Genomic DNA, 55,221 nt, shown 5'->3' on the forward strand with positions numbered 1-55,221 from the left:
TCGGCCACCGGTCGGCCGGCGGTGATCGCCCGCCGTTCGAACTTCGTCACCGGACGGTGCGCCGGACGGGGCGCGAAGCCGCCGTACGCGTCCACCAGCTCCGGGTCCGCGTCCAGCGTCTCCCGCATCGCCTCGGCGTACTCCGCCCAGTCGGTCGCGCAGTGCAGCGTGCCGCCGGGGGCCAGCCGGGAGCGCAACAACGCCACGTGCGACGGCTGGATGATCCGCCGCTTGTGGTGGCGGGCCTTCGGCCACGGGTCGGGAAAATAGACGTGTACGGCGTCCAGCACGCCCTCGGGCAGGCCGCTGACCAGCTCCAACGCGTCACCCTGGGCCACTCGGACGTTGCCCAGCCCGCCCCGGTCCACCAGGTCGAGGAGGTTCGCGATTCCCGGCGTGTGCACCTCCACCGCCAGATAATCTCGATCCGGGTCAGCGGCGGCCATCACGGCGGTGCTGTCGCCCATCCCCGAGCCGATCTCCAGCACCACGGGCGCTCGGCGACCGAACAGGTCGGCCAGGTCGACGGGCTCGTCCGACACGTCCAGGCCGTAGCGGGGCCACAGCCGGTCCAGCGCGTCGGTCTGCCGGCCGCTCATCCGGCCCCTTCGGGGGTGGAACGTGCGGATCGTCCGGCTCGCGGGCGGGACGGCGGGGTCATGGTCGGTGGCGGTCACAGCGACCCGAGCGTACGCGACGCCGTCGGCGGATCGGATGTGATGTGCGACCGGAAATGAGAGGATCCAACTGGTACGGCAGGCCGGGCGGTCCGCTGCCCGGCACGCCCACACGGCGTCGAGAGGGGGCATCGTGACAGTGACCCGCGGCGGCGTGACCCTGTCGGTGCTGACCGTCCTCGCCGGCCCCCTGCTGGCCGCCACACCCGCGTCCGCTGTGCTGCCCGCGCCCGCGCCCGCGCCCGCGCTCGCCGTGCCGGTGGCGGCCGCGCCGCAGCCCGGCTCGCCGAGTGGCGCGCCGCAGCCCAACCCTCCGGTGGACATCTTCGTCGAGGTGAGCCCCAGCACGGTCCAGCCCGGCTACCTGGTCGGGATCCGGGCCAGCTGCCGCGACAACTCGGTCGGCGCCACCGTCGTGTCCGACGCCTTCGGCGCGGTCGGCGTCCAGCCTCAGCACGGCCTGCTCACCGCCGCGCCGATGGTGCGGGATCGCACCCGTCCCGGCAACTACCGGGTCAAGCTGGAGTGCCGCGACGGCGAGACCGCCTCGACGATGCTCCAGGTGGTCAAGAAGGTCCCGGTGCAGCCGAGTCGCGGCCCGGCCACCGGCTTCGGCGGCGGCGCCGGCGGCACGACCGGCAAGCTGCTGCTCCCCGGTGGCGCGGCGTTGACGATCACCGGGCTGATCCTCGCCGTGGTGGCGCTACGCCGGCCACGAACCCGCCGAGCCGCCGCCCGCCGCTGAGCCCGCCATGGAGATCTTTCACCCCACCCCGCCGCCGGCCGGTTCCCGCCCGCTGGCTGCGGGTCGTCCCGGGTCGCCGCCCGATGGGGTACGCCCGCCGGCTGAGGGTCGTCCCGCGCCACCGCCCGATGGGGTACGCCTGCCCGTGGACGACGGCTGGCCGGATTCCGACGGCCCGCCGGATCCGGGTCGCCGGTCGGTGGCCGACCGTCCGGCGGGGGTCGCTCGCCCGTCGGTGGCCGCGCGACCGCCGACCGCCGTCGCCCCCCGGCGCAGCCGTCCGTCCGGGCGTCCCTCCGGCCGTAGCCCCTGGTCGGTGCCGTTGGCCGTGGTGCTGGTGCTGGCGGGGGTCTTCGCCACCGGGGCGGGGCTGGGCCGCTCGGCCGGCCCGTTCGACCTGACCCCGGCCGGCGGTGACCGGCCGGCCCGCAGTGAGACGGTCGGGTTGTCGGCCAGTCGACCGGTACGCCTCACGGTCCCGACGATCAAGGTGGCCGCACCGGTGGCACCCGTCGGGCAGGCGCGGGACGGCTCGATCGCCGTACCGCCGTTGGAGCGGCACAACGAGACCGGCTGGTACGACCGGGGGCCCACCCCCGGCGAGCCGGGTCCGGCGGTGATCGTCGGGCACGTGGACACCAAGACCGGTCCGTCGGTCTTCTACGACCTGGGCAAGCTGAAGCCCGGCGACCTGATCGAGGTGGCCCGGGCGGACAAGTCGGTGGTGGTGTTCCGGGTCGACACCGTCGAGCACTTCCCGAAGGACCAGCTGCCCGCCGAACGCATCTACGGCCACGACGGGCCGCCCGGGCTGCGGTTGATCACCTGCGGCGGCCAGTTCATCGGGGGCCGCACCGGCTACGCCGACAACGTGATCGCCTTCGCCAGCCTCCAGTCGTCCCGTACGCCCTGAGCCGGCCCGGCCACCGTCCTGCTTTGATCGACTCGGGATCACTGAACTCGGGGTGTCGGGTCGACCCGGACACCCCGGTTTCGCCGATCCCGAGTGGATCAAGCCGTCGGTGCCTGCGCGTCGGTCGGCGCAGTGTCAGGTCAGGAAGCCCAGGAGTTGCCGGGTGGTCTCGTCGGGGGCCTCTTCCGGGATGAAATGCCCGACCGGGACGGGTGCGCCGCGTACGTCGTCGGCCCACTCCCGCCAGATCGCGAGCGGGTCGTCGTAGAGCTTCGCGACCTGACCGCGTTGGCTCCAGAGAAACAGCACCGGGCAGGCGATCCTCCGGTTACCCCGGTCCGCCTCGTCCTGCTGGTGGTCGAGCGTCGCGGCCGCGCGAAACTCCTCGCAGATCGCGTGCACCGTGGCGGGGTCGCTGAACTGCCGGACGTACGCGGCCCGCACCTCGGGCGGGAAGGCGTCCGTCACCTCGGGCCAGGTGTCGAGCATGAAGTCGACGAGCGCCGCGGGCGCCGCGTCGATGAACCGTTCCGGCACCGGTGCCGGCGCCGCCAGGAAGGACCAGACCCAGTAGGAGAGGCTGAACGCCTTGTCGGCGCGGTTGTAGACGTCACCGATGGGGACGACGTCCAGGACGGCCAGCCGGGTCACGACGTCGGGTTCGTCCAACGCCAGACGGTAGGCGCAGCGGGCGCCGCGATCGTGGCCGACGAGGTGGAACCGGTCATGGCCCAGGCGCCGCATCACCTCGACCTGGTCGCGGGCGATGGCCCGCATGCCGTACGGCTCATGGTCCGCGGTGCTCGGCGGTGTGCCGCTGTCGCCCCAGCCCCGCAGGTCGGTGGCGACGACGGTGAAGTGCTCGGCGAGCCGCGGTGCCACCCGATGCCACATGAGGTGGGTCTCGGGGATGCCGTGCAGGAGCAGGACGGGTGGCCCGTCGCCGCCGCGCCGTCCGTGGATCCGGGCGCCGGACGTGTCGATGTCGAATTCCTGGAATCCGTCGAACATCCCCGCAATACCCCCGCACCCTGGGATGCGCCCTGAGCGAGCGGCCCGGAGTGGCCGGTCGGGCGACTGGTGGCCGGCTACCGCCCGGGCCGCTTCGACGCTATCAACGCACACGTCCGGCCCGGTGCGGTTCGGCCGTGGTGCGGCGTCCTCGGGCGTCCGAGGTCCTGGTCGTGCTCGAACATGGATGTAGTGGCCTCGCGCTGCGCGGAGGGGACCAGATCCAGGTTCGAGCACGAGGCCCGCGCACTCTCGGGTCGAGGCAGGGCCTCGTCCCTGTCTCAGCGGCCGGCGGGGGAGGTGGTTAGGGCTGGGGGACGGTCAGAGCCACCTCGAACTCCAGCAGGCTGGCGCCGCTGGAGACCGGCGGGCGGGGCGTGTCGCCGGGTGCGGCGGCGTGCGCGGCGCGCGACGGGCCGGCGGCCCACGCCTGGTACGCCTCCTCGCTCTCCCACTTCGTGTAGACGAAGTAGCGGGTCTCGCCGGCCACCGGCCGGAGCAGCTCGAAGCCGAGGAAGCCGGGGGAGTTCTCCACCGTGCCGGCCCGCGCGGCGAACCGCTTCTCCAGCTCGGCGCCGGCGCCCGGCGGAACGTCGATTGCGTTGATCTTCACGACTGCCATCTGCCCACCCTAGCCAGCGCGGGCCGGGTCAGAACGCCTCGACCGCCGGGACGAGGTCCGCGTCCACCACGATCGGGGCGTGGTCGGAGGGGCCCTTGCCCTTGCGGGCCTCCCGGTCCACGTACGCGGAGCGCACCGCCCGGGCGAACGGCGCGGAGGCGTACACGAGGTCGATCCGCATGCCCTTGTTCTGGTGGAACATGCCGGCCCGGTAGTCCCAGTAGGTGAACGGGTGCGGCCCCTTCATCGGGGTCGGCACCACGTCGTCGAGGCCGAGGTCGCGCAGTGCCGCGAGGGCCGCCCGCTCGGCCGGGGTGACGTGGGTGGAGTGGGTGAAGACGGCCGGATCCCAGACGTCGGCGTCGGTCGGGGCGACGTTGAAGTCGCCGCTGACGACCAGCGGCAGCCCACCGGCCAGTTCCGCGTCCAACGCGTCGCGCAGGGCCGCGAACCAGGCCAGCTTGTACGCGTAGTGCGGGTCGTCGGGTGTCCGCCCGTTGGGCACGTACACCGACCAGACCCGCACCCCGTCGCAGGTGGCGGAGATGGCCCGGGCCTCCGGCTCGGGGAAGCCGGGCTCGCCGGCGAACCCGACCCGGACGTCGTCGAGACCGACCCGGGACAGGATGGCGACGCCGTTCCACCGGCCGTCGCTGTGGCTGGCCACCGTGTAGCCCAGCTCGCCCACCTCGGCGACCGGGAAGGCGCCGTCCGGGCACTTGGTCTCCTGGAGGCAGACGACGTCCGGGCCGGTGCCGGCCAGCCACTCCAGCAGCCGGGGCAGCCGGGCCTTCACCGAGTTCACGTTCCAGGTCGCCAGGCGCATGCCTCCACCCTGCCGTATCCGCCGTCCCGTCGCCGGGTCAGCTGCCCGGGGTGTCGCCGGGACGGGTCTGTTCGGCCAGGAACCGTTCCAGCTCCGCGCCGAGTTCGTCGGCGGTGGGCAGGGGGCCGGCGTCGGGGGCGAGCAGGTTCTTCTCGCCGCGACCCCGAGCGAACGCGTCGTACTGCTCCTCCAGGGCCTGGACCAGCGCGGCGGCGTCCTCGGTCTGGGCGACCTGCCGGTCGATCTCCACCCGGACGACCTCGGCGGCGGAGCGCAGCCCGTCGCCGGGCAGCAGCAGGCCGGTGCTGCGCGACACGGAGGTGAGCAGCACCTCGGCGGCGGCCGGGTATTCGGTCTGCGCCACGTAGTGCGGCACGTGGGCGGCGAAGCCGAGCGCGTCGCGGCCCTGCTCGCCGAGGCGGAACTCCAGCAGGTGACCGACGCTGCCGGGCACCTGGACGCGTTGCAGCCAGGGCTCGTACCCGGCGATCAGCTCGGGCCGGGTCGCGTGGGCGGTCACGCCGGTGGGCCGGGTGTGCGGCACCGCCATCGGGATCGAGTTGAGCCCGACGGTGAGCCGGACGTCCAGCCGGGCGGCGAGGCCGGCGACGGCGGCGGTGAACCGTTCCCACTGCAAATCCGGCTCGGGGCCGGTGAGCAGCAGGAAGGGGGTCTCGTCGTCGTCGTGCAGCAGGTGCAGCTCCAGCTTGGGGGCGTCGAAGCTCTCCCAGTGGTCCTCGACGAAGGTCATCACCGGTCGGCGGGAGCGGTAGTCGAAGAGTTGGTCCACGTCGAAGGTGGCGATCGGCCGGCCCTCCAACGAGGTGAGCAGCTGCTCGCGGGCCAGCCGGCTCGCGTTGCCGGCGTCCACGAACCCGGTGAGGGCCTGGATCAGGACCGGTTGCCCGAGGTCGGGCAGATCGTCGGTGAGCTGGTAGAGCTCGTGTGGGTCGAGCACCGGTGCGGACCTCCCTGGAATGTGCCTACTCGGACGCCGACGCGACGGACGGCACCCGGTTCGGGCAACGTACCCGCCATCCTGGTGCATTCCTGCGTCGGGCGATCCGTCGCCCGCCGGTTGGGCACGACCGGACTAATCACCCGATTCCGCTGCCAGGTGGGTCCGTGCCCCCGAACGGTGGAGGGGTGGTTCGGCCCAAAGGCCGAGTTTGTCGATCATGTCGGTGCGCGGGGTTCGATGTCCCGGCCTGTCGCCCGCCGTGCCGGCCTGCGTGCGCCGCCTGCTTCATCCGGTACGCGAGGTACGTTCCCCGGGCGGGTCGAGCCGTCCGGGTCGTCCACCAGGACGCCCCCGATCTGTGGCCAGCGCCACGTGATCACCGTGCGTGATCGGCGTATCCACCTGCCTAGCCTCGGTTGATGCGTGACGACGGCACCCTCGATGACCCGTACGCCCCGAGCAGCCCCACTACCGATACGGAGGATGGCACCTCAACCGAACGGACAACCGCCGCGAGTCGGCTCCGGGCGTACGCCCGGGACCTGACCGGTCGACGCCGGGCGCAGCTGGCCCTCGCCGCCGGCGTGGTGTGCTGCCTCGGCCTGGCCGCGGTCGCGCAGGTCCGTGACGACACCTCCGACGCGGCGACCCGGGGTGCCCCACTCGCCAGCAGCGCCGAGCTGGCGGAGCGCGCCGAGCAGCAGCGCGCGTCGCGTGATCTCGATCGGGCCGCCGTCCCGACCACCACCCCGTCCGCCGTCGCGACCACCGCCGACCCGGACACCACCCCGCGGGCCCGCAAGGTCGCCCCGGCCCGGCCGACCGACCCGGCCCCTGTCGCCGGACTGGACGAGGACCAGATGGAGAACGCCGAGGCGATCGTCCGCACCGGCCGGGCCATGGGCGTCCCCCGCCGTGGCCTGGTGATCGCGGTGGCCACCGCGATGCAGGAGAGCAACCTGTACAACGTGGCCAGTGGCGTGCTGCCCGAGTCGCAGGACTTCCCGCACCAGGGCGTCGGCTGGGACCACGACTCGGTCGGGCTGTTCCAGCAGCGTTCCAGCAGCGGCTGGGGCCCGGTGGGTCGCCTGATGGACCCGGAGTTCGCCACCCGGCAGTTCCTCACCGCGCTCGAGCAGGTGCCCGGCTGGCAGCAGATGCGCCTCACCGACGCGGCCCAGGCGGTGCAGGTCTCCGCGTACCCCGAGCACTACCAGCAGCACGAGGGGCGGGCCACCCGGGTCGTCGACGCCATCCTGCCCAGCGGGCGGTAACCTACCGGCCACTATGGACGGTCAGGGTTGAGCCTGTCGCGTCCCGGGTACATGTGTTGCGGGTTCGGGGTACACATGACCAAGGGAACACCGACAGGAGGACGTTATGTCACTGATGCAGCGGATCAGCGCTTTTCTCAGATCACCCAAGGGGCAGCAGTTGGTCGACCGCGGTCGACGCGAGATGGCCAAGCCCGCCAACCAGCAGAAGCTGAAGGGGTTGGCGTCGCGGCTGTCCAACCGCCGCCGCTGAGCACTCCATCGGCCGTCCTGCCCGCCGTACCCACCCCTGGGGAGCCCCGGTGACCGACACCCCGCCCGTCGGCGGCCAACCCGCCGCGTCCACCCCCCAGCCGTCCGCCAGCCTGCCGGTCGGGCCGGCGGACGCCGTCGAAGGTCCGCCGGCCCGCCTGTGGGACCGGATGCGCGACGACCCGCAGTACGCGCCGGAGCACCTCGCCCTGGAGGCGGTGCGCCGGCTCGGCCCCGAGGCCGCGCAGTGGGTCGGGCGCGCCCGGGCCGAGCAGCCCGGCGTCTCCGCCGACGTCCTGGCCGACCAGGCGACCCGCAAGTTCGTCAACCTGGCCCGGCTGTCCGGCGCGGTCTCCGGCGCGGCCGGCCTGCCCGGCGCCGTCCTCGACGTGGGCGTGCTGGCCTGGACCCAGGCGCGGATGGTGCTGCACATCGCCGCCGCGTACGACGTCGACCCCCTGCACACCGACCGGGCCACCGACCTGCTGGTGCTCCAGCGGGTGCACAAGGTCGCCGAGAGCGCCCGGCTGGCCCTCGGCGTCGCCGCCGGCCGGGAACGCGCCGACGCGCTCTTCGGCCTGGGTGGGCACCGCCCGCTCGGCCGGGTCATGTTGCAGCTCAGCGTCCGGCTGGCCCGGATGGCCGGCGTACGGGCGGCGAAGCGGATGGTCGCCAAGATCGTGCCCGGTGCCGCGATCGTGCTGGGCACCTGGGCCAACTCGTCGGCCACCAAGGATCTCGCCGAACGGTCCCGGGCGCTGTACCGCTCGCGGGGCACCGCCCTCCCCGCCCCGCGCCGCCCCTGAGGCGGGCGTCAGTCGGCCAGGCCGGAGGAGCGCCAGGTCACCTCGGCGAGCCGGCCCTGCCCGTTGACGTTGGGGTGGAACCAGTCCAGTGGGTTCAGCATGTCGAGGGTGAACCGCACCCGGTGCACCGCGCCGCCGTCGTGCCGGCACCGTGATCCGTACGCCCGGCACGCCGCCACCAACTCGGCGTTGTAGGCGTCGATCCGGTCCCGGACGGCGACCCGACGGCTCCGGTCGGCGGGCGCGGTCGACGTCGCGTTGGCCAGCAGGGCCGGGCAGACGCCGCGCCGCCAGGCGCGTGCCGCCCGCGCGTCGCCGTGCCCGACCTCCCAGAGCCGGTACAGGTCGGGAATGCTCACCACCAGCACCCGGGCCTTCGGCCGGCCGGTGCGCAGTGCCCGCAGGCCGCGGTCGACGTCGGCCCGGAACTCGGCCACCGGCGTCATCGCGTCCACCCCGCCCCGGCAGACGTCGTTGGCGCCGATCAGCACGGTGACGTAGTCGGCGTGGTCGCGTACCGCTGCCTTCGCCTGTCCCTCCAGGGCGTCCGCGCGGGCGCCGGGACGGGCATGGTTGTACGCCCGGTCGCGGATCGCCGGGTCCTGGTCGAGCAGCCGGCGGTAGTGGCTGCGCACCCGCAGGCCGTCGCCGGTCGACCAGGAGTTGCGCTCGCAGGACGTGAGCACCAGGCAGGAGGCGAAGCCGGTGCTGATCGAGTCTCCCAGCGCCGCGATGCCGCCCGGCCCGCCGGACTGCGGCGCGCTCCTGGTCGGACGCGGTGCCGCCGAGCCGCCGCCCTCGCAGGCGAGGGCGACCAGAGCCGCGAGACAGGCCAGTGCGGCGACCCACCGTCGAGGCATGACGTCCCCCGTTCCGCAGCACAGAGCGACAGCGCGGTAACTCTATGCGTAGGACGTGGTTTGGCGGGAAGTTGCTGTCGGGTATGCGGCAGAGCGTGCCGCCGCTGCCACCCGCAGTGCTATACGCGCCGCCAGGGGGCCGTCTGGCCGTGCAGCCACCAGTGCAGCGCCCGCGTGATCCTGGGCAGCACCAGGTAGGTCATCAACGGGGTCAGGCAGAGCGTCATCAGCAGCACCCGGGCGGTCAGCGGCACGGCGTCGAGAAATTGGCTGGTCAGCAGGGTGGCGGTCAGGCTCAGCGGGAAGAACGCCAGCCAGATGGTCACCGCCTGCTTCCAGCGCGGCGGCGACGTCGGCGGGATCGGCTCGACCGGATCCACCCAGTGCTCCAGCGGCGGGTCGAACCACCCCTCGATTCCGGTACGCCGCTCGACGCGGGTGTGCTCGACGATGCCCTGCGCCGAACTGAGCCACCAGTGCCGCTGGGGCGACTCCTCCCACCGGTGCAGCGTCTCGGCGTCGGCGAAACGGTAGAGCATGTGCCACTCCGGTGAGTCCGGGGCGCTCTGCACCCATCCCGCGCCGAGGAACCCGGGAAACGCCTCGGCCAGCGCGGTGCCGGCCCGCATCCAGGCCACCATCTCGCTGGCCCGGGCCGGATCGGCACGCCGGGCGATGGCGACGGTCACCGGCACGGTCTGGGTCATGGACATGCGTCCATCCTGCGGTCTGCGGCCCCGCGGGGCGAACCAATGTAACCGAGCACACCGACCGGCCGAGGCGGGCGCGAGCGCGCCGCACCGGTTAACACCCCCGATCGGGGGTAGATCGGGAGGCATGACGAGATCGCAGCCCCGGCGTGCCCGCGGCACGGTCGGCCACGCGAACAGCGCGCTGAACCTCCGGCTCACCCTCGCCACCTTCGGCCTGGTGATCATGGTGATCTTCGCGGTGCTGGCGTTCTGGGCCGGCATCGCCTGGCTCGGCGTGGTCTGCGCGATCCTGGCGGTGGTCGCCGTGGTCGACCTGGTCGTGATCCAACGCCGCCGCGCCGCCCGCCGCCGCGAGGAGCCGGGCGTACGACACTCGCTGTTCGAGTGACAGGAGGACGAGATGCCCCACATCGCCACCACCAACCCCGCCACCGGTCAGGTGCTCAAGACCTACGAGGCGATGTCCAGCGAGCAACTCGACGCCGCCATCGGACGCACCGACCTGGCGTACCAGCAGCTCCGCGCGACCACCGTCGACCAGCGCGCCCGGTGGATGAACGCCGCCGCCGACCTGCTCGACGCCGAGCGCGACGAGATCGCCCGGATCATGACCACGGAGATGGGCAAGACGTACGTCGCCGCGCAGGCCGAGGTGACCAAGTGCGCCACCGGCGCCCGCTTCTACGCCGACAAGGCCCCGGAGTTCCTCGCCGACGAGCCGGCCGACGCCGCCGCCGTCAAGGCGACCCGCGCGTTCATCCGCTACCAGCCGATCGGCGTGGTGCTCGCGGTGATGCCGTGGAACTTCCCGCTCTGGCAGGTGATGCGCTTCGCCGCGCCGGCGCTCATGGCCGGCAACACCGGCCTGCTCAAGCACGCCTCGAACGTGCCGCAGACCGCGCTGCTGCTGGAGGACGTGTTCCGCCGCGCCGGCTTCCCCGAGGGGGCCTTCACCACCGTGCTGGTCGGCTCGGAGGCCGTCGAGGAGATCCTCGGCGACCCCCGGGTACGCGCCGCCACGCTCACCGGCAGCGAACCCGCCGGCCGGTCGATCGCCCAGATCGCCGGGCGGGAGCTGAAGAAGACCGTCCTCGAACTCGGCGGCAGCGACCCGTTCGTGGTGATGCCGTCGGCCGACCTGGACCGGGCCGCCGAGGTGGCCACCACGGCCCGCTGCCAGAACAACGGCCAGTCCTGCATCGCCGCCAAGCGCTTCATCGTGCACACCGACGTCTTCGACGCGTTCGCCGAGAAGTTCGCCGCGAACATGGCGGCGCTGCGCGTCGGCGACCCGATGGACCCGGACACCGACGTGGGGCCGCTGGCCAGTGAGCGGGGCCGCGACGAGGTGCACGCCCAGGTCCGCGACGCGGTGGACAACGGCGCGAGGGTGCTCTGCGGCGGCGAGCCGCCCAGCGGTGACGGCTGGTTCTACCCGCCGACCGTGGTCACCGACCTCACCCCGCAGATGCGGATGTGGGCCGAGGAGGTCTTCGGGCCGGTCGCCGGCCTGTTCCGGGTGTCCTCGTACGAGGAGGCGATCGAGGTCGCCAACGGCACCAGCTTCGGGCTCGGCTCGAACGCCTGGACGCGGGACCCGGCCGAGCAGGAGCGCTTCGCCACCGACCTGGTCGCCGGCAACGTCTTCATCAACGGGATGACCACGTCCTTTCCGGAGCTGCCGTTCGGCGGTGTGAAGAACTCCGGCTACGGGCGGGAGTTGTCCGCGCTGGGCATGCGGGAGTTCTGCAACACCAAGACGGTCTGGGTGGGTGAGGGCGCGGCCTCCGCCGGTGCCGGCGCGCACGCCGAGTAGGTCGCGGCAGGCATCAGCCCGTGCCATCGCGGGTAGGAAGTGCGCCCATGACGCAGTTCGGGTTCCACGCCTCACATGAGCAGATCGGTCCGCGCGCCCTCCTGGAGGCGGTGCGGCACGCCGAGCGGGCCGGCTTCGACGCCGCCATGTGCTCCGACCACTTCTCACCGTGGAGCGCCCGGCAGGGCGAATCCGGCTTCGCCTGGTCCTGGCTGGGTGCCGCCCTGCAGGCCACCGGCATGCCCTTCGGTGTGGTCAACGCGCCCGGCCAGCGCTACCACCCGGCGATCATCGCCCAGGCGATCGGCACCCTCGGGGCCATGTACCCGGGCCGGTTCTGGGCCGCGCTGGGCACCGGCGAGGCCAGCAACGAGCACATCACCGGCGACCCCTGGCCGCGCAAGGACGTCCGCGCCGCCCGTCTGCGCGAGTGCGTGGACGTGATCCGGGCGCTGCTCGCCGGCGAGGAGGTCAGCCACGACGGCCTCGTCCGGGTGGACCGGGCCCGGCTGTGGACCCGCCCCGAGCAGCCGCCCGCGCTCGTCGGCGCCGCCGTCAGCGTGGCCACCGCCCGCTGGTGCGCCGAGTGGGCGGACGGCCTGATCACCGTCAACGCCCCGGTGGCGCACCTGCGCGAGATGATCGACGCGTACCGGGACGCCGGTGGGCGCGGCCCCCTGCACCTGCAGGTGCACGTCTCGTGGGCACCGGAGCAGGCGCAGGCCGAGGCGATCGCATCCGACCAGTGGCGCAGCAACGTCTTCGCCCCGCCGGTCTGCTGGGACCTGGAGACCGTCGAGCACTTCGACGTGGTGTCCGCCGACGTGCCGGCCCAGCGGGTCGCCGAGGTGGTGAACGTGTCGGCCGACCTGGGGCGGCACGTCGGTTGGCTGGAGGAGTACGTGCAGCTCGGCTTCGACCAGATCGCCCTGCACCACGTCGGGCAGGAGCAGCGCGGGTTCCTCGACGCGTTCGGCGCCGAGGTGCTGCCGAAGTTGCGCCCGGGCGGCTGATCGAGGCCGGATCGGCGTACCCCTAGGCTCGTACCCCATGGAAAGCCTGTTTCCGGTCGTCGTGTTCCTGGCGATCGCCACCCTGGGCGCCGCGTTGGCCCGCCGGCTCGGCCTGCTCGCGCCGATCGTGCTGGTCGTCCTCGGCCTGGCGCTGTCCTACGTACCGGGCTTCCCGCAGGTGGAACTCGACCCCGAGTTGGTGCTCGTCGGCATCTTGCCGCCGCTGCTCTACGTCGCCGCGCTGGAAACCTCGGTGCCGGCGTTCAAGAACAACATCCGGCCGATCCTGCTGCTCGCCGTCGGTCTGGTGCTGTTCACCGCGTTCGTGGTCGGGTTCGTGCTGCACCTGCTGCTGCCGCAGCTGCCGTTCGCGATCTGCCTCGCCCTCGGCGCGGTGGTCGCCCCGCCGGACGCGGTGGCCGCCACGGCGGTCGCCCGGCGGGTCGGACTGCCCCGCCGGGTCGTCACGATCCTGGAGGGCGAGAGCCTGATCAACGACGCGACCGCGCTGGTGCTGCTGCGGGTCGCGACGCTGGCCACCATCGGCTCGGCGGTCGGCACCGCCGAGGTCGCCGTCGAGGTGCTGCGGGCCACCGGCGGCGGCATCCTGATCGGTGCGCTCGGCGCGTTGGTCTTCGGCTTCGTGCACCGGCGGATCAGCGACCCTCTGCTGGACAACGCCCTGTCGCTGATCATCCCGTTCGCGGTGGTGTTCACCGCCGAGCACGTGCACGCCTCCGGTGTGGTGGCGGTGGTCGTCACCGGTCTGGTGCTCGGCCACAAGCTGCCCCAGTTGCTGTCGGCGGCGTCCCGGTTGCAGGTCGGCGCGTTCTGGCGGCTGGTCCGGTTCGTGCTGGAGGGCCTGGTCTTCCTGCTGGTCGGGCTCCAGTTGCGGGAGGTGCTGCGCGACCTCGACGAACCGTTCGGCTCGCTCGTCCTGATCACCTTCGCGGTGCTCGCCACCGTCTTCCTGACCCGGTTCATCTGGCTCTTCCCGGCCACCTACCTGGCCCGGTTGGTGCCCCGGGTCCGTCGCCGTGACGCCCGGCCCTCACCGAAGTTCCCGATCATCATCGGCTGGGCCGGAATGCGCGGCGTGGTGACCCTGGCCGCCGCGCTCGCCCTGCCACTGACCCTGGCCGACGACAAGCCGTACCCCCGGGCGCTGTTCATCTGGCTGGCCTTCGCGGTGATCGTTTTCACGTTGGTCGGTCAGGGCGCCACGCTGCCGCTCGTCGCGCGCCGGTTGACGCTGCCGCAGGACGACCCGGTGCAGGACGCCCTGTCCGCGGCCGGCGTGCAGCAGCAGGCCAGCCGGGCAGCTCAGGAGCGTCTCGACGAGCTGGCGGACAGCGCCCCGGAGGCGGTGGTGGACCGGCTGCGCCGCGCACTGGAGGACCGCACCAACATGGCGTGGGAACGGCTCGGAGGCACCGAGCGGGAAACCCCGTCGCAGGCGTACGGTCGGCTGCGACAAGAAATGATCGACGCCGAGCGGGATGTGTTCCGGGCTGCCCGGGACTCCGGTCGGATCCCTGAGGAGGTGCTGGTGCAGGCCTATCGTGACCTGGACCTGGAGGAGTCGTTGCTGCGGCAGGAGGTCGAGAAGTGAGCTGTCAGCATCTGATCGAGGCCGGTGTCGCCGAGCCGCGCACCCCCGACGAGTGCGCGGACTGCGTCGCCATCGGCGACACCTACTGGGTGCACCTGCGTACCTGCCTGAGCTGCGGGCAGGTCGGCTGCTGCGACTCGTCGCCGAACCAGCACGCGAGCAAGCACTTCGCGTCCACCGGGCACCCGGTGATCCGCTCGGCGCAGCCGGGCGAGGACTGGCGGTGGTGCTACGTCGACGAGGAGATCGGCTGACCGCTGGCCGGGCTGCGTTCGGCGCGGTTCGCCAGGGCTCGTCGGGTGAGCGCCGGCACGGCCAGGCCGGTGCCGGCGAGCAGCCCGGCCAGGGCCAGCCAACCGATCGGGCCGCCGTCGAGGACCAGCCAGGTCAGTAACGCCGGCCCCGCCGCGCGGGCCAGCCCGGTCAGCAGCGCGTCGACACCCTGGTAGGCGCCGAGGGCATCCGGGGCGGCAAGGTCGTAGGCCAGTGCCGCCCCGGCCGTGCCGTGCCACAGGTCGCCGACGGTGTAGATCACGGTTGCGCCGAGCAGCAGGATGGTCGCCAGGGCGGTGGGTGCGGCACCGGTCACGGCCCAGAGCAGCATCCCGGCCGCGAGCACCAGCCCGGCCCGACGCATCGTCCCGGCCGCCGGCAGCGCGTGCCGCGCGCTCCCACTCAGCCGTACCGCGAGCAGCACGGTGAGCACCGTGTTGACCAGCAGCACGGCGGCGACCGTCACCGGCGGCGCGTCGGTACGGGTCACCACCCACAGCGGCAGCACCAGCGTCAACGCCACCCAGTGCAGGGAGAGCACCGCCGAGGCCCCGGCGACCGCGAGGAACGGCCCGTCGCGCAGCGCACGGCCGGGTCGCGGGCGGACCGGCCGCCGGGCCGGCGGATACGCCGGCAGTCGCATGATGAGCGCCGCCGACACCAGATAGGTGACGACGTTGCCGACCACCAGCATCCGGTACGCCCACCCGGTGTCCGCCACCAGCGCGAACCCGGCCAGCCCCGCCCCGAACGCCACGCCCACGTTGGCCACCGCGCGCAGGGTGGCGAAGGCGTGCACCCGGCCCTCGGGACGCTCCGTGCCCGCCAGTTCGCCGCCCTCCACGGCCTCACCACGGCTCGCGCGGCGGCCGGAGTCCACGGGGTCGGGGCGGTGATTCGTTCACGTCATCAGCTCGAAAGCGCCCGCAGCGGTGCGCGCGGGAGGTGCGGTGCGCGGTGCCGACGCCGATCATGACGGGCTGGTGGCCGCCCGCGTGAGGGGCGGCCACCAGCCGCTGCGGTCAGCTCAGCGAGCAGGCCGCGCCGTTGACGGTGACCAGGCCCGGGTCGGGGTTGGCGCCGCCGGTGGTCGTCGCGTTGAAGCCGAACGTCACGGTGCCGCCGGGTGCGATCCGGGCGTTGTACGACTCGTTGCGCGCGGTCACCGTCGCGCCGGACTGGGTGACCTTCGCGAGCCACGCCTCGCGTACCCGCTGGTCGCCGATGAACGCGAACCGCACGCTCCAGCCGTTGACGGCCGTGGCGCCGGTGTTGCGGATGGTCAACTGGGCGGTGAACCCGGTGCCACCCTGCCAGGCGCCGTAGTTGGTGTAGTCCACCGAGCAGGTGCTGGCCGGCACCGCGCCGGCGTCACCCTGGTCGGCCAGGAACGACGAGATCCAGGCCAGCGCCGAGTTCCAGTTGATCGCCACCTCGTTCGTCGCGTACGAGTTGATGTCGTCGACGTAGCAGAACATCGGCGTGCAGCCGGCCAGCAACTGTGCCGCGAACGGGTCCTGGAGGGCGGCGTTCGCGCCACCGGCGAGCGAGCCGGCCGGCGGGCGGGGCAGGCTCGGGTCGAGCTGGTGGCCGAAGATGCGGCTGTGCTGGTTCTGCGCCGCGTGCTCGCCCCACCCGGTGACGTAGGAGATGTTCAGGGCGTTGCGACCGAGCACGTAGTCCATCGCCTGCACGGCGCCGTCGCGGTAGACGGGGTCGCGGGTCAGGTCGAACGCGGTGGCCAGCACCACGGCGTTGTTGATGATGTTGCTGTTGCCGCCCCAGAAGTAGCTGTTGGCGTCCCCGGGCATCGGCAGCCCGTACGCCTGTCGTCGCAGCTCGGCGAGGTACGCGTCGGCGGCGGAGGTGACCGAGGCGCGGACGCGGGCCAGGTCGGCGGCGGGCAGCCCGTTCGGCACGGTGGCCAGGTCGAGGCGGCCCAGTGCGGCGGTGCTCTGCCAGCCGAAGCCCCGCGGGTCGAACACGTCGCCGGTGTGGTGCGGTGAGGCCGTCAGGTCGGTCAGGTAGGTCTGCGCCCCGGTGCTGAGGTACAGCTCGGCTGCCGCCCAGTAGAACTCGTCGGTGACGGTGGTGTCGTCGTACGCGCCGCCGCCGGTGCTGTCGGCCGGGCTGGCGTACACCGCGGGGTGGGCCTTCGCCGCGGCGTAGGCGGTGCTCGCGGCGGTGCCGCAGCGGGCCGCGAACGCCGCGTCGTACGGTGCGAAGAGCCGCGCGCACTGGGCGGCGGTGGCGGCCAGGTTGAGGGTGGCCGCGGTCGACGGGGGGTGCAGCTCGCGCGGCTGCGGGTCCTCGTGGGGGGCGAGCGGCAGCCCGGTCCAGTTCCGGTCGTGGATCTTGTGGTGGACCATGCCGGCGAGCGGCTTGCCGGCCGGCACCTGCATACGCAGCAGGAACTCCAGCTCCCAGCGGGCCTCGTCGAGGATGTCCGGCACGCCGTTGTCGCGTTCGGGCACCCGCAGCGTGCCGTCGGCGAGCCCGGCGCCTCCGTCGGCGGTGGCCGCCGTCCTGGTCCGCTCGAAGGTGTTCAGTAGTTGGTAGGTGGCGATGCCGCCGTTGACCACGTACTTGCCGTGGTCGCCGGCGTCGTACCAGCCGCCGCGCACGTCCAACGAGTAGTCGCAGACGCCCGGCTGGCAGGGCACGCTGGTGTCGCCCTGGTTGGGTGCCACGCCGAGGTGCCCGGCGGGGCGCGCGTACTCGTCGCCGATCAGGTCCCCGTCGATGGCGATGCCGCTGCGCTGCGCGTAGAAGAACTGCAACGAGTCGGAGCGTAGCTGGTCGTAGAGGGTGCCGGAGATGTCGAACGGGTGGCTGGTCTCGCCGTCGACGGTGAGCGTCAACCCGGTGCCCGGGGTGCGGTACCCGGAGAAGTCGACCGAGTGCACGTTCTGCCCGGAGGCGGCGTCGACACCGCGCGTGGTGGTGGTGCCGCTGGCCACGACGGCGCCGGCGCCCGTACGCAGCTGCCAGGGCAGCGGCTCGGTGGCGCCGGTGACCACGGTGGCGTTCTTCGGCCCGCCGGGCAGGTACCCGACCTGGTTGACGCGCACCCGTGGCCCGGTGTCCGGCTCGTACGGCTCGGGCGGCTCGCCGCCGCGCAGCGAGACGTCGTCGAGGCAGATCGTCTGCGTGTCGGGGGAGCCGCCGACCTGGAAGATCAACTGGGCGCCGGGGTTGTCGTCCGGGACGGTGAAGGTCTGCTCGACGCGCTGGGCGGTGCCGGTGGCGGCGGCGTCCACGGCGGCGTACGTGGTGTACGGGGCGCTGCCCAGCTGGAGCACGGCCTTGACGGCGGTGCCGGGTGTGGCGGAGACGCTGAACCCGAGGGTGTACTCGGCGCCGGCGACCAGCGGCACCGCGTCCTGGCCGATGCCGGCGTCCCACGGGTTGGCGAGCCCGCCGGCAACGGTGGTGCAGAGCCGCCCGTCGGTGACCGCGAGTGCGCCGGTGCCGTAGGAGAACCAGGGGCTCACGCCCGCGCTGAAGTCGCCGTTGTCGATCTGTTCGGGGGCGTCCGGTGGTGGGTCGGCGTGGGCCGCGCCGGCGCCCGCGCCGGTGAGGGCCAGGGCGGTCGCCGCGGCCAGGAGGAGGCGGCGTCGGGATGTCGTCACGGGGAGTCCTTCCGGGACGGGAAGTGGGACGGTGGTGGTGACCGAATGCTGGGAGCGCTCCCAGAGATGGACCCGATATTTCCAGTGACGGTACGTCCTGTCAATTGATCTGGTTGGATGGGATGTGCCGTGCGACGAGGCCGGGAGGCCCGCGACACGGCCGAGTGCGAGACGTGAGATTCGCCGCGCCACGCACCGTCGTCCTGATCTCCTAGAGACAACTGCGCCCTCCGCCTGGCAGGCTGCCTCCCATGACCCTGAAGCTGCGTTCCGTGGGAACGAGCGACCGTGGGCTGATCCGCAGCGGAAACCAGGACGCCCTGCACGCCGGGACCTGGCTCGTCGCCGTCGCCGACGGCATGGGCGGGATGGCCGCCGGCGACCTGGCCAGCGCGCTCACCATCGACGCGGTCGCACCGTTGGACGTGGAGACACCCGAGGACGCCCTGGTGGCCGCGCTCCAGGGCGGCATCGCCCTGGCCACCACCCGGATCCGGCAGGCGGTCAACGAGGATCCCGAGCGCCAGGGCATGGGCACCACACTGACCGCCCTGCTCTTCGCCCGTACCGGCAGCTGCCTGGCCCTCGCCCACGTCGGCGACTCCCGGGCCTACCTGTTCCGAGAGGGTGTGCTCAAGCAGGTCACCCGCGACGACACCTTCGTCCAGCTGCTGGTCGACCAGGGCGTGATCACCGCGGACCAGGCCAGCAGCCATCCCCGCCGGGCGGTCGTCACCCAGGCGTTGCAGGGCGAGGACGTCTCCCCGTCGTACGCGACGATGGTGCCCCGCGCCGGCGACCGGTGGCTGCTGTGCAGCGACGGCCTCTCCAACGTGGTCCGTCCGGACACCCTCACCGAGGTGCTCACCGATTACCCGGACCGGGCCGCCTGCGCGGGCAAGCTCATCGACCTGGCGTTGCACGCGGGCGCACCGGACAACGTGACCGTGGTGGTGGCCGACGTGGTGGAGGAGTGACCGGCGCTCAACGCCGGCGCGGCGTGACCCTCCGGGTGGGTGTCGCGGTGCCCGGGTCCTCCGGCCACGGGTGCCGCGGATAGCGTCCGCGTAGCTCCGAGCGCACCTGCGGGTAGCCGGTGCGCCAGAACGACGCCAGGTCGGCGGTGACCCCGACCGGCCGCCCGGCGGGGGAGAGCAGGTGCAGCAGCACCGGCACCCGACCGTCGGCGATGCGCGGAGCCGCCGGCCAGCCGAACGTCTCCTGGAGTTTCACCGCCAGCACCGGCGCCGCCGGATCGGTGTAGTCGACCCGGATCCGTGAGCCGCTGGGCACCTCGATCCGCTCCGGGGCCAGCTCGTCGAGGCGGGCGGCCTGCCGCCACGGCAGCAGCCGGCGCAGCGCCGAGGCCACGTCCACCCGGGCCAGGTCGGCGCGGCGTCGGGCGCTGGCCAGCTCCGGGCCGAGCCAGGTCGGTGCGGCGTCGAGCAGCGCCTCGTCGCCGACGTCCGGCCACTCGGCGCCGAGGTGCTGCCGGCTGAACGCCAGTCGCTCCCGCAGGGACCGGGCGGCCGGCGTCCAGGGCAGCAGCGTCAGCCCTTCCTGGCGCAGGCCGGTCAGCAGCGCCTCGGCCACCTCCGCGCGGTCCGGGCGGTCCAGCCGGCGCTGGAGCAGCTCGATCGCACCCAGCCGGGTCACCTCCCGGGCCACCACGTCCCCATCGGCCCAGCCGACCTCCCGGCGGGTCGACAGCAGGGGGCCGGCCGCCTCCCGGGCCGTCGCCTCGTCCACCGGGGTGGCCCGGCGGATCCGCGCCGACGGCGCGCCGGGCCTGCGGTCCGCGACGGCGACCGCCAGCCAGTCGGAACCGGCCAGCCCCGACCCGGCCGCCAGCTCCCCGGCGGTCCCGCCGGTCATCAGGTACGCCGACCCGCCCGGTCGTCGCACCCGCGCCAGCCGTTCCGGGTACGCCAGGCCGACCAGCAGCCCGGCGGCGAGATCGTCGGTGAGTTCGGCGGATCCCGCCCGTCCCGCGGTTCCCGGGCCGGCCGCCGCATCGGCTCCGCCGCGCCCCTCGGACGGGGCGTCGACGGGCAGGACGGCGCGCAGCCGGCGTACCTCGGTGCGCCAGCGGGCGGTCGCTCCCGCGTCGACGCCGGCGCGCAGGCGGCGCCACCCGGCGACCAGGTCGTCGCCGGGGCCGACCGCGCTCTCCTCGGCGAGCAGGGCCACCACTTCGGCCGCCCGGTCCGCGCCGACCCGGACCGCGCCGTCGAGCAGCGCCCGCGCCAGCCGTGGGTGCGCGCCGGCGGCGGCGATCGCCCGCCCCCGCGCGGTGATCCGACCGTCGGCGTCGACCGCGCCCAGCGTCTTCAGGGTGTCCCGGGCCACGGTCAGCGCGGCGGCCGGTGGCGCGTCGGGCAACGCGAGCCCCACGCCGTCCGGCCGGCCCCACGCGGCCAGCTCCAGCGCGAAGCCGGTCAGGTCGGCGGTGGCGATCTCCGGCTCGGCGCGGGCGGGCAGCCGCTCATGCGTCGCGGCGGACCAGCACCGGTAGACGGCACCGGCGGCCTCCCGGCCGGCCCGGCCGGCCCGCTGGGTGGCGGCGGCCCGGGAGACCGGCACGGTGACCAGCGCACCGAGCCCACGCGCCAGGTCGATGCGGGGCACCCGGGACAGCCCGGCGTCCACCACGACCCGCACGCCCGGGACGGTCAGGCTGGTCTCGGCCAACGCGGTGGCCAGCACGACCCGCCGTCGGTCCGCGGGCCGCAGGGCGGCGTCCTGCTCGCTGCCGCGCTGGCGACCGTGCAGCGGCAGCAGCGCGACGGTGTCCCGCAGATCGGCGAGCCGACCGGTGACGGCCGCGATCTCGCCGGCGCCGGGCAGGAAGACCAGCACGTCGCCGTCGTGCTCGCGCAACGCCCGCCGGACGGTGGCCGCCACGTGGTCGAGCAGAGCCCGGTCGACCGGTCCCGCTCCGGGCGGTGCGACCGGCCGCGGTGGTGGCGCCCAGATCCGCCGCACCGGGTGCAGCGCCGACTCGGCCCGGACGACCGGGGCCGGGGTGTCGCCGCCGAGCAGCGCGGCGAACCGGTCGGTGTCCGGGGTGGCGGACATCGCCAGCAACCACAGGTCGGGCCGGAGGGTGGCCCGCGCCTCCACTGTGAACGCCAGGGCCAGATCGGCGTCGAGGTGCCGTTCGTGGCACTCGTCGAGCAGCACGGCACCCGTGCCGGGCAGCTCCGGGTCGCGGTGCAGCCGACGGACCAGCAGGCCGGTGGTCACCACCTCGACGCGGGTGGACGGGCCGACCCGTCGTTCGCCGCGGACCGCGTAGCCGACGCGTTCGCCGACCCGTTCGCCGAGCAGTTCGGCCATCCGGCGGGCGGCGGCGCGTGCCGCCACCCGACGGGGTTGCGCGATCACCACCCGGCCGGTCACCCGGTCGGCCACGGCCAGCGGCGCCAGGGTGGTCTTGCCGGTGCCGGGCGGGGCCACCAGCACCCCGGCGCCGGCCGCGTCGAGCGCCGCGACAAGCGCCGGCAGCACCGGACGGACCGGCAGGTCCAGGGCTACGTCGGAGAGCACGGCCCAGTCTCGCACCGGCCCGGACGCCTCACCGGCGGCGGACGTCACCCACGCCGTGCACGAAGCTCCGCCAGGACGACGCCGCGAAGGCGAGCACCGGGCCGGAGCGGTCCTTGCTGTCCCGGACGGCGACCTGACCGTGGACTGTCGCGACCTCCACGCAGTTGCCGTTGCCACTGCTGCGCGTGCTGGTGCGCCAGTCCGCCCCGGTCCGGTCGTGCGCCGTCATCCGCGGAACCTCTCGTCTGCGTCGGCGTGCCGCAGACGCGGTCACGCAAAGTTACGAGAAGCCTGCTCCAGACGGGTCATCGACGCCGCCGGATCGAGCGCCATCCGGCACAGCTCCTCGTGCAGAAGGCTATACCCGAGCACCTGGTCGGCATCCTCCAGAGCCAATCCCATCGTGAGGTTATCCAGGTAAACCACGGAGGCGTCGGCGGCGTCGGCGAAGTTGAGGATCACGTACGGGGTGCTCATCGCGGGGTGCCCGCCGGCCGCGAACGGAAGTACCTGGATTGTCACGTTGGGTAGTTGAGCGACCCGGCTCATGTGGTCCACCTGTTCGGCCATCACGGCGATGCCGCCGACCGGGCGCAGCAGAACCGCCTCGTTGAGCACGACCGACAGGTGGACGGGGTCGTCGCGGCGCAGCACCTCCTGCCGGTGCAGCCGGGCGGCTACCTTGCGCTCCAGGCCGTCCTCGCCCGCGGTGCGTCGGTAGATCTCCCGCGCGTACGCCTCGGTCTGTAGGAGCCCGGGCACCGACTCGGCCTCGTACGTGCGCAGCGCCGCCGCCTCGGCCTCGAGTCCCACGTAGAACTCGAACCACTCGGGCAGCACGTCGCTGTAGTTCTGCCACCAGCCGCGCTGCTGGGCGCCCCGGGCGATCTCGATCAACGCCTCGGCGTCGGCCCCGGTCACCTCGTACAGGGCGAGCGCCGCGCGGACGTCACGGGGTTTGATGCCGATCTGCGCGGTCTCGATCCGGGAGAGGTTGCTCTTGGACATGTCGAGCTGGCGGGCGGCCACATCGAGGGTCATGCCCGCCCGTTCCCGGAGCTGGCGGAGCTCTCTGGCGATGCGGCGACGGCGCACGGTCGGGCTGGCGGTGGGTCGGATGGCGGGGGTGGCGGTCACCGTCCGAGTCTGGCACGACGAGATTCGCAGGTCGCGCCTGCACGGAGTGCAACTTTCAAATCTGGGAGTTGCATTGCAGTAGCTGTCGGTGCATCCTTTCCCGGTTGTTGCGATCACTGTGGACACACCCGTGCGGGAGGACCGTTTGCTCATCGCCGACGAGTTCTTCCTGATCGCTCACAACGACAGCCGCGGCAAGGCCAAACTGCACCCGGCGGCGACCGGGCTCGGGCTGGCCGGCGGCCTCCTGGGCGAGCTGATCCTGTATGGACACATCACCGTCGTGGGTGGACAGGTGACCGTCATCGACCGGCGTCCCCCGGCCGACGCGCTGGCGCACACCGTCCTCGATCAGTTGATCGGGGAGTCCCAGCACCAGGCGGTCAACACCTGGCTCAGCTTCCTGGCGCAGAGCGCGACGACCTCGGTGGGGGAGCGGCTGGCCCGCGCCGGGGTGCTCCGCCGCCAGGAGAGCCGCCGACTGCTGCGTACCTCGGTCACCTACCTGCCGATCGACCTCAACGCGGTGGCCTGGCCGGCCACCCGGCTGCGGGCGTTGCTGGACCGGCCCGACCCGCCGAGCGTGCCGGACGCGCTGCTGCTCGGCCTGGTCGTGGCCGCCGGGCTGACCCGCGAGGTTCTGTGGAGCGCCGGCCCCCGCGCCCACCACCGGTTGAACGTCCTCATCCCCGCGCTGCCGGCCCCCCTGAAGGAACTCGTCGGGCACACCGAGGCCGCCGTCGGCGCCGCCGTGCTGCGCGGCATCCCCTGACCCACCCGGTAACCCCCTACACCCCCCTCGACAACCGGAGTAGTCGAATGCCCCCGACATCGACAGTCGACCGACCCAGCAACGTCTCCGAAGCCCTCGCCCGGGGCCGCCTGGGCATCCCCTCGGTCATCTTCTTCGTGCTCTCCGCCGCCGCGCCGCTGACCGTGGTCGCCGGTGTGGTCACCACCGGCTACGGCGTCATCGGGGTGACCGGCATCCCGCTGGCCTTCCTGGTCGTCGCCGCGGTGCTCGCCCTGTTCTCGGTCGGCTACGTGGCCATGTCGCGCCAGGTCGAGAACGCCGGCGCCTTCTACGCCTACATCTCCCGGGGCCTCGGCCGACCGGCCGGTGTGGGCGCGGCCTGGGTGGCGCTCGTCGCGTACAACGCGTTGCAGGTCGGGCTCTACGGCACCATCGGCGTCGCCGCCGAGCCGGTGCTCGACCGGCTCTTCGGCGGCCACCCGCACTGGTCCATCGTCGCCCTGGTGGCGTGGGCGCTGGTCGGCCTGCTCGGCCTGCTCCGGGTGGACGTCAACGGCCTCGTGCTGGCCGCGCTGCTGGTCGCCGAGATCGTGGTGATCCTCGTCTTCGACCTCGGTCAGCTCGGCAACCCGGCCGACGGTCAGGTCAGCTTCGCCACGTTCGCACCGGACAACCTCTTCGTGCCGGGCGTGGGCGCGGTCCTGGTGCTGGCGATACTCGGGTTCGTGGGCTTCGAGTCCGCAGTGGTCTTCAGCGAGGAGAGCAAGGACCCGAAGCGGACCGTGCCGCTGGCCACCTACCTGTCGGTGGCGATCATCGCCGCGCTGTACGCGCTGTCGTCCTGGACGATGACGGTCGCCGTCGGGCCGGACCGGATCGTCGCCGAGGCGGGCGAGCAGAGCGTCGGGCTGATCTTCAACCTGGCCGCCGCGCACCTCGGCGACACTGCCGTCACCATCGGCCAGGTGCTCTTCCTGACCTCGGTGCTGGCCGCGATGATCTCGTTCCACAACACGACGGCGCGCTACACGTTCGCCCTGGGCCGCGAGCGGGTGCTGCCGGCGGTGTTCGGGCAGACCTCGCCGCGCTCCGGCGCGCCGCGGGCCGCCTCGCTGGCGCAGAGCGTGCTCGGTCTGCTGGTCATCCTGCTGTACGCGGTCAACGGCTGGGATCCGGTGGTCCAGCTGTTCTTCTGGGGTGGCACCACCGGCGGGTTCGGCGTGCTGCTGCTGATCGCCACCACCTCGGTCGCGGTGATCGCCTACTTCGCCCGCTCCGGCGGCGGGGAGAACCTCTGGCGGCGGGCCATCGCACCCGGCCTGGCCACCATCGCCCTCGTCGTGATCATCTGGCTGGCCGTGTCGAACTTCGCCAACCTGCTCGGCGTGGCGCCGGACTCCACCCTGCGCTGGGCGCTGCCCGCCGTGTACCCGGTGGCGGCCGCGCTGGGCGTGATCTGGGGACTGGTGCTGCGCAACAGCCGGCCGGACACGTACGCCCGGATCGGGCTCGGCGCGGCGAGCGCCGCCGCCGCCGTCCGGGCGGAGGCGCCGGCCAGCGTGGAGGCGACGCGATGAGCGTGCGGATCGACCGGCTCGGGCCGGAGGACACCATCCTGGTGGCCGGCCGCATCGCCGAGGCGTTCACCGAGTTGAGGGTGACGTACTGGTTGGTGCCGGACGCGAGCAAGCGGGAGGCCGTCCTGGCCGGGGACTTCGAGATCCTGGTCGAGCACGCGATGCGGCACGGCATGGTGTACGCCACCGCGGACCGGGCCTCGGTGGCGGTCTGGTTCCCGTCGGTCGGCGAGCAGCCTCCGCCGCCGGCGGACTACGACGCCCGGCTCGCCGCCGCGTGTGGCGAGTGGACCGACCGGTTCCGCCATCTCGACGAGTTGTTCGCGGCGAACCACCCGCATTCCGATCACCACCACCTGGCGTTCCTGGCGACCCAGCCGGAGCGTCAGGGGCAGGGACTGGGCACCGCGCTGCTGGAGCACCACAACGCGTGGCTGGACGCCAACGGGATGCCGGCGTACCTGGAGGCGAGCAGTCCGCGCAGCCGGGACCTGTACGCGAAGCACGGTTACCGCGCCGGGGAGCCGTTCCGGGTGCCCGACGGCACGCCGTTCTGGCCGATGTGGCGCGAGCCGGTGGCTGGCTGACGAGACCGGAACTGTCACGTTCGCGTGACGGACGGTCACATCTCATACGAAGCGGGGCCGGGTCCACGGACCCGGCCCCGCTGTCGTGAGACGACCTAGTACGTGCCGTCGAGCTGGCCGCGCAGCTTGGTCAGCGCCCGGGCGAGCAGCCGGGAGACGTGCATCTGCGAGACGCCGATCTGATCGGCGATCTGCGACTGGGTCAGGTTGCCGTAGAACCGCAGGGTGAGGATCTTCTGCTCGCGCTCGTCGAGGGTGGCCAGCGCGGGGCCGAGGGCGACCCGCAGCTCGGCCAGCTCGAACTCGTTGTCCTCGCCGCCGAGCATGTCGCCCAGCTCGGTGGCCCGGTCACCGTCGCCGGTCGGGGTGGACAGCGACACCGCGTTGTACGCGCGGGCGCCCTCCAGGCCCTCCAGGACCTCTTCCTCGGTGAGCTTGAGGTGGGCGGCGATGTCGGCGACCGTCGGCGAGCGGCCGAGGGTCTGCAGGAGCGAGCTGTTGGCGTCCGAGATGGCCAGCCGCAGCTCCTGGAGGCGACGCGGCACCCGGATGTCCCAGGTGCGGTCGCGGAAGTGCCGCTTGAGCTCGCCGATGATGGTGGGGATCGCGTAACCGGCGAAGTCGACGCCGCGCGTCGGGTCGAACTTGTCGATGGCCTTGATCAGGCCGACGGCGGCGGTCTGCGCCAGGTCGTCGGTCGGCTCGCCCCGCCCGCTGTAGCGGTGGGCGAGGTGGTTCGCCAGCGGGACCCATGCCTCGATCGCCCGGTCGCGCAGCGCGGCGCGCGACGGGTGGTTGGCCGGCAGCGCCGCCATGGCGTTGAGCAGGTCGGCGGCGCTGTCGGTGAGCGCGCGCGGGTCCAGCTTCGTGGTGGTCTTGGCCGTGGTGCTCGGCTGCTCGGTGATCGTTGGCGCGGTCATGGGTGGTCCTCCCTGCACCTCGTCCGCGGACAAAAGACGTGACGCTTTTTGGTTTAGCTTCGTATGGGCCGTTCGGGACTCACCTTAGCCTGATCGTCTCAGGGAAATCTAGCTGAAAGGCTGATGCACTTAAGGTATTTCCAATCATGAAACACCTAAATCGGGCAGAAATCCTACCGACTGTGAGGTGTCTTACCTGATTTCCGGCCCATGCCCCGCGAACCGGTCGCCCCACCCGACCCAGGGCCGGACGGTCGACCGCCGCCACCGAGCGGTCAACATGAAATCCGACATCAGGGCAGGAGTGTCGACTATCCGTCGTTGTCCCGCTGGTGGGACCGGCCGTAGCGTCGCGTGTACACACCCGGTTCGGAGGCACCGTGCTCGATCCAGCCGCTCCCCAGCTCGTCGTGAACAGTCGCACGCTCTACTTCAGCTGGCTGCCGGCGGATCCGGACGCGGTCGCCGCCCTCGTCCCGCTCGGGCTGTGCCCGCGCCCGGACCGCCAGGTGTTCCTCAACCAGTACGTCGTCGACGACGAGACGCAGACCTCCGGCTTCGGCGCGTACTCACTGACCTACCTCGGCGTGTCGCTGGCCGGCGTGGACGCGCCCGGAGGGCTCAACCCGGGTGGCTGGTGGACCCATTACGTGGCCTCCAGCCGGCGGGTACGGGAGTACGCCGCCGCCCGTGGCGCCCCCACGTTCGCCGGACGCACCCGGATCGTGGTCGACGGCGAGGAACTGCTCTCCGAGACCGAGATCGACGGGGTGCCGCTGCTCCGGGCCCGCTGTCGGGTGGGGGAGACCGGGCACGTGATCAGCAGCGGGCACCACCGCTACTTCACCCGCCGCGAGGATCAACTGCTCAGCTCGGTCTACCCGTTCGTGGCCGAGCCGGTCGCGCCGTTCGAGATCGAGTCGGTGGAGTTCCTCCAACCCGGGCACCCGCTGTACGCGCTACGGCCGGCCAATCCGCTGACCATCGGCTTCGGCTACTTCTCGCCACGATCCTCGTTCGCGTACCCGGGTGGGCTGGCCGTGCACCCGGGCTCGGCCAGCATGCCGGAGCCGGCCCGCTCGGTTCACCAGGTGCCCGCCAGCCTCGCCCGCAGCGGCCGGCCGTCCGGGTCGTAGACCAGCCGGTACACCGGCAACGCCCAGGCACGGGTGTACCACGGCAGCCGCTCGGGGCGGTGCGGGCGCAGCCGACCGGGCGGGCGTTTCCCGACCTGGCCGTCGTCGTACCACTGTTGCAGGGCGTCGGCGGCGGCCGTGACCGCCGCGACGGCGTCGGCCGGGTCGAGCAGGTCGGCGTCGTCGCCACCGTCCGGGTGGCGGTCCAGGTGCTCACGCCACAGCCGCAGCCGCAGGTCCCGGGCGTAGACCCGCGCCCCGTCGCCGCGCCCGGCGGGGTCGACGGGCTCCCGCTCGTCGCGGGTCTCGTCCAGGACGGCGCAGGACAGCTCGCTGTCGTGGGTCCAGGACCGGCGGTTGAAGTTGTCGCTGCCCACGCTGGCCCAGACGTCGTCGACCACGCAGACCTTCGCGTGCACGTAGACCGGGTCACCCGCGTGGTTCTCCACGTCGAACACGTGCACCCGGTCCGGTGCGGCCCGTTCGCACAACGACAGCGCCTGCTCGCGGCCGACCATGTTCGGCGGCAGAGCGAGCCGGCCGTCCACGTCCGGATGCCGGGGTACGACCGCGACCAGGTGCAGCTCGGGGTTGTCCCGCAGTGCCCGCGCGAACAGGTCCGCCACCTCGGTCGACCAGAGGTACTGGTCCTCCAGGTAGATGAGCCGGCGCGCCCGGTGCACCGCCTTGGTGTAACCGCGGGCGACGGCCCGCTCGCCGTCGGGTGCGAAGGAGTAGCGGGGCCGGACGGCCGGGTAGGTGCGCAGCACCTGGATCTGGTGCGGCCCGCAGGCCGGCGGGTCGGCGGGCTGCTCGGGCATCGGATCGGGGCGCAGGTCCGCGCCGCGCAGCCGGTCCCGCAGGTAGGCCATCGGGTTTTCCGAGTCCAGTGGCATCGGGTCGGTCCAGCGCTCCCGGAACAGGGTGTCCAGCGCGCCGACCACCGGGCCGCGCACCGCGAGCTGCACGTCGTGCCACGGCGGGTGAGGGCCGTAGCGGGGTGACATCTGCACCGGCTGCGGGTCCCCGTGGTGTGCGGCGTCGTCGCGGCGGCTGTGGCACAGGTCGATCCCACCGGCGAACGCGATGTCCCGCTCCGGTGCGTCCGGGTGGCGCAGCACGACGAGCTTCTGGTGGTGCGAGCCGCCGCGGCGGACCCGCTGGTCGAGCAGCACCTCGCCACCGGCGGCGGAGATCGTCTCGCTGAGGTCGCGGTTCTCCGCCTCGCTGTAGGCCAACACGTCGAGGTGTGAGCGCCAGATCAGCCCCTTGACCACCACGCCGCGCTGCGCGGCCTGGGCGAAGAGCTGGGCGACGGTCGGGCCGTCCGGGCGCAACCGCTGATCGGGGTCACCCCGCCAGTCGGTGAAGAAGAGGTGATCACCGGCGCTGAGCGCCTGCACCTCGTCGACCAGGCGGTCGAAGTACGCCGCGCCGTGAATCAACGGCTCGGCGAGGTTTCCGCTGGTCCAGACGGGTAACCCAGAGACCGGGTTGGCCCGTTCCTGTGCGGTGAGGAACCAGTCCTGCAACGGCAACGTCCAGCCCCCCGGAGGTCGACAACGTCCTCACGGTAGGACCCCCGACGCGGGTCCGCACGCCAGCCCGGCAGACCGGTGACCTGGCCAACGCCATCGACGGCGACGTGACACCAACGAGGAGGCCGCACTATGCCCCGCGAAACGACGAACCCCGTGACCGAGTACCGCGAGCCGGCGGTGGAGAGCGAACGGGGTGCGCTGGTAGCGGTGTTGGTGATGGTGCTCCTGGGGGTGGCGGGGATTTTTGCGGTCTCCTGAGGCGGCGGAGCCGCCGTCCTAGCTATTCGGACATTCACCCTGGACATCACAAGAGCTTTCTAACAGGTTCCTAACACCCGATCGCTAGGTTGTCGTGCATGACGACAACGAAACGCCGCTGGTGTGGCGAGAGTCGGCGTGCTCCGATCATGCTGACGTCGGCGATGCTTGTGTTCGGAACCGCGATATCCATACCGGGCGCGGCCGCCGCTGCGACTGTCTCTCCGGCGGTCAGCAAGGCACCAACCGTGGCGACCCATGAGCAGGCGGTCAGCGTCGGCGAGCGGCAGGCGGTCCTCGACTACTGGACGGCGGAGCGGGTCGCGGCGCTGAACGAGCCCTTGTCCGGCAACGCCCCGACGAGTGGCCCGGACGGTGCTCCCTGGACCCGGTCCAACGCCCTGGCCCCGACGGTGGGCCGGCTTTTCTTCACCAACCAAGGAGACGACTCCAGTTGCACGGCGACGGTAGTCGGCAGTGCCAATCTGAGCACCGTGGTGACGGCCGGGCACTGTGTGTTCAGCACCGATCTGCTCGGCGAGGATGGCCAATGGGCGACGAATGTGATGTTCGTACCTGGCTACAGTGACGGTCGGGCACCCTACGGCAAGTTTGTCGGTCGCATCGGCGTCGCCGATTCGACCTGGTTGCAGAATAATGCTCAAGATCCGAAATTCGACTCGTATGACCAGGCATTTGTGGTCCTCAACAAGAATGAACGAGGCCGGACGGTCCAGGAGGTGGTCGGGGCGGCGCACGACGTCGGCTTCGACCTGCCCGGCGCGCAGCTTGTCTTCCAGTTCGGATACCCACGCGGCGCATCAGACAAGGCCAGGGCAGGCCTTCCGGAGTACACCGGGCGGCGGCTCGCCTACTGTACGGGTCACGCCCGGGAGGCTCGTGGCTCTGCCGACTGGCCCACTCCCAAGGGCCAGTGGGGCGCTGCCTGCGTCATGGGCGGTGGCTCCAGTGGCGGCCCGCGTATCGCCGCGTTCGACCCCCTGTCCGGCCTGGGAACCGTGGTGGGCGTCAACACCTGGGCCGAATACATGGATGGTGTGACGCGCCGGGTGTGTGAGCACGATGACGAGAATTGTGCCCGTCACCTCGTCGGCCCTCAGTTCACCTCGGCGATCACCAAGCCACTCTATGACCGCGCCCAGCGAGCCCGGGTAGGCGCCTGAATCTCGCGTGGGACCAGGGGCTGACCCGGGTAGGGTCGACCGGCGAGGCGGCGCTGATCGTGAGTCGCCCGGCGGTCGGCCCGCGGGAGTCCGTGGATCTCGTCCACCGGCCGGGACCGTCGTGGCTGGCCGCGCCGTGCGGCAGGTACGTGCCCGGCACCCTGAGTGGCTGCGGACACCGGAGGCTTCGTTCCCCGCGCTGGTTGCCCCCTCTGCGCCCGGCTCCGCCGGCCGGACGGGGTGGCGGCCAGCGGAAATCTAGGTATCGCGGTGCGGGGTCGCGGGCTCGACGATCGGCCTGCGGCAGTGCGGCAGTGCGGCAGTGCGGCAGTGCGGCAGTGCGGCCGTAGCGGCGTGTGCGGCGGGGCCTGGCCGTGCCGGCGCGGTCGGTCCGCGACCGGCCCATGGTCGGGTACGGAGACCTGCGCGGAGATCACGCCCGACCCCCGATCGTCCGACACTCCTCTGACCGGATCAGGTGACCTGCCCGGCCGACCTTCACCCGTAACGCCTCGTTGGGAGCTGTCGCGTGCGAGACTCCGCCCTCGTGGAACACGTGGAGCTAGCCGCCGCCGACCTGCTGCTGCGCCCCTGGCGGGACGCGGACGCCCCCGCGGTCCGTGGCGCCCTGCGCGACCCGGCCATCGCCCAGTGGAACCCGCAGTCCGGTGGCCCGGTCGACGACGAGTACGCCTTGCTCTGGGTCCGCCGCCGCGCCGACTGGTCCGGCGGTGACCACGTCTCCCTGGCGATCACCGACGCCGGCGGTGAGCTGCTGGGCTCGGTGTCGCTGCACCACATCCACCACGGTGACGCCTCGATCGGCTACTGGACGGTGCCGGCGGCGCGCGGGCGCGGGGTGGCGGTACGCGCCGTCGTCCGGCTCACCGACTGGGCGTTCACCGACCTGCGGCTGCACCGGGTGGAGCTGTGCCACGCGGTGGCCAACCCGGCCTCCTGCCGGGTCGCCGACCGGGCCGGCTACGCCGCCGAGGGCACGCTGCGCGAGTCGTACCAGTACGGCGACGGCCGCCGCTACGACGAGCACCTGCACGCCCGCCTGGCCACCGACCGCTGACGCGCGCGCTGCTACTCGGTGACCCGGCGGAGAAACGCCGTGAGGGCGGTCGTGGTGCGGTCGATCTTCTCCGCCAGGGTCAGGGTCTCGTGCATGCGCGGGCCGGCGTGCTTCTTGCCCCGCACGTAGAGCGAGCAGGCCAGGTCGGAGCAGATGTACAGGCCCACGGAGTTGCCCTGCCGACCACCCGGGCCGGCCTTGCGGGCGGTCATCAGTGAGACGCCTTCGCCGGTGTGCGTGGTCAGGCAGAGGGAGCACATGCTGCGGCGGACGCGTCCGGTCTGCTGCGGTGCGGCACGCAGCGCCACCCCGACCAGCCCGCCGCCGGACTCGGCGACCAGGTAGGCCCGCTGCGGCGCCGCCGGGTCGCGCCAGCCGAAGAAGTCGAGGTCGTGCCAGGGGCGCATCTCAAGATCGTTGGGTACGGCCATCCGTTTGGTCTCGCCCTGGGTGCAGTTGACGAAGGACGCCCGGATGGCGGGTTCGGTTGCGACTAACATAGGCATTAGCCTAGCCATCCTAGGCAAGCAATTAACACGATTAGATTTGGAGTGTGCCGCGTGGCACGTGCAGGGGTGACCGCCGAACGCCTGACCCTGGCCGCGGCCGAGCTGGCCGACGAGATCGGGATGGAGAACGTCACCGTCGCCGCGCTCGCCCGCCATTTCGGGGTCAAGGACGCCAGCCTGTACTTCCACATCAGGAACGCCCACGACCTGAGGGTCCGGGTGGCGCTGTTGGCGCTGGCCGAACTCGCCGACCGGGTCGCGTCGGCACTCGCCGGCCGCGCCGGCAAGGACGCCCTGGTGGCCTTCGCCACCGCGTACCGGGACTACGCCAAGGCACACCCGGGCCGGTACGCGGCCATGCAGGTCGACCTCGACCCGGAGACGGCGGCCGCGAGCGCCGGCGTCCGGCACGCCGAGATGACCCGGGCCATCCTGCGCGGCTACCGGCTGGCCGAGCCGGACCAGACCGACGCGGTGCGGATGATGCACAGCACGTTCCACGGATTCGTGAGCCTGGAGCGCACCGGCGGCTTCCGGCACACCCCGCGCCCGGCGGACGAGTCGTGGGCGCGGACCCTGGACGCCCTCGACGCCGTCCTGAGCAACTGGCCGCCGCGCTGACTCAAGGACGGCGTCCGTCCTGTCCGTACCCACGAGGTCGTTCGATGAGGAGTCCCCGGCATGCTGACCGAACTGGAGCTGGCCGACTGGCGGGAGCGGGTGGCCCGGCTGTACCTGTCCGACGTCGACCTGGCCGGGTTCCGCGCCGGCCGCGACGGCCTCTTCGCCACCCACCCGCAGAGCCCGATCCCGGCGGCGCAGCGGTCCGGCTTCACCGGGGTGCGGTACTTCCCCGCCAACCCGGATGCCGTGGTGGAGGCGCCGCTGCGGGCGGCCGACGGCGAGCTGCGCATCGACACCGGCGGCCCGGACGGGGTCGTCGCGTACCGGCGGGTGGCGGTGGCCGAGACGCCGTGGGGGCCGCTGACCCTGTGGTGGATCGAGGCGTACGGAGGTGGGCTGTTCGTCCCGCTGCGCGACGGCACCTGCGGGCGCGAGAGCTACGGGGGAGGCCGCTACCTCACCGACACCGTGAAGGGCACCTTCGGCCGGGGTGTCGAGCTGCTGCCCGGCGACCGGGTCCGCCTCGACGCGAACTATCTCTACAACCCGAGCTGTGCCTACGACGATCGCTGGGCCTGCCCGCTCGCGCCGCCGGAGAACCGCGTCGACGTGCCGCTGCGCGCCGGCGAGCTGGCGTACCACGGCTGACGGCCGCCCCGGCGTGCTGCCGGGACGGCCGGTCGGCCGGTGGTTCAGCGGGCGTTGGTGGCCGGACTGCCCATCTGCATCCGGCCCAGCAACTGCCGGGCCTGGTCGGCGAGCTGCGCGTCGACGGTCACCGCGTACTGGCCGGCACGTAGCGAACTGGCGGAGGTGAAGTCCCGCCTCCCGCCGGTCATCGCGTGCGCGACGGCACCGAACACGGCACCCCAGATCGCGCCGATGACCAGCCCGACCAGGATCACCGCCAGCCAGTTGCCGACCGTGAAGATGCCGAACAACAAACCGATGAAGAGCCCGAACCAGGCACCTGTCCCGGCGCCGAGCAGGGCGGCCCGACCGGTGGTCATCCGCCCCAGCACCGTCTCCACCAGGGTGAGGTTGGTGCCGATGATGGCGCTGTGCTCCACCGGGAAGCGGTTGTCGGCGAGATGGTCCACCACCCGCTGCGCGGACGGATAGTCCGGGTACGAGCCGATGGTCACGGTGGGTGGGCCGGACTCCGGCCCGTGCCCGTCACCGGCCGGTGTCGACATGCGGCCGGCCGGTCCGGATGGAAGCAGGTCGCCACCCTGTGTGCCGGGCCGCCAGGCGGCGGTCGGCCCCGAAGCTGACGTCATGAGCATCCTCCCTCGTCGGCTTCCCGGGTTCCCGCCCACGCCGGCCGGTAACGCCCGTCGCCGTGGCAGTAGCCCTCCCGCTGCGAGGGCATGCGCACGGGCGGGTCGGGTAGACAGTCAGGTGGAGAGCGGACAGATCAGCGACTACGGTTTCCTCGCCGACGGCCGCAGCGCGGCGCTGGTGGACCGCGCCGGCTCGGTGAACTGGTGGTGTCCGGGTCGGTTCGACGCCCCGTCGGTGTTCGGGCGGCTGCTCGACGACAGCGCGGGACACTGGTCGATCCAACCGGAGGGCGACTTCACCGTCGACCGCTCCTACCTTGAGGACACCCTCGTGTTGCGGACCGTGTTCCGCACGGCGCACGGTGAGGTGGCGCTGACCGACGCGCTCGCCTTCGAGCCGAGCGCCCGTGGACACGACATCGGCATGCAATCCCCGCAGGTCCTGGTCCGCAGTGTGCAGGGGCTTTCCGGTGAGGTGCCGATGCGGTTGCTCTACCGGCCCCGGTTCGAGTACGGGCGCACCATCGCGTACATGATCGAGCGGGGCGACCGGCTGGAGGCCATCGCCGGGGCCGCTCGCCTCACGCTGCGCGGCAGCGTGCGGTTGCGGCGCGGCGACGGCGAGGCCCACACGTCGTTCACCGCCCGCGCCGGCACGACCCACAACTTCACCCTCGGGTACGCCCCGACCTACGACGCCCCGCTGCCGGAGGTGCCCGACGCCGACCAGACCATCGCCGACACCGTCGCCGGCTGGCGGTCCTGGACGGCCGAGCACCCGTACGACGGGCTCTACGCCGAGCAGGTGCGGCGCAGCCGGCTGGTGGTCCAGGGCATGACCTACCGGCCCAGCGGGGCGGTGGTGGCCTCGGTGACCACCTCCCTGCCCGAGGAACTCGGCGGGGACCGCAACTACGACTACCGCTACGTCTGGGTGCGCGACTTCAGCCTCACCCTGCGCGCGCTGTGGCGGACGGCGTGCCTCGACGAGGTGAAGCGGCAGTTCGCCTGGCTGGGCCGGGCGATGGGCCGCGTCGACGACAAACCCGTGCCCATCATGTACGGGGTGCTCGGGGAACGCGACCTCACCGAGCACCGCCTGGATCAGCTCGGCGGATACCGCGACAACCCGCCGGTGGTGATCGGCAACAACGCCTGGCAACAGCGGCAGACCGACATCTTCGGCGAGGCGATGGATGCCGCCTGGTTGATGCGCGACAAGCTGGAGCCGCTGGATCCGGAGGTGCACCACGTCCTCCGGGTGCTCGCCGACCAGGCTGTGCGGGACTGGACGCTGCCCGACGCGGGGATGTGGGAGGAGCGCGGCGTCCAGCACCACCACGTGTCGTCGAAGGTGCAGTGCTGGGTGGCTCTGGATCGGGCGGTCCGTTTCGGTGACCGGCTCGGTGAACCGCGGGACCTGGCCCGCTGGGCGGCCGCCCGCGACGAGGTGCGCGCCCAGGTGCTCGAACGGGGGTGGAGTGACCGGCTGCAGTCGTACACCGGCAGTTTCGAATCCGACGAGCTGGACGCGTCGGTGCTGGTGATGCCGCTGGTCGGGTTTCTCCCCGCCGGCGATCCGCGGATGCGCTCGACGATCAGCGCCGTGCAGCGGCGGCTGTCGCACGACGGCCTGCTGCGGCGCTGGGACGGCGACCCGGCCGGGTTCGTCATCTGCTCGTTCTGGCTGGTGTGCTGCCTGGCGCTGGCCGGTGAGCGGGACCGGGCGCACGAGCTGTTCCGGGCGCTGGCGGGGAGGGTCAACGACCTCGGCCTGTTCGCCGAGCAGATCGATCCGCTGACCGGTGAGCAGTTGGGCAACTTTCCCCAGGCGTTCTCGCACATCGGCCTGATCAACGCCGCCGGTGTGCTGACCGACGTCGAGCAGGACCCGGAGTTGCGCGGCCTCGGTATGCCCCCGGCGCACCTCAGCCCGGTACGTCCCTGAGCCGCACTTTTATCGGAATCGTGACAACTGTCGCTTGCCTGAATCGACGCTCTATCGGTCATCGGTGCCACCACCCGCCACCCTGCTCGCCGTTCTCACCGCACTCTGCCCCGCCCCGCCCGGGGCGGTGCGGCCCTCGCATCACCCTCCACCCGTCGGGGTCCTTGATCGCGCCACGCGGGCCGACCTGCTCGTTGCTGCGGTCCGTCATCGTCATCACCCTCTCTTCGAACAGGTGTGCCAGTACCCTGATCGGTGGTGGTTCATGCCGGTCCACCGCCGCTCCAATGGCCTGGGGTTGCGGTGCGGCATCAGCGAGCCCTGGCGCCGCTCTGGTTCGGTGCGTGAGGAGTTCCGGATGTGGTGGCGGGCTGCGGGGTGGTCGGGGCGATGATGGGTGAGATGTCCTGCCGGGTGGAGAGTCTGGCGAGGGAGGCCGTTGGGTTGGCGACCTCGGGGGCCGCCGCCAGTCCTGGGCCGGGAACGGCCCGAGGGGAATTCGTCGTACTCCCCAGCGCGGGCGTAGCCGCAGGAGGTGGAGGCGTCGACCGCCACCCGCTGACAGCCGAGGCAACCGCGGCGACGCCGGCGGCGCCGGCGGCGGCGGCGGAGGAAATGTATCCGCGTTTGATGTCGGCGCGGGCCGCCACGACAGTCTGCGGATCATGGCCGCTTTTGTCGAGCGAGGACCACGTTATGCCGACCGTCGCCGAATATGCGGCTGCCGCGGCCAATTTCGCGAAGGAGAGGGCGTAGCGTTCGTAAGACACGCCCTTCTGTTCGTACTCGGCCCAGCATGCCGAGATGGCGCGGTGCCCCAACAGCACGGCAGTGCCCAGGATTACGGGCAAAGCAAGCTGATGCTTTCGCCCGTAAGCTTCGCTGAATAGTGCTAGCGAATCCACGATCTTGTTGCGGCTCTCGTCATCTCCAAAAGCCCTTCGAGCCCCCTCGAGTCCTCGACGGAAAGCGCTTCGCGGTTCGCCATCGCTCGGCGCGGGCGTCCGCTCCCATGCGCTCCGCGCGAAAGCAGCCAGGTTGGTCACACCGCCCGCTAACGCGAAGTAGCCCCCGTTTCCCAGTTCCTCTCGGTTCAGCTTGACAACCTTCGGGTCATGATTGCTGCTATCGATCGAACTGATCGTCTGAAGAGGCATTCCCATCGGAATAACGGCACTGGCCGCGTCGTACAGACCCCAGATTATTTTCGCGTACTCTACGGGCTGTTTCGTCTGGAGGTTCTTCAACTGCTCAGCCGCAGGCACCCAAAGCGCCTGCACGCCGTCGGTGAGAAACATGGCGATCGCGGCCCCCTTGAGGGCATCTTTTGATACCCGCCGACGGCCGAGGGCGTCGGCGGTGAACGCGCCCGTGTAGACCAAGTTGGCGAACGGCTGAGGGTCGCTGAGCACACTTTTCAGCCGTGCGCCGATCCTTCGGCTCTCCGCCGGCTCGAGGCCCGTCCACCCGCTACCACCCTCCTCCAGATGGCGAAGCGAGTCGGTGTCATTCGGCCGTTCGATTGTAGGCTCCAGAGTTTCTGGCATGTTTCGGTTTGTAGAATTTTGCATGTCAACTCCTATCGGACAGAAGCATCCCGGACGGAAGGACCTTTCTCGGATGATTCACGGAGCGTAGGGATATCTCAATCAGTTGATACACCCGCTCACTGATGGGAACGTTCGTAAACCACGACAGGTTCAGCCACGGCGTTCGGCAATTCCATTGCCGCGGTCCTGGGAGCAACCACCGAAGCGCCAGGCCGCCGCCTACGATCACCGGATGAGCGTGGACTCGTCGAGTGTCGTCGTGGTCGGGGCGGGCGTCGCCGGGGTGGCCTGTGCGGTCGAGTTGACGAGGGCCGGGGTGCCGGTGCAGGTCCGCGAGCGGGGGCACGTGTGCGGCGGCCGGATGGCCAGTAAACGCTTCGCGGGTCGCCCCGCGGACATCGGCACCGCATACTTCACCGTCAGCGACCCGGACTTCGCCGTCGTGGTCGAGCGGTGGCGCGCCGCCGGCCTGGTTCGCGAGTGGACCGACACGTTCCAGTCGTACGACCGGGAGGGGCGCCACGACGCGCCCGGCCCGATGCGCTTCGCCGCGCCGCGCGGACTCCGCTCGCTGGTCGAACACCTGGCCGCCCCGCTGCCGCTGACCGTCGACCGGTTGGTGCTCACCGTCGAACCGGGGCCGATCGTGGACGGTGAGCCGTGCGCGGCTGTCGTCCTGGCCATGCCCGGCCCGCAGGCCGCCCTGCTGCTCGACCCGGCCCTGGCCGCCGCCACCGGTGTCGTGCAGGCGCAGAGCTGGGCGCCGTCGCTCGCCGGCGTACTGCGCTTTCCGAACCGGCGCTGGCCGGACTTCGGCGGCGCGTTCGTCAACGACCATCCGGTGCTCAACCTCGTCTGCGACGACGGTGACCGGCGCGGGGACGCCGCACCGGTGCTGGTCGCGCACACCGTGCCGGAGTTCGCCGGTGCTCACCTGGCCCAGCCCACCGGGGCCGGCCCGGCCATCGCGCAGGCCGTCCAGGATCTGCTGGGCCTGCCCGAGCAGGCCGCCGACGTGCACGTGCACCGCTGGACGTACGCGAAGCCGACGGGCGGCGCGGGCGGCGACACCTATCACCTGGATGCCGACGGGATCGGCCTGGCCGGTGACGCGTTCGGCAAGCCCCGGGTGCAGAGCGCCTGGCGTTCCGGACGGGACCTCGGCCGCGCGCTGGCCGCCCGCCTCGCCTGAGGAGTACGCGCGCTCAGGCGTGGCCGGCGGCGGCCACGGGCTGGGCGGAGGCGTCGCGTTCGGCCGGGTCGGAGGTCCGTTCGCCCTCGCGGTCCAGCAGTTGCATGACCGGCGTCGCCGTGATGCCGTGTACCACCACCGACACGAGCACCACCAGGCCGACGGTGGCCCAGAGCAGTTCCGCCTGCGGAAAGTCCGCCTTCGTGGTGGCGTACGCGAGGTAGTAGAACGAGCCCACCCCGCGGATGCCGAACAACGCGATCACCCAGTGCTCGGCCGGCCGGCCGGGTGCCCCGCGCAGCGACACCCAGCCCATCAACGGCCTGATCAGGAACACCAGCGCCAGCCCGACGGCCGCCGCCGACCAGGTCAGCGAGGAGAGCAGGCCGCCCACGATCGCGCCGCCGAGCAGCAGCAACAGCACCAGGGTGAGCAGTCGTTCGATCTGCTCGGCGAAATCATGCAGCACCGCGTGGAACTCGTGGGTCCGTTCGGCCGCGCGGATCGCCCGGGCGGCCACGAACACCGCCAGGAAGCCGTACCCGCCGACCACCTCCACCAGCCCGTACGCCAGGAAGGTGGCGGCCAGGGCCAGGAAACCCTCGGCGTGCCGGGCCAGCCGCAGCTTGCTGGGCGCCCGGAAGAACAGCTTGCCGAGCAGCCAGCCGATGAGCAGACCGCCGCCGACGCCGACGGACACCTTCCACAGCACGTCCACGGTGAACCACTCGGCCAGCCAGTCGCGCGGGGCGAGACTCGTCGAGGCGATGGCGATGGCCGCGTAGACGAACGGGAACGCCAGGCCGTCGTTGAGGCCGGCCTCGGAGGTCAACGCGAAGCGGACCTCGTCCTCGGAGTCCTCCACATCGGTCGGCTCGCCGACCTGCACGTCCGCGGCGAGCACCGGGTCGGTCGGAGCCAGCGCGGCGCCCAGCAGCAGCGCGGCGGCCGGCACCAGCCCGGCCCACCACCAGCCGAGCAGCGCCACCGCCGCGATGCTCAGCGGCATCGCGATGGCCAGCAGCCGCCAGGTCGACGACCAGCGGGCCCAGCTCAACGGTCGGTCGATCTTGAGGCCGGCGCCCATCAGGGCGACGATCACCCCGATCTCGGTGAGGTGGGTGGTCAGCTCCGGGTGGACCAGCGGATCCGGTGTCGGCAGACCCACCGGCAGCAGGAAGACCAGCATGCCGAGGGCCAGGAAGGCGATCGGCATGGACAGTGGACGCCGCTCCAGCACCCGGGGCAGGATGCCCGCGAGCAGGGCGCCCAAGCCCACCAGCGCGAACGCCACGTCTACCGGCTCCACCGTGCCACCTTCCGGCCGCGCCCACGGTTGCGGGCAGGTGGTGACAGTCCATGCCCCGCGGGGGCCCCGGCTATGCGTCCGCGGGTCGACCAACCGGAGTGGGCCTCTCACCCCAGCCGGGCGAGTGGCGAATCAGACAACTCGGCCAGCAGAGCCGCCGGGTCGTCGTAGACCGCCACCGCCCCGGCACCGGCCAGCTCACCGCGGCTGGTGCCGCCGCAGGTCAGGCCGACGCACGGGATGGTCAGCTTGCCGGCCGCCACGACGTCCCAGACCGAGTCGCCGACGAAGACCACCCGCTCGGCGTCCAGTCCGGACTGCTCCAGCGCGGCGACCAGGATGTCCGGGGCCGGCTTGCTCTGCTCGGCGTCCGCCGAGGAGGTGACCGTGTCGACGACGTCGTCGGCGCCCAACGCCCGGCGCAGTGCGCCGACCTCCTGCTCCGACGCGCTGGTGGCGAGCACCACCCGCAGGCCCCGCTCGGCGCAGGCGCGCAGCAGGTCGGCCGCCCCGGGCAGCGGCGTCAGGCGTTCCCAGTACTCGCCGTACAGGGTGTCGTGCGCGTCGCGCAGCCGCTGGTCGGCGTCACGGTCCCGTTCCGGGCCGAGCAGGTGGTCGAGGAGCTTGTCCGCGCCCATGCCGATCGATCGGTGCACGGTCGCCATCGGGACCGGCTGGTCGGTCTGGCGTAACGCCTCCCACCAGCACACCGTGTGCAGGTACGTGGTGTCGACGAGGGTGCCGTCGACGTCGAACAGGATCCCGGCGGGTCGGTCGGTGGCCATGCGCGTCCTCCTACCCGCTGTGCGGTCGACTGATTCGTGCCGGCGCGGGCGAAAGGCGTCAGGACGGCACGAGGATCTCGAACCAGACGGTGGAGCCGCGAACCGTCGGATCGGTGCCCCAGGCGTCGCTGAGCTGCTCGATCAGCCCGAGCCCGCGCCCGCGACTGCTCAACGTGTCGGTCCGGGTACGGGTCACGGTGCCGCGGGTGCCGGAGTCGGCGACCGACACCAGCAGCCGCTCGGGGCTGAGGTCGATCTCCACCCGGGCGGCGGTGCCGGCGTGCAGGAGGGCGTTGGTGGTCAACTCGCTCGTGCACAGCACCGCCGCGCCGATCACCGACTCGGGCACCTGCCACTCGGTGAGCTGGCCGGTCATCCAGTGCCGGACCCGGCTGGGCGCGGTCGGCTCCGCCGGCACCTCCATGCTCGCCGAACGGCTCGGCTTGAGCGCGTGCTCGACCGCCAGGACGGCCACGTCGTCCTCGGTGCCGCCGGACACGGCCGCGGTGGCCACCGCGCAGAGCGCGCGGGGGTCACTGCTGCTGGCCTTGGCGACCGCGTCGACGAGGGCGTCCAGCCCGGCGGTGAGGCTCTGCCGCCGGCGCTCCACCACGCCGTCACTGAAGAGCAGCAGGGTGTCGCCGGGACGGAACGCGACGGTGGTGGTGACCGCCCGCCCGCCGAGCCCCAGCGGAGGGCCGGCCGGCAGGTCCACGTACTCGGCGTGGGAACGACCGTCGGGGCCGCTGCGCCGGATCAGCGGAGCCGGGTGACCGGCACTGGCGAGGGTCACCTCCCGGCGGTCCGCGTCGACCAGCCCGAACACCACCGTGACGAACAGTTCGTGCGTACCGGCCTCCGCGCCCAGGCTGGTGACCAGCCGGTCCAGGCCGGCCAGCACCGCGTCCGGGGTGGGGTCGGTCAGCGCCAGCGCCCGCAGCGCCGCACGGACCTGCCCCATCCGCGCCGCCGCCTGCACGTCGTGTCCGGCAACGTCGCCCAACACCACGCCGAGCCCGCCGGTGGGCAGCAGGAACGCGTCGTAGAAGTCTCCACCGGCGGCGTTACCGTCCACCCCGGGGTCGTAGCGGGCCGCGACGCGCAGCCGGGGCAGGTCGGGCAGATGCTCCGGCAACATGCTGCGTTGCAGCAGCTGGGCGGTGCCGTGCTGCGTCTCGAAACGGCGGGCCCGCTCCGCCGCCTGGCCGATCAGCTCACCCGACGCGGCCAGCAACGCCCGCTCGGCGGCCGACCAGGCGTGCGGCGTCTGGAAGCCGACCGCCAGCCCGCCGCGTACCACCGAGGTGCCCAGTGGCAGGGCCGCCATCGAACGGATCTTCTGATCGTGGCGGTCGACCGCGGCTTCCCGCAGTGGCTGGCCGTCGCGGGTGAACGACGGATCGCCCGACCGGGCCACCCGCACCACCGGGGCCGACCAGTCCGCCGGGACGCGTCGCCACAACGGCGGGAGGCGCTCGTCGGCGTCGTCCATCAACTCGCCGCGGACCCGGCGTACCGTCCGCCAACCGCCGCCGCCCTCGTCGACCGAGAACGCCACCTGGTCGGCGTCGAACGTGGTGATCGTGTGCCGCAGCGCCACCCGGGCCACGTCGTCGAGAGTGAGCGTGCCGGCCAGCGCGGCGGCGACCTCGCTGAGGCTCTGCAACTGCTCGGTGACGTGGGTGGTCTCGGCGGCGACCGTCAGCATGCCGACGATCTGACCGGCGCTGTCGCGCACCGGCGAGTAACCCCGGGTGAAGACCGCCTGCTCCACCACGGCGGACTGCTCACGGACCAGGGGGAGGGTGGACTCCTTCTCCAGGAACGGCACGCCCTGCCGGTAGGTCCGCTCGATCACCTCACCGACGCCGGGCAGCGTCCAGATCTCCGCGTACACCTCGGCGGCCGGTCGACCGAGGGCGTCCGGGTGTTTGCTGCCGAGCATTTCGGCGTACCCGGCGTTGTAGAGCAGCACCAGGTCGTCGCCGTACGCCAGCGCCATCGGCATCGGCGAGGCGAGGATCAGCTCGACCACGGCACGGATCGCCGGATCCCACGCCTCGGGCGGGCCGAGCGAGGTGTTGGCCCAGTCGTGGGCGAGCACGGCGGCGGCGTCCGGCCCCGGCCCGGTGGATGCGCCGGGCAGCGGGGTTGCTGGCGTGGGGACTCGCCCGACCGTTCCTGGCATGTCCGCAGCCTATCCGGCCCCCCGACATCGGCATCCGATCATGGCGGCGGGTCGCCGCCGGCATCGCGGCGGTGACTGTTCGGGCAGTTCACGGCCCATCTTCGGCGGCTTGTCGGAAAAAACTCCGCGAGCCGCGCGGACTGCCGCACCGTCGGCCGGGTATGCGCCCGACGCAGTCCATGCGACAGGAGGGACGTCATGCTGAAAACCCTCGCGGTCCGGCAGGCCGACATTGGTGATGCCATCGCCGACACGTGGAGGTCGGTGCTGCTCTTCATCCCGAAGGCAGTGGCCTTCATCGTCATCCTCGTGGTCGGCTGGCTCATCGCCAGAGCGGTCCTCAAGATCGTGGATGCGGTCCTGGAACGGGTGCACTTCGACCAGGCCGTCGAACGCGGCGGCATCAAACGCGCGCTGGAGAGAACGAAGTACGACGCAAGCGACATCCTGGCCAGACTGGCGTACTACGCGGTACTGCTGTTCACGCTGCAGTTCGCGTTCGGGGTCTGGGGACCCAACGCCATCAGTGACCTGATCAGCGGCGTGGTGGCCTGGCTGCCGCGTGCGTTCGTCGCGATCGTCATCGTGGTGGTGGCGGCCGCGATCGCCAACGCCGTCCGGGATCTGGTCACCGGGGCGCTGGGCGGTCTCTCGTACGGCAAGGTCCTGGCCGACCTGACCGCGATCTTCATCATCGCGCTCGGCGTGATCGCCGCGCTGAACCAGGTGGGTATCGCCACGACGGTGACCACACCGGTGCTGATCGCGGTGCTCGCCACGGTGGCCGGCATCCTGATCGTCGGTGTCGGTGGCGGTCTGGTGAAGCCGATGCAGAGGCGCTGGGACGGCTGGCTGGACCGGGCGGCCCAGGAAGCCCGGGCGGTGCAGGAGCACCGGCGGGCCACCGCGGCCGGGCGCGGCGACATGGAGCGGCAGATGGCCGACCGTGGCGGCGAACGCACCCAGGCCATGCCCCGGGTGGACGAGGCCCCGCAGTACCGCGCGTAGCGGGCGGGACGACAGGGTCGTACGGAAAGAGGGTGCTCGCGCTTCGGCGCGGGCGCCCTCGTGCGCGGGTCAGGTCTCGTCGAGCGTGCGAGCCAGCGCGCAGACGGCGAGCAGCCGGGCGTGCGGCCACTCCGGCGCGTCCCAGTCCACCGGGCCACGCGGCGGTGCCCACCCGTGTTCCAGGGCCGCCTCGCGCAGCCCCTCGGCGTAGCCGGCGAGGGTGGCGGCCGTCAGGGGCCGTCGGTCGCCGTCGAGGCTGTCCCGTACGGCGGCGGCGTGCTGGTCGACGAGGGCGAGCAGTCCGGGTCGCGTCGCGGCTGCGGCGAGCCCGACGGTGCCGACGGAGACGGTGAGGGCGGCCAGGGTGGACCGCGCCGAGTCGACGGCGGTACGGGGGGCGACCCGGGTGAACGGCACACGCATGGTGACCGAGGCTAACCGACCGGTGACCGGGCCGGCCTCGGCCGCTCGGGGGTGTCAGCTGCGCCACCGGACGACCCGGGGCTGACCGCGAGGGTTGATCCGGCACAGACGGGGCAGCAGGAGAATCGCGGCACACGCAGGCACAGAGCACGGAGGAGCGATGGGACAGCAGCTGGACGGGCCGGACGAGCAGCACCGCCGGCCGGACGGGGTGAGCGACGCGACGGTCGCCGCGCTGGGCAAGCTCAGCGAGGCGCTGGAGTGCGTGGAACGGGCCCGGGGGCACCTGTACTCGCTGCACCAGCTGATCGGGCACGCCGACCTGATGCTCGGCGACGCCGTGGAGCAGTTCCGCGCGGCCGGGCACCAGCAGCTCGCCGACCGGATCGACACCGAACTGGTGGGTCGCAACGTCATCGCCGGGCGGTGGACCTTCCAGATCGTCGAGGACTTCGACGACGGCTACCACGCGCTGTTCCGGGAGCTGGACCAGCGGGCCCGTGACGAGTTGGTGGGTGGACGGCGGCACCTCTACGAGGCGGAGATGAAGGAGCGCCGCCGCAGCCGGGGCCGGCCGGGGCACGAGGCCCGGCCGGCCAGCGGCAGCTAGTCGGTCGCGTCGGCGGGCCGCCGTCGGGCCGCGTCGTCCGCGATGATCACGGTGGCCACCATCAGCGCGACGCAGAGGCTGAACAGCCAGGACTCGTCGGAGACGAGCCGGGCGGAGACCGGCGCCTGCAGCGCGGCGAGCAGGAAGCCGAGCCAGGCGAGCCGGCGCTGACGCGTGGAGAGGATTCCGGAGCCATGATGCATTCCGAAATTCTTACGCGAACTGGCCGGCTTGCCGTCCTCCGATCGGCCGATTCTGGATGAGCTGTCCGTTTTCTCGACCGTCCGGACACCACTTCTTGTCGCGGCGGGCGTACGGCCGGCGACGACGGTAAGGTGCGGCTGCGGCAGGATCTGTCTGGTGTCCACCCCGACCGCGCCGCCCCGCGCGGCACTGCTCCTGCTGGCCTATCTCGCGTTCGTCAGTCTCGGCCTGCCCGACGGCCTGCTCGGCGTCGCCTGGCCCTCGATCCGGGCGGACTTCGACGTACCGACCAAGGCGGTCGGACTGCTGCTCACCGCCGGCACCGTCGGCTATCTGACCTCCAGCGTGCTGGCCGGGTTCACGCTCGCCCGGGTCGGCGTGGGCGCGCTGCTCGCCGGCAGCACCCTGCTGGCCAGCCTGGCGCTGATCGGCTACACGGTGAGCCCCGGACTGACCGTGATCGTGTGCTGCGCGTTGCTGCTGGGCCTGGGCTCCGGCGCGATCGACTCCGGGCTCAACGGGTACGCCGCCGGGGCCTTCGGTCCGCGGCACATGAACTGGCTGCACGCGTTCTTCGGCCTGGGTGTGGCGATCGGCCCGCTGATCATCACCGGCGCGTTGAGCGCCGGATTGGCCTGGCGGTGGGGGTACGGCATCATGGCCGCCGCCCAACTCGCCCTCGCCGCCGCGTTCGCGCTCACCGTGCGGGCCTGGCAGCGCCGCGCTCCCGCCGAGCCGGGCGCCACGCCCGCACCGAGCACGCCACCGGTGCCGGTCCGGAGCACGCTGCTGCTGCCGGCGGTCTGGTCGGGTGCGGCCGGCTTCGCGCTGTACGTGGCGATCGAGGTGTCCGCCGGGCTGTGGGCGTTCCTGCTGCTCACCGAGGGGCGCGGCCTCGGCGCCGCGGTCGCCGGAGTCTGCGTCTCCGCGTACTGGGGGAGCCTCTTCGTGGGCCGGGTGGTGCAGGGCGTGGTGGCCGAGCGGCTGGGCTCCCGGCTCGTGCTGCGTGCCAGCCTGGCCGGGATGACGGTCGGGGCGGCACTGATCGCCGTACCCGGGTCGGCGGCCCTGGCCGTGCTCGGCCTGGTCGTGGTCGGCTTCGCCGCCGCGCCGGTGTTCCCGCTGCTCACCCTCACCACCGCCGACCGGGTCGGCGCGGCCCACGCGGACCGCGCCATCGGCCTGCAGATCGGTGCCGCCGGACTGGGCGCGGCGCTCGTCCCGGGTGGGCTCGGCGTCCTGATCGACATGCTGTCGGTGCAGGTGCTCGGCCCGGCCCTGGTCGTGCTCGCGCTGGCGCTGATCGTGCTGTACGAGCTGGGTGCCCGCCGGCCCGTCCGGCGCGACCCCGCTCAGCCGTTGTCCGGCCCGGTCCGGCCGGTCGTCGACGGGCGGTAGGCGCGCTCCGGGTCGGTCGGCTCCCGGCCGGTACCCCGGGCCTGCCCGGCGCGGTCGGCCGCCGCCGGCCCGTGGCCGAACGCGGCCTCCTCACCGGCGTCGTTGCCGGTCACGTCGTCGGACTGCCCGTCGAGGCTGGAACCCGACACGGCGCGTTCCAGTTCCTCCAACGGAAGCCGTTCCTCGTCCCGCCACACCCTGATCTTGTCGTCGGTCATGTCTTCAGCCGTACCCGGGCGCGATGATCGCAAACGGCGCCGCGCGGGCGGGCTCGGACACGGCGATGGCCGCCGGAACTCCGGCGGCCATCCGTGGTGCGGTGCTCTCCGGATCACGGCTGCGGGCGGTCCACCGTCCCGCGCCAGGCACCGGTCTCCTGACCGCGCCGCTCGATGAAGGTCTTGAAGCGCTCCAGGTCGCCCTTGGCCCGCCGGTCGACGATGCCGAGCTTGTCGCCGGCCTGCTCGACCACCCCGTGCGGCTCGAACTCGAGCTGGAGGGTGACCCGGGTCTTGTCCGTGTCCAGGCGGTGGAAGGTCACCACGCCGGCCTGCTGCGTGCCACCGGTGGACCGCCAGGCCACCCGCTCGTCGGGCAGCTGCTCGGTGATCTCGGCGTCGAACTCCCGCTTCACCCCGGCGATGTCCACCGTCCAGTGGGTCATCGTCTCGGAGAGCTGCCGGACCTCCTGCACGCCCTCCATGAACTGGGGGAACTCCTCGAACTGCGTCCACTGGTCGTAGGCGGTGCGGACGGGTACGGCAACGTCGACGTGTTCGGTAACGCCACTCATGTGGGAACCTCCTTCGGCCGGTGATGGATCGGATCGGGGGGCGATCCGCTCACCAGCGGGTTGTCTCGTTCTTGTGGCCGAGCGCGGCCCACACCTCGGACACCGTCTGGTATTCGGTGCCCTCCGGCAGGCGTTCCAGCGCCGCGAGGATGTCGTCCGGTGCCTCGTTCTCCCGGGCGCTGGCGATGAGCACCAGGCGGTCGCCGGGCAGCGCGCTCATCGAGATGAACCGGCCGAGCCGGCTGCGCTGCTCGACATCCGTGGAGCTCATCCCCTGCGGAGTGCCGGTGCGCAGGTCGCCGGCCGGCGCGGTCGTCGTCTCCGGCTGGTCCTCGCCTGCCGGTTCCGGCACGCGCGACTCCTCGACGCGGGAGCCACCGGTCCCCGGCCCCTGTACGAGGCCGCTGACCTCCTGGCTCATCTGCTCGTCGATCCTCGGTCCGTGCTTGCTGTTGCCACGCTCCATGTCTTCTGCGCTACCCGAGGGCAGGGCCGGTAAACCGGCACCGGACCACGAACCGGCCCTCGGCCGGCCCCGGGACCGGACATCCGGCCCACGGCGGTGCTCAGGTGTCGGCGGGCTGGCGGGGCGGCAACACCGGCTCCTCCGGGTCCGGGTCGCCGGCCTGCAACTGCCGTCCGCGCTGTACCTCGGCGTTGATCTGCACGCCCAGCATCAGCGCCGAGTTGGACAGGTAGAGCCAGACGAGAAACGCGATGGCCGCGCCCAGACTGCCGTAGGTGGCGTCGTACGAGCCGAAGTTGGCCACGTACAGACCGAAGCCGAAGGAGACCACCGCCCAGGCGAGCAGGGCCACCGCGCCGCCGGGGGTGAGCCAGCGGAACCGGGGCTGACGCACGTTCGGGGCGATCCAGAACAGCAGCGACAACAGCACCATCATGATCATGGCGAGCACCGGCCACTTCGCCACGCTCCACACCGTACGGGCCAGGCCGCCGGCGTTGACCAGATCGCCGACCGCGTCGGTGACCGGGCCGCTGACGATCAGCCCGAGGGCGACCACCGCGAGCAGCACCAGCGTGATCGCGGCCAGACCGATCTGCAACGGCCGCAGCCTCCACACCGGCCGACCCTCGGTCACCCCGTAGATGGCGTTGGAGGCCCGGGTGAACGCCCCGATGAAGCCCGACGCCGACCACAGCGCACCGAGCAGACCGAAACTCAGCAGCAGCTTGGGATTGCTCTGCTCGAGCACCACCGAACGGATCACCCCGACCACGCCACCCTCGTCGTCGGTCAGCACCGAACCGGCGCCCACCTGGTTGGCGAGGTCGACCACCGTGTCGATGGTCTGTTCGCCGGAGGACACCAGGCCGACCAGGGCCACCACCACGATGGCGGACGGGAAGAGCGCCAGGACCCCGTAGTAGGTCAGCGCGGCAGCCCAGTCCGAGCAGTTGTCGGTGACGAAGTTCTGCACGCTGCGGACCAGCACGCCCCGCCAGGTCCGCCAGTTCAGCTGCCGTACCCGCCGGGGCAGCCGGGCGCCCGGCGTGCCGTCGAGCGTCGTACCGGGCTCCGTGGTCGTCATGCCCGCTCCCTGTGCCCCGGCCGCCGGATGACCGGTCGTCCGGTCGGGCCTGGCCCGGCCGGTACCCGCGCCGCGAAATCGACAAACCCGTCCGTCCGGCGCGGATGGTTTGCCGGCCCGCTGCCGGGGAACGCTCACCGACAACCCTGTCGACGCGGAGGAGGACGAGAATGCCCGCGCGCGAGGACATGCCCAGCACGCTGCGACGCTCCCCGGACAAGGCGCAGCGCACCTGGGAGAAGACGCACGACTCGGCGGTGGAGACCTACGGCGAGGGGGAGCGGTCGCACCGCACCGCCTTCGCCGCGGTGAAGCACCAGTTCGAGAAGGTGGGCGACCACTGGGAGCCGAAGGGCCGCAAGGGTCCGAGCGACGCCCAGGCCGCCGGAGGCGGGCCGGAGCGGCGCGCACCCACCGCCGGTGGGGTGGACGCCAACGCCACGAAGGACCATCTGATGTCGGTGGCCCGCAAGCTGGACGTACCCGGTCGCTCCAGCATGACCAAGCCGGAGCTGGTCACGGCCATCGAGAAGGCCAACGACCGCGCCACCCGCAAGGCTCGCGGCGACTGACCCAGCAGACGACGGTACGGGCGGACGCGGCACCCCTGCGCCCGCCCGTACCGTGTCACCAGTGCCCGCCAGCCGGCGCCTCGATGTGCACCGCCTTCGTGGCGGTGAACTCGTCCAGCAGCTCCGGGCCGTACCCGAAGCCCTGCCCGCTCGCGCCCCGCGGGTGCGCGGCGCCGCCCGGTGCCCCGCCGAACACGGCGTTGATTTTGACGGTGCCCACCGGCAGGTCCCGCCAGGCCCGTTGCGCGTGGCTCATCGACGCGGTCAGCACCGTGGCGGCCAGCCCGTACGGGGAGTCCGCCGCGCAGCGCAGACCCTCGTCGAACGAGTCGACGACCACCACGGGGGCGACCGGCCCGAACGTCTCCTCCCGCACCAGCGGCATGTCGTGCCGGCAGTCGGTGACCACGGTGGCCGGGTAGAACGCTCCCGGCCCGTCCGGCACCTCCCCACCGGTACGCACCCGCGCCCCCGCCGCCACGGCGGCCGCCACCTGCCCGTGCACGTGGTCCCGGTGCCGCCGGTCCACCAGCGGACCCAGCTCGGTGCCCGGCTCCCGGCCCGGCCCCATCCGTAGCGCGCCGGCCCGTCGCACCAGCGCCGCCACGAAGTCCTCGGCCACGTCCCGGTGCACGTAGATCCGCTCCACCGCGACGCAGATCTGCCCCGCGTTGGCGAACGCCCCGAGCGCGGCCTGCTCCGCCGCCCACTCCGGGTCGACGCCGGCGTCGACGACCAGCGGGTCGCTGCCGCCGTTCTCCAACAGCACCTTCGCTCCGGTGCGGGCCGCCGCGGCGGCGATGGCCCGCCCGCTCGCTGTGGAGCCCACGTGGGCCACCACGTCGACCTCCTGGGCGGCCAGCGCCGCCCCGACCTGGGCTCCGCCGGTGAGCAACGACAGCACACCGGGCGGCAGTGCCCCGTCCAGCGCACGCGCCAGCAGCCAACCCGTCGCCGGGGTGCGTTCGCTGGGCTTGTAGAGCACCACGTTGCCGGTGACCAGAGCCGCCCCGAGCAGCCCGCAGGACACCGCCACCGGGTCGTTCCACGGGGTGATCGCGGCCACCACGCCCCGGGGCTGCGGGGTCATGAAGTCCAGCGCGTCCCCCGCACCGTTGAGCGTCCGCCCGCCGCGCAGCGGGGCCAGCTCCGCGTACTGTCGCAGGGTGCCGATGCCCGCCTCGACGCCCCCACGGGCGTCCGCCAGGGGTTTGCCCATCTCCGCGGTGACCGCCGCGGCCAGCTCGTCGGTGACCGCCGACACCGCGTCCGCGGCCCGGTGCAGCGCCGCAGCCCGCGCGGCCGGCGCGGTCGCCGCCCACTCCGCGGCCGCACCGCGCGCCGCCTGGGCCGCCTTGCCGACCTCGTCGGCCGTGGCCACCGGCACCGTGCTGACCGGCGAACCGTCCGCCGGGTCGTGGACGACCAGCTCACCGCCGTCGCCGCCCGCACCCCACACCCCGCCCACCAGCTGCGCAACCGTGTACATGCGGCGCTGGATGCCCCGGCCCCGGCGCGGCAAACGCGTTTCGCCCGGTTGCGCGCCGGGTAGCCGGATCGGATGAACACCACCGGCGCCCAGAGCGCGGACGCCGTCGTCGTCGGCGCCGGTCACAACGGCCTCGTCGCGGCGAACCTGCTGGCCGACGCCGGGTGGGACGTGGTGGTGCTGGAGGCGACCGCCGTGCCCGGCGGCGCCGTCCGTTCCGCCGAGGTGACCGCGCCCGGCTACCTCAGCGACCTCTACAGCTCGTTCTACCCCCTGGGGTACGCCTCGCCGGTGCTGCGCGGGCTCGACCTGGGTCGGCACGGCCTGTCCTGGCGGCACTCCCCGGACGTCCTGGCGCACCTGCTGCCCGACGGTCGGGCCGCGGTGATCAACCGGGATCCGGACGTCACCGCCGCCTCCCTGGAGCAGTTCGCTCCCGGTGACGGCAGACGCTGGCTCAACGCGTACGCCGACTGGCTCGAGGTGGCCGAGCCGATGCTGGACACGATCACCACGCCGTTCCCGCCGATTCGCGGCGGGCTGGGTCTGCTGCGCCGGCTGCGGATCGCCGGCGCGCTACGGCTGGCCCGGCGGCTCGTCGTGCCGGTGCGCAAGCTCGGTGACGAACTGTTCGACGGCCCCGGCGGACCGGCGCTGCTGGCCGGCTGCGCCCTGCACACCGACCTGTCCCCGGAGGAGGCCGGCTCCGGAGTGTACGGGTGGCTGCTGGCCATGCTCGGCCAGCAGGTCGGCTGGCCGGTGCCCGACGGCGGCGCGCAGCAGATCACCAACGCGCTCGTCGACCGGTTGCAACAACGCGGCGGGACGATCCTCTACGGCGCCCAGGTCGACCGGGTGCTCACCGCCCGGGGCCGGGCGATGGGCGTGCGCACCGTCGGCGGCACGCTGTGGCGGGCCCGGCGGGCCGTGCTCGCCGACGTGCCGGCGCCGGCCCTCTACCTCGACCTGGTCGGCGCTGCCGCGCTGCCGTCCCGGCTGGTCGAGGACCTGGCGCACTTCCGGTGGGACGGTTCGACGCTGAAGGTGGACTGGGCGCTCTCCGCGCCGGTGCCGTGGACGAACCGGGAGGTGGCCGGTGCCGGCACCGTGCACCTCGGCGCGGACCTGAACGGGCTCACCCACTATGCCGGGGAGCTGGCCCGTGGCGAGCTGCCCCGCGACCCGTTCCTGCTGGTCGGGCAGATGTCGGTGGCCGACCCGAGCCACTCCCCGCCGGGCACCGAGTCGCTCTGGGCGTACACCCACCTGCCGTTCCTGCGGGACTGGCGTGCCGAGGACGTCGCCGGGCACGTGCAGCGGATGGAGGACGTGCTGGAGGCGGCCGCCCCGGGCTTCCGGCGACTGATCGTCGGTCGGCACGTGGCCGGGCCGGCCGAGCTGGAGAAGGAGAACCCGAGCCTGGTCGGCGGCGCGCTCGGCGGTGGCACCGCCGCGGCGTACCAGCAGCTGTTCCTGCGCCCGATCCCCGGCCTGGGGCGGGCGGACACCCCGGTGGACCGGCTCTTCCTGGCCAGCGCGTCGGCGCACCCCGGCGGCGGCGTGCACGGCGCACCCGGCGCGAACGCGGCTCGCGCGGCCCTCGCCCGCGACCGCGCCCTCACCGGCCGCGCCTACGCGGCAGCCATCGCCAAAGCCCACCAAACCGTCTACCCCACCTAACCCCCACCCTTACCTCCCCCCTAACCGCCCCCCCCCGCGCCGCCCCCCACTGCCCCCGGTGATCAAGAGCTTTGCGTCATCGGCGGGCCGAATTTTGACGCAAAGCTCTTGATCACCGGGGTGGGAGGTCGGTGGGAGGGGAGGGGGGAGAGTGGGGGTGGGGGTGGGGGTGGGTTTTAGCGGGTGATGTTGCGGTGTTTGTTGCGGAGGCGGAACGGCATCAGGGCGCTTTCGATCTTGGTGGCGGTGGTCATCTTGGACTCGCCGTCGCGCCGCTCCTCGAAGCGGATCGGCACCTCCAGGATCGTGTGCCCGAGCTTGGTGGCCAGGTAGTGCATCTCCACCTGGAAGCTGTAGCCGTTGGACTGCACCCGGTCCAGGCCGATGTCGCGCAGAGCGTCGGCGCGCCAGATCTTGAAGCCGGCGGTCAGGTCGCGGATGCGGACCCGCAGCAGGGTGTGCACGTAGAGGTTCGCCCAGCCGCTGAGCGCACGCCGGTACAGCGGCCAGTTCTCGTCCAGCTCGCCACCGGGCACGTACCGGGAGCCGATGACCACGCCGGCCTGGGTGGAGAGCAGGGCACCCAACATGCCCGGCAGCGCCTCCGGCGGGTGCGACAGGTCGGCGTCCATCTGCGCCACGTACTCGGCGCCACCGTCGAGCGCACGCCCGATCCCGTCCACGTAGGCCCGGCCCAGGCCCTCCTTGCCGGCCCGGTGCACCACCTCGATGCGGTCCGGGTGCTCGATGGCCAGCTTGTCGGCCACCTCGCCGGTGCCGTCGGGAGAGTTGTCGTCGGCGACGAGGACGCGCAGCCCCGGCAGCGGCAGCGCGAGCAGCCGCTCGACCAACGCCGGGAGGTTGCCCGCCTCGTTGTAGGTGGGCACCACGACGGTCAGGCGTGCGTCCCGCCACGGCGACGGCAGCTGCACGGGCTCGATCATGTCGGACATCCTCGGTTTGCGGACAGGGCTACCTGAGAGGGTATCCAGTTGCCCCGTCGGAGTGGAAAACGCTCCCCTTCCGGGCGTTGCGGACGAGGTCGTGCCATGCCGACGACCGCCCGCACCCGGGTCGGGTCAGCGCAGACGCCGGGCCACGGCGGTCAGGGCAACCGCCACACCGGCGAGCGCGAGACCGGACAGCGCCGGCTTGTGGGTGCCGACCCACAGCGCTGCCGAGCGGTCCCGCGCCCGGTCCGCGAACACGCCTGCCGCACCCCGGTCCCGGTCCTCGTCGCCGGGGTGGTCGAGGTTGTCTCGCCAGGCGGTGAGGTCGATCTTCTCGCCGGTCTGCTGGCTGTCGTACCCGTCGCGGGCCAGCTTCCGGTCGAGCAGGCCGGGGATCAGGATGTCGCCGAGTCGGGCCCGCCAGGTCGGGCCGCCGACGTTGAGCTCCCGGGTGCCGTGGTCGGCGGCCCAGACGATCGCGCGGGCCGCCAGCTCCGGTGCGAAGATCGGCGGCACCGGCTGCGGATGCCGGGGCAGCCGGGTACGGACCCAGGAGAACTGCGGCGTGTTCACCGCGGGCAGCTGCACCATCGACAGCTTCACCCCCGGGCAGTCGTGCAGCAGTTCGGCCCGCAGCGAGTCGTTGAACCCCTGAACGGCGTGCTTGCTCGCGCAGTAGGCCGACTGGAGCGGGATGCCCCGGTAGGCCAGCGCGGAGCCCACCTGCACGATGGCACCCCGCCCGTGCGCGCGCATGTGTCGCAGCGCGGCCAGGGTGCCATGCACGGTGCCCAGGTAGGTGACCTCGGTGACCCGACGGAACTCGCGTGCCGGTATCTCCCACGCCGGTGCGAACACCGACACCATGGCGTTGTTGATCCACACGTCGATGCCACCCCACCGGTGCACCACGTCGTCGGCGGCCTGCTGCACCGCGCCGGCGTCCGCCACGTCGACCCGGTAGACGCGCACGTCGGCGGCACCGCGCAGCCGACAGTCCCGCTCGGCGGCGGCCAGGCCCGCCTCGCCCCGGGCCAGCAGGGCCAACCGGGCGCCCCGGGCCGCGTACGCGTGCGCCACCGCCCGGCCCACGCCGGCGCTCGCGCCGGTCACCACCACGGTCTGCGTCACGGTCACCCCTTCTGCCGCTTGGCGATGTCGGAGAGCCGTTCGAGGGTCTCCCTGTTGCGCATGTGCAGCACCAGGTCGTTGACCTTGTTGCGCACCCAGCGCAGCGGGCCGGCGGCGAAGTCCTCCCCGAGCCGGACCCGGGTGGCGCCGTCGCCGACCGGTTCCAGGGTGAAGGCCACGACGGCCTCGCCGGCCGGCCACAGACCGGCCCGCAGCACGAGCCGGTGTGGCGGTTCGCAGACCAGCACGGTCGAGGCGTCCTGCAACGAGAACGGCCACGGGCCGGCCCGGTGGT

General features: G+C 72.6%; 57 protein-coding genes (2 of these 57 running past the window's edge). 26 read left to right on the top strand and 31 right to left on the bottom strand.

Features of this window, described 5'->3' with window-relative positions; genetic code table 11:
* Window positions 1-599: the 5' portion of a tRNA (guanosine(46)-N7)-methyltransferase TrmB gene (gene trmB, locus AB0H52_RS15745; RefSeq protein ID WP_225854781.1), read on the bottom strand. It extends 22 nt beyond the left edge of the window; only the first 599 of its 621 coding nucleotides appear in the window; the start codon lies at window positions 597-599; its stop codon lies beyond the left edge, outside the window.
* Between the two features lie 208 nt (window positions 600-807).
* Here trmB and AB0H52_RS15750 point away from each other — a divergent pair, with 208 nt between their 5' ends.
* Window positions 808-1,422, top strand: a complete 615-nt coding sequence (locus tag AB0H52_RS15750) for a hypothetical protein (protein ID WP_357948152.1) — start codon at window positions 808-810, stop codon at window positions 1,420-1,422.
* A gap of 235 nt (window positions 1,423-1,657) precedes the next feature.
* A complete protein-coding gene (locus AB0H52_RS15755) occupies window positions 1,658-2,335 on the top strand; it encodes a class F sortase (RefSeq protein WP_151492633.1) in 678 nt (225 codons plus the stop codon).
* 135 nt (window positions 2,336-2,470) lie between these two features.
* Here AB0H52_RS15755 and AB0H52_RS15760 read toward each other — a convergent pair whose 3' ends face one another.
* From AB0H52_RS15760 to AB0H52_RS15775, 4 genes are all read right to left on the bottom strand, one after another.
* Window positions 2,471-3,346, bottom strand: coding sequence for an alpha/beta hydrolase (locus AB0H52_RS15760; RefSeq protein ID WP_357948075.1), 876 nt, complete (start codon window positions 3,344-3,346; stop codon window positions 2,471-2,473).
* A 304-nt stretch (window positions 3,347-3,650) separates the two neighbouring features.
* A complete protein-coding gene (locus tag AB0H52_RS15765; RefSeq protein ID WP_151492629.1) occupies window positions 3,651-3,968 on the bottom strand; it encodes an antibiotic biosynthesis monooxygenase in 318 nt (105 codons plus the stop codon).
* 28 nt (window positions 3,969-3,996) lie between these two features.
* Window positions 3,997-4,794: an exodeoxyribonuclease III gene (locus tag AB0H52_RS15770; protein ID WP_151492630.1), complete on the bottom strand. Its 798-nt coding sequence runs from the start codon at window positions 4,792-4,794 to the stop codon at window positions 3,997-3,999.
* A gap of 37 nt (window positions 4,795-4,831) precedes the next feature.
* A complete protein-coding gene (locus tag AB0H52_RS15775) occupies window positions 4,832-5,752 on the bottom strand; it encodes a PAC2 family protein (RefSeq protein ID WP_151492631.1) in 921 nt (306 codons plus the stop codon).
* 422 nt (window positions 5,753-6,174) lie between these two features.
* On the opposite strand from AB0H52_RS15775, the gene AB0H52_RS15780 reads away from it, so the two are divergent.
* The 3 genes from AB0H52_RS15780 to AB0H52_RS15790 all read left to right on the top strand — a co-directional run bounded on the left by AB0H52_RS15780 (window position 6,175) and on the right by AB0H52_RS15790 (window position 8,087).
* Window positions 6,175-7,029, top strand: coding sequence for a peptidase M23 (locus AB0H52_RS15780; protein WP_357948079.1), 855 nt, complete (start codon window positions 6,175-6,177; stop codon window positions 7,027-7,029).
* A 106-nt stretch (window positions 7,030-7,135) separates the two neighbouring features.
* On the top strand, window positions 7,136-7,282 hold the full coding sequence (locus AB0H52_RS15785; RefSeq protein ID WP_192580470.1) for a hypothetical protein: 147 nt from the start codon (window positions 7,136-7,138) through the stop codon (window positions 7,280-7,282).
* Between the two features lie 49 nt (window positions 7,283-7,331).
* Window positions 7,332-8,087, top strand: coding sequence for an EcsC family protein (locus tag AB0H52_RS15790; RefSeq protein WP_151491899.1), 756 nt, complete (start codon window positions 7,332-7,334; stop codon window positions 8,085-8,087).
* Between the two features lie 8 nt (window positions 8,088-8,095).
* Here AB0H52_RS15790 and AB0H52_RS15795 read toward each other — a convergent pair whose 3' ends face one another.
* Together AB0H52_RS15795 and AB0H52_RS15800 are read right to left on the bottom strand one after the other, a co-directional pair.
* The gene (locus AB0H52_RS15795) at window positions 8,096-8,947 is read right to left on the bottom strand and encodes a GDSL-type esterase/lipase family protein (RefSeq protein WP_151491898.1); all 852 of its coding nucleotides are present in this window, start codon (window positions 8,945-8,947) and stop codon (window positions 8,096-8,098) included.
* Window positions 8,948-9,066: 119 nt separating this feature from the next.
* Window positions 9,067-9,660, bottom strand: a complete 594-nt coding sequence (locus AB0H52_RS15800; protein ID WP_151491897.1) for an antibiotic biosynthesis monooxygenase — start codon at window positions 9,658-9,660, stop codon at window positions 9,067-9,069.
* Window positions 9,661-9,784: 124 nt separating this feature from the next.
* Between AB0H52_RS15800 and AB0H52_RS15805 the strand changes: the two genes are divergently transcribed.
* The 5 genes from AB0H52_RS15805 to AB0H52_RS15825 are packed head-to-tail and all read left to right on the top strand — an operon-like array spanning window position 9,785 to window position 14,355.
* On the top strand, window positions 9,785-10,048 hold the full coding sequence (locus AB0H52_RS15805; RefSeq protein WP_151491896.1) for a DUF6343 family protein: 264 nt from the start codon (window positions 9,785-9,787) through the stop codon (window positions 10,046-10,048).
* A 12-nt stretch (window positions 10,049-10,060) separates the two neighbouring features.
* Complete coding sequence (locus tag AB0H52_RS15810; protein WP_151491895.1) at window positions 10,061-11,476, top strand: NADP-dependent succinic semialdehyde dehydrogenase; 1,416 nt, start codon at window positions 10,061-10,063, stop codon at window positions 11,474-11,476.
* 47 nt (window positions 11,477-11,523) lie between these two features.
* Window positions 11,524-12,489, top strand: coding sequence for a TIGR03885 family FMN-dependent LLM class oxidoreductase (locus tag AB0H52_RS15815; RefSeq protein ID WP_151491894.1), 966 nt, complete (start codon window positions 11,524-11,526; stop codon window positions 12,487-12,489).
* Between the two features lie 37 nt (window positions 12,490-12,526).
* On the top strand, window positions 12,527-14,101 hold the full coding sequence (locus AB0H52_RS15820) for a Na+/H+ antiporter (protein WP_357948085.1): 1,575 nt from the start codon (window positions 12,527-12,529) through the stop codon (window positions 14,099-14,101).
* Entirely contained in the window at window positions 14,098-14,355 is a 258-nt protein-coding gene (locus AB0H52_RS15825; protein ID WP_151491892.1) for a UBP-type zinc finger domain-containing protein, read from the top strand. Before AB0H52_RS15820 ends, AB0H52_RS15825 begins: the two co-directional genes overlap by 4 nt.
* Here the strand turns inward: AB0H52_RS15825 and AB0H52_RS15830 are convergent.
* Together AB0H52_RS15830 and AB0H52_RS15835 are read right to left on the bottom strand one after the other, a co-directional pair.
* Window positions 14,331-15,218: a hypothetical protein gene (locus AB0H52_RS15830; RefSeq protein WP_357948089.1), complete on the bottom strand. Its 888-nt coding sequence runs from the start codon at window positions 15,216-15,218 to the stop codon at window positions 14,331-14,333. The genes AB0H52_RS15825 and AB0H52_RS15830 overlap by 25 nt on opposite strands.
* Before the next feature lie 178 nt (window positions 15,219-15,396).
* Window positions 15,397-18,006: a glycoside hydrolase family 9 protein gene (locus tag AB0H52_RS15835; protein ID WP_357948092.1), complete on the bottom strand. Its 2,610-nt coding sequence runs from the start codon at window positions 18,004-18,006 to the stop codon at window positions 15,397-15,399.
* Between the two features lie 251 nt (window positions 18,007-18,257).
* On the opposite strand from AB0H52_RS15835, the gene AB0H52_RS15840 reads away from it, so the two are divergent.
* Entirely contained in the window at window positions 18,258-18,983 is a 726-nt protein-coding gene (locus tag AB0H52_RS15840) for a protein phosphatase 2C domain-containing protein (protein WP_151491890.1), read from the top strand.
* 7 nt (window positions 18,984-18,990) lie between these two features.
* On the opposite strand, the gene hrpB is transcribed toward AB0H52_RS15840, so the two are convergent.
* The 3 genes from hrpB to AB0H52_RS15855 are packed head-to-tail and all read right to left on the bottom strand — an operon-like array spanning window position 18,991 to window position 22,650.
* Window positions 18,991-21,555, bottom strand: a complete 2,565-nt coding sequence (hrpB, locus tag AB0H52_RS15845) for an ATP-dependent helicase HrpB (RefSeq protein WP_357948154.1) — start codon at window positions 21,553-21,555, stop codon at window positions 18,991-18,993.
* Between the two features lie 28 nt (window positions 21,556-21,583).
* A complete protein-coding gene (locus tag AB0H52_RS15850) occupies window positions 21,584-21,784 on the bottom strand; it encodes a DUF397 domain-containing protein (RefSeq protein ID WP_151491889.1) in 201 nt (66 codons plus the stop codon).
* A 41-nt stretch (window positions 21,785-21,825) separates the two neighbouring features.
* Window positions 21,826-22,650, bottom strand: a complete 825-nt coding sequence (locus AB0H52_RS15855) for a helix-turn-helix transcriptional regulator (protein WP_278126993.1) — start codon at window positions 22,648-22,650, stop codon at window positions 21,826-21,828.
* 172 nt (window positions 22,651-22,822) lie between these two features.
* Between AB0H52_RS15855 and AB0H52_RS15860 the strand changes: the two genes are divergently transcribed.
* From AB0H52_RS15860 to AB0H52_RS15870, 3 genes are read left to right on the top strand one after another with little or no spacing between them, the layout of a single operon-like run.
* The gene (locus tag AB0H52_RS15860; RefSeq protein ID WP_151491888.1) at window positions 22,823-23,464 is read left to right on the top strand and encodes a GPP34 family phosphoprotein; all 642 of its coding nucleotides are present in this window, start codon (window positions 22,823-22,825) and stop codon (window positions 23,462-23,464) included.
* A 47-nt stretch (window positions 23,465-23,511) separates the two neighbouring features.
* Complete coding sequence (locus tag AB0H52_RS15865; RefSeq protein WP_151489767.1) at window positions 23,512-25,023, top strand: APC family permease; 1,512 nt, start codon at window positions 23,512-23,514, stop codon at window positions 25,021-25,023.
* Window positions 25,020-25,610 (top strand): GNAT family N-acetyltransferase, encoded by a 591-nt coding sequence (locus AB0H52_RS15870; protein WP_357948097.1) that lies wholly within the window; start codon window positions 25,020-25,022, stop codon window positions 25,608-25,610. The genes AB0H52_RS15865 and AB0H52_RS15870 overlap by 4 nt, the downstream gene beginning before the upstream one ends.
* 95 nt (window positions 25,611-25,705) lie before the next feature.
* Here the strand turns inward: AB0H52_RS15870 and AB0H52_RS15875 are convergent, their stop codons facing one another.
* A complete protein-coding gene (locus AB0H52_RS15875) occupies window positions 25,706-26,530 on the bottom strand; it encodes a SigB/SigF/SigG family RNA polymerase sigma factor (protein ID WP_357948101.1) in 825 nt (274 codons plus the stop codon).
* 380 nt (window positions 26,531-26,910) lie between these two features.
* Here AB0H52_RS15875 and AB0H52_RS15880 point away from each other — a divergent pair, with 380 nt between their 5' ends.
* The gene (locus AB0H52_RS15880; protein ID WP_357948104.1) at window positions 26,911-27,666 is read left to right on the top strand and encodes a hypothetical protein; all 756 of its coding nucleotides are present in this window, start codon (window positions 26,911-26,913) and stop codon (window positions 27,664-27,666) included.
* Here AB0H52_RS15880 and AB0H52_RS15885 read toward each other — a convergent pair.
* Window positions 27,615-29,204, bottom strand: a complete 1,590-nt coding sequence (locus AB0H52_RS15885; protein WP_357948107.1) for a phospholipase D-like domain-containing protein — start codon at window positions 29,202-29,204, stop codon at window positions 27,615-27,617. The genes AB0H52_RS15880 and AB0H52_RS15885 overlap by 52 nt on opposite strands.
* A gap of 359 nt (window positions 29,205-29,563) precedes the next feature.
* Here AB0H52_RS15885 and AB0H52_RS15890 point away from each other — a divergent pair, with 359 nt between their 5' ends.
* Window positions 29,564-30,649, top strand: a complete 1,086-nt coding sequence (locus AB0H52_RS15890) for a hypothetical protein (RefSeq protein ID WP_357948110.1) — start codon at window positions 29,564-29,566, stop codon at window positions 30,647-30,649.
* A gap of 547 nt (window positions 30,650-31,196) precedes the next feature.
* A complete protein-coding gene (locus AB0H52_RS15895) occupies window positions 31,197-31,727 on the top strand; it encodes a GNAT family N-acetyltransferase (RefSeq protein ID WP_278123237.1) in 531 nt (176 codons plus the stop codon).
* 11 nt (window positions 31,728-31,738) lie between these two features.
* Here the strand turns inward: AB0H52_RS15895 and AB0H52_RS15900 are convergent, their stop codons facing one another.
* Entirely contained in the window at window positions 31,739-32,227 is a 489-nt protein-coding gene (locus AB0H52_RS15900) for an FBP domain-containing protein (RefSeq protein WP_151489756.1), read from the bottom strand.
* 75 nt (window positions 32,228-32,302) lie between these two features.
* Between AB0H52_RS15900 and AB0H52_RS15905 the strand changes: the two genes are divergently transcribed.
* Together AB0H52_RS15905 and AB0H52_RS15910 are read left to right on the top strand one after the other, a co-directional pair.
* Window positions 32,303-32,857 (top strand): TetR/AcrR family transcriptional regulator, encoded by a 555-nt coding sequence (locus tag AB0H52_RS15905; RefSeq protein WP_225854446.1) that lies wholly within the window; start codon window positions 32,303-32,305, stop codon window positions 32,855-32,857.
* A gap of 63 nt (window positions 32,858-32,920) precedes the next feature.
* Window positions 32,921-33,508, top strand: coding sequence for a DUF1684 domain-containing protein (locus AB0H52_RS15910; RefSeq protein ID WP_151489768.1), 588 nt, complete (start codon window positions 32,921-32,923; stop codon window positions 33,506-33,508).
* A 44-nt stretch (window positions 33,509-33,552) separates the two neighbouring features.
* On the opposite strand, the gene AB0H52_RS15915 is transcribed toward AB0H52_RS15910, so the two are convergent.
* Window positions 33,553-34,140, bottom strand: a complete 588-nt coding sequence (locus AB0H52_RS15915; RefSeq protein WP_151489754.1) for a general stress protein — start codon at window positions 34,138-34,140, stop codon at window positions 33,553-33,555.
* Window positions 34,141-34,261: 121 nt separating this feature from the next.
* Here AB0H52_RS15915 and AB0H52_RS15920 point away from each other — a divergent pair, with 121 nt between their 5' ends.
* Complete coding sequence (locus tag AB0H52_RS15920; protein WP_151489753.1) at window positions 34,262-36,091, top strand: glycoside hydrolase family 15 protein; 1,830 nt, start codon at window positions 34,262-34,264, stop codon at window positions 36,089-36,091.
* 58 nt (window positions 36,092-36,149) lie between these two features.
* On the opposite strand, the gene AB0H52_RS15925 is transcribed toward AB0H52_RS15920, so the two are convergent.
* Both AB0H52_RS15925 and AB0H52_RS15930 read right to left on the bottom strand, forming a co-directional pair.
* Window positions 36,150-36,302 (bottom strand): hypothetical protein, encoded by a 153-nt coding sequence (locus AB0H52_RS15925; RefSeq protein WP_192580254.1) that lies wholly within the window; start codon window positions 36,300-36,302, stop codon window positions 36,150-36,152.
* A gap of 100 nt (window positions 36,303-36,402) precedes the next feature.
* Window positions 36,403-37,638: a hypothetical protein gene (locus AB0H52_RS15930; RefSeq protein ID WP_357948115.1), complete on the bottom strand. Its 1,236-nt coding sequence runs from the start codon at window positions 37,636-37,638 to the stop codon at window positions 36,403-36,405.
* A 235-nt stretch (window positions 37,639-37,873) separates the two neighbouring features.
* On the opposite strand from AB0H52_RS15930, the gene AB0H52_RS15935 reads away from it, so the two are divergent.
* The gene (locus AB0H52_RS15935; protein ID WP_357948117.1) at window positions 37,874-38,833 is read left to right on the top strand and encodes an FAD-dependent oxidoreductase; all 960 of its coding nucleotides are present in this window, start codon (window positions 37,874-37,876) and stop codon (window positions 38,831-38,833) included.
* Window positions 38,834-38,846: 13 nt separating this feature from the next.
* Here the strand turns inward: AB0H52_RS15935 and AB0H52_RS15940 are convergent, their stop codons facing one another.
* The 3 genes from AB0H52_RS15940 to AB0H52_RS15950 form a co-directional block, all read right to left on the bottom strand.
* A complete protein-coding gene (locus tag AB0H52_RS15940) occupies window positions 38,847-40,142 on the bottom strand; it encodes a cation:proton antiporter (RefSeq protein WP_151489750.1) in 1,296 nt (431 codons plus the stop codon).
* 107 nt (window positions 40,143-40,249) lie between these two features.
* Complete coding sequence (locus AB0H52_RS15945) at window positions 40,250-40,927, bottom strand: HAD family hydrolase (protein WP_357948120.1); 678 nt, start codon at window positions 40,925-40,927, stop codon at window positions 40,250-40,252.
* Between the two features lie 58 nt (window positions 40,928-40,985).
* Entirely contained in the window at window positions 40,986-43,115 is a 2,130-nt protein-coding gene (locus AB0H52_RS15950; protein ID WP_151489748.1) for a SpoIIE family protein phosphatase, read from the bottom strand.
* Window positions 43,116-43,313: 198 nt separating this feature from the next.
* Between AB0H52_RS15950 and AB0H52_RS15955 the strand changes: the two genes are divergently transcribed.
* Window positions 43,314-44,123 (top strand): hypothetical protein, encoded by an 810-nt coding sequence (locus tag AB0H52_RS15955; protein ID WP_151489747.1) that lies wholly within the window; start codon window positions 43,314-43,316, stop codon window positions 44,121-44,123.
* Between the two features lie 69 nt (window positions 44,124-44,192).
* On the opposite strand, the gene AB0H52_RS15960 is transcribed toward AB0H52_RS15955, so the two are convergent.
* The gene (locus AB0H52_RS15960; RefSeq protein WP_151489746.1) at window positions 44,193-44,546 is read right to left on the bottom strand and encodes a DUF6401 family natural product biosynthesis protein; all 354 of its coding nucleotides are present in this window, start codon (window positions 44,544-44,546) and stop codon (window positions 44,193-44,195) included.
* A gap of 160 nt (window positions 44,547-44,706) precedes the next feature.
* Between AB0H52_RS15960 and AB0H52_RS15965 the strand changes: the two genes are divergently transcribed.
* Entirely contained in the window at window positions 44,707-45,156 is a 450-nt protein-coding gene (locus AB0H52_RS15965) for a hypothetical protein (RefSeq protein ID WP_151489745.1), read from the top strand.
* Here the strand turns inward: AB0H52_RS15965 and AB0H52_RS15970 are convergent.
* The gene (locus tag AB0H52_RS15970) at window positions 45,153-45,359 is read right to left on the bottom strand and encodes a hypothetical protein (protein ID WP_151489744.1); all 207 of its coding nucleotides are present in this window, start codon (window positions 45,357-45,359) and stop codon (window positions 45,153-45,155) included. The genes AB0H52_RS15965 and AB0H52_RS15970 overlap by 4 nt on opposite strands.
* Window positions 45,360-45,516: 157 nt before the next feature.
* Between AB0H52_RS15970 and AB0H52_RS15975 the strand changes: the two genes are divergently transcribed.
* Window positions 45,517-46,758, top strand: coding sequence for an MFS transporter (locus AB0H52_RS15975; protein ID WP_357948125.1), 1,242 nt, complete (start codon window positions 45,517-45,519; stop codon window positions 46,756-46,758).
* Here the strand turns inward: AB0H52_RS15975 and AB0H52_RS15980 are convergent.
* The 4 genes from AB0H52_RS15980 to AB0H52_RS15995 form a co-directional block, all read right to left on the bottom strand.
* On the bottom strand, window positions 46,713-46,976 hold the full coding sequence (locus tag AB0H52_RS15980; protein WP_151489742.1) for a hypothetical protein: 264 nt from the start codon (window positions 46,974-46,976) through the stop codon (window positions 46,713-46,715). The two genes, AB0H52_RS15975 and AB0H52_RS15980, sit on opposite strands and share 46 nt — an antisense overlap.
* Window positions 46,977-47,089: 113 nt before the next feature.
* A complete protein-coding gene (locus AB0H52_RS15985; RefSeq protein WP_278123223.1) occupies window positions 47,090-47,551 on the bottom strand; it encodes an SRPBCC family protein in 462 nt (153 codons plus the stop codon).
* Window positions 47,552-47,600: 49 nt separating this feature from the next.
* Entirely contained in the window at window positions 47,601-48,017 is a 417-nt protein-coding gene (locus AB0H52_RS15990) for a DUF2795 domain-containing protein (RefSeq protein ID WP_151489740.1), read from the bottom strand.
* A gap of 100 nt (window positions 48,018-48,117) precedes the next feature.
* On the bottom strand, window positions 48,118-49,104 hold the full coding sequence (locus AB0H52_RS15995) for a YihY/virulence factor BrkB family protein (RefSeq protein WP_357948129.1): 987 nt from the start codon (window positions 49,102-49,104) through the stop codon (window positions 48,118-48,120).
* Window positions 49,105-49,274: 170 nt separating this feature from the next.
* Between AB0H52_RS15995 and AB0H52_RS16000 the strand changes: the two genes are divergently transcribed.
* Window positions 49,275-49,676 (top strand): ChaB family protein, encoded by a 402-nt coding sequence (locus AB0H52_RS16000; RefSeq protein ID WP_151489738.1) that lies wholly within the window; start codon window positions 49,275-49,277, stop codon window positions 49,674-49,676.
* A gap of 55 nt (window positions 49,677-49,731) precedes the next feature.
* Here AB0H52_RS16000 and AB0H52_RS16005 read toward each other — a convergent pair whose 3' ends face one another.
* Window positions 49,732-51,165, bottom strand: a complete 1,434-nt coding sequence (locus AB0H52_RS16005) for an aldehyde dehydrogenase family protein (RefSeq protein ID WP_357948132.1) — start codon at window positions 51,163-51,165, stop codon at window positions 49,732-49,734.
* Between the two features lie 72 nt (window positions 51,166-51,237).
* On the opposite strand from AB0H52_RS16005, the gene AB0H52_RS16010 reads away from it, so the two are divergent.
* A complete protein-coding gene (locus tag AB0H52_RS16010) occupies window positions 51,238-52,845 on the top strand; it encodes an NAD(P)/FAD-dependent oxidoreductase (protein WP_357948136.1) in 1,608 nt (535 codons plus the stop codon).
* 176 nt (window positions 52,846-53,021) lie between these two features.
* Here AB0H52_RS16010 and AB0H52_RS16015 read toward each other — a convergent pair whose 3' ends face one another.
* The 3 genes from AB0H52_RS16015 to AB0H52_RS16025 all read right to left on the bottom strand — a co-directional run.
* Window positions 53,022-53,789 carry a polyprenol monophosphomannose synthase gene (locus AB0H52_RS16015; protein WP_151490924.1) on the bottom strand — a complete coding sequence of 256 codons (768 nt, stop codon included), beginning with the start codon at window positions 53,787-53,789 and terminating at the stop codon, window positions 53,022-53,024.
* Window positions 53,790-53,924: 135 nt separating this feature from the next.
* Entirely contained in the window at window positions 53,925-54,926 is a 1,002-nt protein-coding gene (locus AB0H52_RS16020) for an SDR family oxidoreductase (RefSeq protein WP_151490923.1), read from the bottom strand.
* Between the two features lie 2 nt (window positions 54,927-54,928).
* Window positions 54,929-55,221, bottom strand: partial view of an SRPBCC family protein gene (locus AB0H52_RS16025; RefSeq protein ID WP_151490922.1) — the 3' portion only. The gene runs 148 nt beyond the window's last position; the window shows 293 of its 441 coding nt (coding positions 149-441); the start codon falls outside the window, past its right edge; its stop codon occupies window positions 54,929-54,931.

This window comes from Micromonospora sp. NPDC050695 (assembly GCF_040654415.1).
GTDB lineage: Bacteria > Actinomycetota > Actinomycetes > Mycobacteriales > Micromonosporaceae > Micromonospora.

Bases quoted from the DNA above. Each gene is read 5' to 3' on its own strand.
- AB0H52_RS15760 (WP_357948075.1), bottom strand. From the start codon at position 3,346: ATGTTCGACGGATTCCAGGAATTCGACATCGACACGTCCGGCGCCCGG.
- AB0H52_RS15765 (WP_151492629.1), bottom strand. From the start codon at position 3,968: ATGGCAGTCGTGAAGATCAACGCAATCGACGTTCCGCCGGGCGCCGGC.
- AB0H52_RS15770 (WP_151492630.1), bottom strand. From the start codon at position 4,794: ATGCGCCTGGCGACCTGGAACGTGAACTCGGTGAAGGCCCGGCTGCCC.
- AB0H52_RS15780 (WP_357948079.1), top strand. From the start codon at position 6,175: ATGCGTGACGACGGCACCCTCGATGACCCGTACGCCCCGAGCAGCCCC.
- AB0H52_RS15785 (WP_192580470.1), top strand. From the start codon at position 7,136: ATGTCACTGATGCAGCGGATCAGCGCTTTTCTCAGATCACCCAAGGGG.
- AB0H52_RS15795 (WP_151491898.1), bottom strand. From the start codon at position 8,947: ATGCCTCGACGGTGGGTCGCCGCACTGGCCTGTCTCGCGGCTCTGGTC.
- AB0H52_RS15800 (WP_151491897.1), bottom strand. From the start codon at position 9,660: ATGTCCATGACCCAGACCGTGCCGGTGACCGTCGCCATCGCCCGGCGT.
- AB0H52_RS15805 (WP_151491896.1), top strand. From the start codon at position 9,785: ATGACGAGATCGCAGCCCCGGCGTGCCCGCGGCACGGTCGGCCACGCG.
- AB0H52_RS15810 (WP_151491895.1), top strand. From the start codon at position 10,061: ATGCCCCACATCGCCACCACCAACCCCGCCACCGGTCAGGTGCTCAAG.
- AB0H52_RS15815 (WP_151491894.1), top strand. From the start codon at position 11,524: ATGACGCAGTTCGGGTTCCACGCCTCACATGAGCAGATCGGTCCGCGC.
- AB0H52_RS15820 (WP_357948085.1), top strand. From the start codon at position 12,527: ATGGAAAGCCTGTTTCCGGTCGTCGTGTTCCTGGCGATCGCCACCCTG.
- AB0H52_RS15840 (WP_151491890.1), top strand. From the start codon at position 18,258: ATGACCCTGAAGCTGCGTTCCGTGGGAACGAGCGACCGTGGGCTGATC.
- AB0H52_RS15850 (WP_151491889.1), bottom strand. From the start codon at position 21,784: ATGACGGCGCACGACCGGACCGGGGCGGACTGGCGCACCAGCACGCGC.
- AB0H52_RS15865 (WP_151489767.1), top strand. From the start codon at position 23,512: ATGCCCCCGACATCGACAGTCGACCGACCCAGCAACGTCTCCGAAGCC.
- AB0H52_RS15870 (WP_357948097.1), top strand. From the start codon at position 25,020: ATGAGCGTGCGGATCGACCGGCTCGGGCCGGAGGACACCATCCTGGTG.
- AB0H52_RS15875 (WP_357948101.1), bottom strand. From the start codon at position 26,530: ATGACCGCGCCAACGATCACCGAGCAGCCGAGCACCACGGCCAAGACC.
- AB0H52_RS15890 (WP_357948110.1), top strand. From the start codon at position 29,564: ATGACGACAACGAAACGCCGCTGGTGTGGCGAGAGTCGGCGTGCTCCG.
- AB0H52_RS15900 (WP_151489756.1), bottom strand. From the start codon at position 32,227: ATGTTAGTCGCAACCGAACCCGCCATCCGGGCGTCCTTCGTCAACTGC.
- AB0H52_RS15915 (WP_151489754.1), bottom strand. From the start codon at position 34,140: ATGACGTCAGCTTCGGGGCCGACCGCCGCCTGGCGGCCCGGCACACAG.
- AB0H52_RS15925 (WP_192580254.1), bottom strand. From the start codon at position 36,302: ATGACGGACCGCAGCAACGAGCAGGTCGGCCCGCGTGGCGCGATCAAG.
- AB0H52_RS15930 (WP_357948115.1), bottom strand. From the start codon at position 37,638: ATGCCAGAAACTCTGGAGCCTACAATCGAACGGCCGAATGACACCGAC.
- AB0H52_RS15935 (WP_357948117.1), top strand. From the start codon at position 37,874: ATGAGCGTGGACTCGTCGAGTGTCGTCGTGGTCGGGGCGGGCGTCGCC.
- AB0H52_RS15945 (WP_357948120.1), bottom strand. From the start codon at position 40,927: ATGGCCACCGACCGACCCGCCGGGATCCTGTTCGACGTCGACGGCACC.
- AB0H52_RS15950 (WP_151489748.1), bottom strand. From the start codon at position 43,115: ATGCCAGGAACGGTCGGGCGAGTCCCCACGCCAGCAACCCCGCTGCCC.
- AB0H52_RS15955 (WP_151489747.1), top strand. From the start codon at position 43,314: ATGCTGAAAACCCTCGCGGTCCGGCAGGCCGACATTGGTGATGCCATC.
- AB0H52_RS15960 (WP_151489746.1), bottom strand. From the start codon at position 44,546: ATGCGTGTGCCGTTCACCCGGGTCGCCCCCCGTACCGCCGTCGACTCG.
- AB0H52_RS15965 (WP_151489745.1), top strand. From the start codon at position 44,707: ATGGGACAGCAGCTGGACGGGCCGGACGAGCAGCACCGCCGGCCGGAC.
- AB0H52_RS15970 (WP_151489744.1), bottom strand. From the start codon at position 45,359: ATGCATCATGGCTCCGGAATCCTCTCCACGCGTCAGCGCCGGCTCGCC.
- AB0H52_RS15980 (WP_151489742.1), bottom strand. From the start codon at position 46,976: ATGACCGACGACAAGATCAGGGTGTGGCGGGACGAGGAACGGCTTCCG.
- AB0H52_RS15985 (WP_278123223.1), bottom strand. From the start codon at position 47,551: ATGAGTGGCGTTACCGAACACGTCGACGTTGCCGTACCCGTCCGCACC.
- AB0H52_RS15990 (WP_151489740.1), bottom strand. From the start codon at position 48,017: ATGGAGCGTGGCAACAGCAAGCACGGACCGAGGATCGACGAGCAGATG.
- AB0H52_RS15995 (WP_357948129.1), bottom strand. From the start codon at position 49,104: ATGACGACCACGGAGCCCGGTACGACGCTCGACGGCACGCCGGGCGCC.
- AB0H52_RS16000 (WP_151489738.1), top strand. From the start codon at position 49,275: ATGCCCGCGCGCGAGGACATGCCCAGCACGCTGCGACGCTCCCCGGAC.
- AB0H52_RS16005 (WP_357948132.1), bottom strand. From the start codon at position 51,165: ATGTACACGGTTGCGCAGCTGGTGGGCGGGGTGTGGGGTGCGGGCGGC.
- AB0H52_RS16010 (WP_357948136.1), top strand. From the start codon at position 51,238: ATGAACACCACCGGCGCCCAGAGCGCGGACGCCGTCGTCGTCGGCGCC.
- AB0H52_RS16015 (WP_151490924.1), bottom strand. From the start codon at position 53,789: ATGATCGAGCCCGTGCAGCTGCCGTCGCCGTGGCGGGACGCACGCCTG.